Annotated in this window: 52 protein-coding genes and 1 riboswitch (2 of these 53 cut by a window edge); of the genes, 24 read left to right on the top strand and 28 right to left on the bottom strand. The window is 57.6% G+C overall.

Annotated features, from left to right (window positions below; all coding sequences use genetic code 11):
• From COL8621_RS13040 to COL8621_RS13025, 4 genes are all read left to right on the top strand, one after another.
• Positions 1-637, top strand: the 3' portion of a protein-coding gene (locus tag COL8621_RS13040; RefSeq protein ID WP_093967762.1) for a metal ABC transporter ATP-binding protein. Its footprint begins 119 nt before the window's first position; 637 of the gene's 756 nt are visible here — the last part of the coding sequence; its start codon lies off the left edge, out of view; the stop codon is at positions 635-637.
• Positions 627-1,412 (top strand): iron chelate uptake ABC transporter family permease subunit, encoded by a 786-nt coding sequence (locus COL8621_RS13035; RefSeq protein WP_093967761.1) that lies wholly within the window; start codon positions 627-629, stop codon positions 1,410-1,412. The genes COL8621_RS13040 and COL8621_RS13035 overlap by 11 nt, the downstream gene beginning before the upstream one ends.
• A gap of 88 nt (positions 1,413-1,500) precedes the next feature.
• Entirely contained in the window at positions 1,501-1,935 is a 435-nt protein-coding gene (locus COL8621_RS13030; protein ID WP_093967760.1) for an RrF2 family transcriptional regulator, read from the top strand.
• A 59-nt stretch (positions 1,936-1,994) separates the two neighbouring features.
• The gene (locus COL8621_RS13025; protein ID WP_093967759.1) at positions 1,995-3,302 is read left to right on the top strand and encodes a glycerate kinase type-2 family protein; all 1,308 of its coding nucleotides are present in this window, start codon (positions 1,995-1,997) and stop codon (positions 3,300-3,302) included.
• Here the strand turns inward: COL8621_RS13025 and COL8621_RS13020 are convergent.
• The 3 genes from COL8621_RS13020 to xylF form a co-directional block, all read right to left on the bottom strand.
• On the bottom strand, positions 3,299-4,066 hold the full coding sequence (locus COL8621_RS13020; protein ID WP_093967758.1) for an ATP-binding cassette domain-containing protein: 768 nt from the start codon (positions 4,064-4,066) through the stop codon (positions 3,299-3,301). The two genes, COL8621_RS13025 and COL8621_RS13020, sit on opposite strands and share 4 nt — an antisense overlap.
• Before the next feature lie 14 nt (positions 4,067-4,080).
• Positions 4,081-5,340, bottom strand: a complete 1,260-nt coding sequence (locus COL8621_RS13015) for a sugar ABC transporter permease (protein ID WP_093967757.1) — start codon at positions 5,338-5,340, stop codon at positions 4,081-4,083.
• 91 nt (positions 5,341-5,431) lie between these two features.
• A complete protein-coding gene (xylF, locus tag COL8621_RS13010) occupies positions 5,432-6,463 on the bottom strand; it encodes a D-xylose ABC transporter substrate-binding protein (protein WP_093968582.1) in 1,032 nt (343 codons plus the stop codon).
• Between the two features lie 246 nt (positions 6,464-6,709).
• On the opposite strand from xylF, the gene COL8621_RS13005 reads away from it, so the two are divergent.
• Together COL8621_RS13005 and COL8621_RS13000 are read left to right on the top strand one after the other, a co-directional pair.
• Positions 6,710-7,912, top strand: a complete 1,203-nt coding sequence (locus COL8621_RS13005) for an ROK family transcriptional regulator (protein ID WP_093967756.1) — start codon at positions 6,710-6,712, stop codon at positions 7,910-7,912.
• Positions 7,902-9,458: a CRTAC1 family protein gene (locus COL8621_RS13000; protein WP_093967755.1), complete on the top strand. Its 1,557-nt coding sequence runs from the start codon at positions 7,902-7,904 to the stop codon at positions 9,456-9,458. The genes COL8621_RS13005 and COL8621_RS13000 overlap by 11 nt, the downstream gene beginning before the upstream one ends.
• Here the strand turns inward: COL8621_RS13000 and COL8621_RS12995 are convergent.
• Genes COL8621_RS12995 through xylA form a run of 3 tightly spaced genes read right to left on the bottom strand, consistent with a single transcriptional unit; the run spans position 9,455 to position 13,065 of the window.
• Positions 9,455-10,759 carry a cytochrome-c peroxidase gene (locus COL8621_RS12995; RefSeq protein WP_093967754.1) on the bottom strand — a complete coding sequence of 435 codons (1,305 nt, stop codon included), beginning with the start codon at positions 10,757-10,759 and terminating at the stop codon, positions 9,455-9,457. The genes COL8621_RS13000 and COL8621_RS12995 overlap by 4 nt on opposite strands.
• Positions 10,756-11,748: an aldose epimerase family protein gene (locus COL8621_RS12990; protein WP_093967753.1), complete on the bottom strand. Its 993-nt coding sequence runs from the start codon at positions 11,746-11,748 to the stop codon at positions 10,756-10,758. The genes COL8621_RS12995 and COL8621_RS12990 overlap by 4 nt, the downstream gene beginning before the upstream one ends.
• Before the next feature lie 3 nt (positions 11,749-11,751).
• Positions 11,752-13,065 carry a xylose isomerase gene (gene xylA / locus COL8621_RS12985; protein WP_093968581.1) on the bottom strand — a complete coding sequence of 438 codons (1,314 nt, stop codon included), beginning with the start codon at positions 13,063-13,065 and terminating at the stop codon, positions 11,752-11,754.
• A 422-nt stretch (positions 13,066-13,487) separates the two neighbouring features.
• Here xylA and COL8621_RS12980 point away from each other — a divergent pair, with 422 nt between their 5' ends.
• Positions 13,488-15,236 (top strand): sugar phosphorylase, encoded by a 1,749-nt coding sequence (locus COL8621_RS12980; RefSeq protein WP_093967752.1) that lies wholly within the window; start codon positions 13,488-13,490, stop codon positions 15,234-15,236.
• Positions 15,237-15,475: 239 nt separating this feature from the next.
• Complete coding sequence (locus COL8621_RS12975) at positions 15,476-16,900, top strand: hypothetical protein (RefSeq protein ID WP_093967751.1); 1,425 nt, start codon at positions 15,476-15,478, stop codon at positions 16,898-16,900.
• Between the two features lie 98 nt (positions 16,901-16,998).
• Here COL8621_RS12975 and COL8621_RS12970 read toward each other — a convergent pair whose 3' ends face one another.
• From COL8621_RS12970 to COL8621_RS12935, 8 genes are all read right to left on the bottom strand, one after another.
• Positions 16,999-17,487, bottom strand: coding sequence for a cupin domain-containing protein (locus COL8621_RS12970; protein ID WP_093967750.1), 489 nt, complete (start codon positions 17,485-17,487; stop codon positions 16,999-17,001).
• A gap of 21 nt (positions 17,488-17,508) precedes the next feature.
• Positions 17,509-18,729, bottom strand: coding sequence for a glycosyltransferase family protein (locus COL8621_RS12965; RefSeq protein ID WP_093967749.1), 1,221 nt, complete (start codon positions 18,727-18,729; stop codon positions 17,509-17,511).
• 16 nt (positions 18,730-18,745) lie between these two features.
• Entirely contained in the window at positions 18,746-19,528 is a 783-nt protein-coding gene (locus COL8621_RS12960; protein ID WP_093968580.1) for an HAD-IIB family hydrolase, read from the bottom strand.
• A 216-nt stretch (positions 19,529-19,744) separates the two neighbouring features.
• Positions 19,745-20,464, bottom strand: coding sequence for an SDR family NAD(P)-dependent oxidoreductase (locus COL8621_RS12955; RefSeq protein WP_093967748.1), 720 nt, complete (start codon positions 20,462-20,464; stop codon positions 19,745-19,747).
• Positions 20,461-21,009, bottom strand: a complete 549-nt coding sequence (locus COL8621_RS12950; protein ID WP_093967747.1) for a DUF3833 domain-containing protein — start codon at positions 21,007-21,009, stop codon at positions 20,461-20,463. The genes COL8621_RS12955 and COL8621_RS12950 overlap by 4 nt, the downstream gene beginning before the upstream one ends.
• A 57-nt stretch (positions 21,010-21,066) precedes the next feature.
• Positions 21,067-22,224 (bottom strand): SAM-dependent methyltransferase, encoded by a 1,158-nt coding sequence (locus tag COL8621_RS12945; RefSeq protein WP_093967746.1) that lies wholly within the window; start codon positions 22,222-22,224, stop codon positions 21,067-21,069.
• On the bottom strand, positions 22,224-22,976 hold the full coding sequence (locus COL8621_RS12940; protein WP_093967745.1) for a DUF1365 domain-containing protein: 753 nt from the start codon (positions 22,974-22,976) through the stop codon (positions 22,224-22,226). Before COL8621_RS12940 ends, COL8621_RS12945 begins: the two co-directional genes overlap by 1 nt.
• Complete coding sequence (locus COL8621_RS12935) at positions 22,973-24,250, bottom strand: NAD(P)/FAD-dependent oxidoreductase (protein WP_093967744.1); 1,278 nt, start codon at positions 24,248-24,250, stop codon at positions 22,973-22,975. The genes COL8621_RS12940 and COL8621_RS12935 overlap by 4 nt, the downstream gene beginning before the upstream one ends.
• A gap of 93 nt (positions 24,251-24,343) precedes the next feature.
• Here COL8621_RS12935 and COL8621_RS12930 point away from each other — a divergent pair, with 93 nt between their 5' ends.
• Together COL8621_RS12930 and COL8621_RS12925 are read left to right on the top strand one after the other, a co-directional pair.
• Positions 24,344-25,003: a sigma-70 family RNA polymerase sigma factor gene (locus COL8621_RS12930; RefSeq protein WP_370804621.1), complete on the top strand. Its 660-nt coding sequence runs from the start codon at positions 24,344-24,346 to the stop codon at positions 25,001-25,003.
• A gap of 2 nt (positions 25,004-25,005) precedes the next feature.
• On the top strand, positions 25,006-25,641 hold the full coding sequence (locus COL8621_RS12925) for a ChrR family anti-sigma-E factor (RefSeq protein ID WP_093967743.1): 636 nt from the start codon (positions 25,006-25,008) through the stop codon (positions 25,639-25,641).
• Between the two features lie 5 nt (positions 25,642-25,646).
• Here COL8621_RS12925 and COL8621_RS12920 read toward each other — a convergent pair whose 3' ends face one another.
• Complete coding sequence (locus COL8621_RS12920; protein ID WP_235823869.1) at positions 25,647-26,414, bottom strand: metallophosphoesterase; 768 nt, start codon at positions 26,412-26,414, stop codon at positions 25,647-25,649.
• Between the two features lie 185 nt (positions 26,415-26,599).
• Between COL8621_RS12920 and COL8621_RS12915 the strand changes: the two genes are divergently transcribed.
• Positions 26,600-28,747 (top strand): YjbH domain-containing protein, encoded by a 2,148-nt coding sequence (locus COL8621_RS12915; RefSeq protein ID WP_093967742.1) that lies wholly within the window; start codon positions 26,600-26,602, stop codon positions 28,745-28,747.
• Positions 28,744-29,388, top strand: coding sequence for a YjbF family lipoprotein (locus COL8621_RS12910; protein WP_141137889.1), 645 nt, complete (start codon positions 28,744-28,746; stop codon positions 29,386-29,388). Before COL8621_RS12915 ends, COL8621_RS12910 begins: the two co-directional genes overlap by 4 nt.
• Before the next feature lie 7 nt (positions 29,389-29,395).
• On the opposite strand, the gene COL8621_RS12905 is transcribed toward COL8621_RS12910, so the two are convergent.
• Entirely contained in the window at positions 29,396-30,769 is a 1,374-nt protein-coding gene (locus COL8621_RS12905) for a phosphohexomutase domain-containing protein (protein WP_093967740.1), read from the bottom strand.
• A gap of 330 nt (positions 30,770-31,099) precedes the next feature.
• Here COL8621_RS12905 and COL8621_RS19030 point away from each other — a divergent pair, with 330 nt between their 5' ends.
• Entirely contained in the window at positions 31,100-31,333 is a 234-nt protein-coding gene (locus tag COL8621_RS19030; RefSeq protein WP_141137888.1) for a hypothetical protein, read from the top strand.
• 427 nt (positions 31,334-31,760) lie between these two features.
• The gene (locus COL8621_RS12900; protein WP_235823868.1) at positions 31,761-32,441 is read left to right on the top strand and encodes a sugar transferase; all 681 of its coding nucleotides are present in this window, start codon (positions 31,761-31,763) and stop codon (positions 32,439-32,441) included.
• 90 nt (positions 32,442-32,531) lie between these two features.
• On the opposite strand, the gene COL8621_RS12895 is transcribed toward COL8621_RS12900, so the two are convergent.
• Both COL8621_RS12895 and COL8621_RS12890 read right to left on the bottom strand, forming a co-directional pair.
• Entirely contained in the window at positions 32,532-33,452 is a 921-nt protein-coding gene (locus COL8621_RS12895; protein WP_093967739.1) for a glycosyltransferase family 2 protein, read from the bottom strand.
• Between the two features lie 77 nt (positions 33,453-33,529).
• On the bottom strand, positions 33,530-34,963 hold the full coding sequence (locus COL8621_RS12890; RefSeq protein WP_093967738.1) for a mannose-1-phosphate guanylyltransferase/mannose-6-phosphate isomerase: 1,434 nt from the start codon (positions 34,961-34,963) through the stop codon (positions 33,530-33,532).
• Positions 34,964-35,283: 320 nt separating this feature from the next.
• On the opposite strand from COL8621_RS12890, the gene COL8621_RS12885 reads away from it, so the two are divergent.
• Positions 35,284-39,321 carry an ExeM/NucH family extracellular endonuclease gene (locus COL8621_RS12885; RefSeq protein WP_093967737.1) on the top strand — a complete coding sequence of 1,346 codons (4,038 nt, stop codon included), beginning with the start codon at positions 35,284-35,286 and terminating at the stop codon, positions 39,319-39,321.
• 58 nt (positions 39,322-39,379) lie between these two features.
• On the opposite strand, the gene COL8621_RS12880 is transcribed toward COL8621_RS12885, so the two are convergent.
• The 4 genes from COL8621_RS12880 to COL8621_RS12865 all read right to left on the bottom strand — a co-directional run bounded on the left by COL8621_RS12880 (position 39,380) and on the right by COL8621_RS12865 (position 43,078).
• Positions 39,380-40,675: a TRAP transporter large permease gene (locus COL8621_RS12880; protein WP_093967736.1), complete on the bottom strand. Its 1,296-nt coding sequence runs from the start codon at positions 40,673-40,675 to the stop codon at positions 39,380-39,382.
• A complete protein-coding gene (locus tag COL8621_RS12875) occupies positions 40,672-41,175 on the bottom strand; it encodes a TRAP transporter small permease (protein ID WP_093967735.1) in 504 nt (167 codons plus the stop codon). The genes COL8621_RS12880 and COL8621_RS12875 overlap by 4 nt, the downstream gene beginning before the upstream one ends.
• 26 nt (positions 41,176-41,201) lie before the next feature.
• Positions 41,202-42,194, bottom strand: a complete 993-nt coding sequence (dctP, locus tag COL8621_RS12870; RefSeq protein WP_093967734.1) for a TRAP transporter substrate-binding protein DctP — start codon at positions 42,192-42,194, stop codon at positions 41,202-41,204.
• A 221-nt stretch (positions 42,195-42,415) separates the two neighbouring features.
• A complete protein-coding gene (locus COL8621_RS12865) occupies positions 42,416-43,078 on the bottom strand; it encodes a GntR family transcriptional regulator (protein WP_235823867.1) in 663 nt (220 codons plus the stop codon).
• A gap of 163 nt (positions 43,079-43,241) precedes the next feature.
• Between COL8621_RS12865 and COL8621_RS12860 the strand changes: the two genes are divergently transcribed.
• From COL8621_RS12860 to COL8621_RS12835, 6 genes are all read left to right on the top strand, one after another.
• Positions 43,242-43,937: a GntR family transcriptional regulator gene (locus COL8621_RS12860; RefSeq protein ID WP_093968575.1), complete on the top strand. Its 696-nt coding sequence runs from the start codon at positions 43,242-43,244 to the stop codon at positions 43,935-43,937.
• 41 nt (positions 43,938-43,978) lie between these two features.
• The gene (gene aroQ / locus COL8621_RS12855; RefSeq protein ID WP_093967733.1) at positions 43,979-44,416 is read left to right on the top strand and encodes a type II 3-dehydroquinate dehydratase; all 438 of its coding nucleotides are present in this window, start codon (positions 43,979-43,981) and stop codon (positions 44,414-44,416) included.
• The gene (locus COL8621_RS12850; protein ID WP_093967732.1) at positions 44,413-45,450 is read left to right on the top strand and encodes a Gfo/Idh/MocA family protein; all 1,038 of its coding nucleotides are present in this window, start codon (positions 44,413-44,415) and stop codon (positions 45,448-45,450) included. Before aroQ ends, COL8621_RS12850 begins: the two co-directional genes overlap by 4 nt.
• 134 nt (positions 45,451-45,584) lie before the next feature.
• On the top strand, positions 45,585-46,355 hold the full coding sequence (locus COL8621_RS12845; protein WP_093968574.1) for an aldolase/citrate lyase family protein: 771 nt from the start codon (positions 45,585-45,587) through the stop codon (positions 46,353-46,355).
• A 65-nt stretch (positions 46,356-46,420) separates the two neighbouring features.
• Positions 46,421-46,553, top strand: a riboswitch (FMN riboswitch).
• A gap of 78 nt (positions 46,554-46,631) precedes the next feature.
• The gene (locus COL8621_RS12840; RefSeq protein ID WP_093967731.1) at positions 46,632-47,069 is read left to right on the top strand and encodes a 6,7-dimethyl-8-ribityllumazine synthase; all 438 of its coding nucleotides are present in this window, start codon (positions 46,632-46,634) and stop codon (positions 47,067-47,069) included.
• Positions 47,070-47,072: 3 nt separating this feature from the next.
• Entirely contained in the window at positions 47,073-48,218 is a 1,146-nt protein-coding gene (locus tag COL8621_RS12835) for an iron-containing alcohol dehydrogenase (RefSeq protein ID WP_093967730.1), read from the top strand.
• Here COL8621_RS12835 and COL8621_RS12830 read toward each other — a convergent pair.
• From COL8621_RS12830 to COL8621_RS12810, 5 genes are read right to left on the bottom strand one after another with little or no spacing between them, the layout of a single operon-like run.
• The gene (locus COL8621_RS12830; protein WP_093967729.1) at positions 48,215-51,424 is read right to left on the bottom strand and encodes a reductive dehalogenase; all 3,210 of its coding nucleotides are present in this window, start codon (positions 51,422-51,424) and stop codon (positions 48,215-48,217) included. The genes COL8621_RS12835 and COL8621_RS12830 overlap by 4 nt on opposite strands.
• 30 nt (positions 51,425-51,454) lie before the next feature.
• A complete protein-coding gene (locus COL8621_RS12825; RefSeq protein WP_093967728.1) occupies positions 51,455-52,651 on the bottom strand; it encodes an endonuclease/exonuclease/phosphatase family protein in 1,197 nt (398 codons plus the stop codon).
• The gene (locus tag COL8621_RS12820; protein WP_093968573.1) at positions 52,648-53,616 is read right to left on the bottom strand and encodes a threonine ammonia-lyase; all 969 of its coding nucleotides are present in this window, start codon (positions 53,614-53,616) and stop codon (positions 52,648-52,650) included. Before COL8621_RS12820 ends, COL8621_RS12825 begins: the two co-directional genes overlap by 4 nt.
• Before the next feature lie 8 nt (positions 53,617-53,624).
• Complete coding sequence (locus tag COL8621_RS12815; protein WP_093968572.1) at positions 53,625-54,449, bottom strand: alpha/beta fold hydrolase; 825 nt, start codon at positions 54,447-54,449, stop codon at positions 53,625-53,627.
• Entirely contained in the window at positions 54,446-55,132 is a 687-nt protein-coding gene (locus tag COL8621_RS12810) for a haloacid dehalogenase type II (protein ID WP_093968571.1), read from the bottom strand. Before COL8621_RS12810 ends, COL8621_RS12815 begins: the two co-directional genes overlap by 4 nt.
• Positions 55,133-55,235: 103 nt before the next feature.
• On the opposite strand from COL8621_RS12810, the gene COL8621_RS12805 reads away from it, so the two are divergent.
• The 3 genes from COL8621_RS12805 (at position 55,236) to COL8621_RS12795 (ending at position 56,832) form a co-directional block, all read left to right on the top strand.
• Positions 55,236-55,622: a VOC family protein gene (locus tag COL8621_RS12805; RefSeq protein WP_093967727.1), complete on the top strand. Its 387-nt coding sequence runs from the start codon at positions 55,236-55,238 to the stop codon at positions 55,620-55,622.
• A 108-nt stretch (positions 55,623-55,730) separates the two neighbouring features.
• Positions 55,731-56,159: an FKBP-type peptidyl-prolyl cis-trans isomerase gene (locus COL8621_RS12800; protein WP_093967726.1), complete on the top strand. Its 429-nt coding sequence runs from the start codon at positions 55,731-55,733 to the stop codon at positions 56,157-56,159.
• Between the two features lie 70 nt (positions 56,160-56,229).
• Positions 56,230-56,832, top strand: coding sequence for a hypothetical protein (locus tag COL8621_RS12795; RefSeq protein WP_093967725.1), 603 nt, complete (start codon positions 56,230-56,232; stop codon positions 56,830-56,832).
• Here COL8621_RS12795 and COL8621_RS12790 read toward each other — a convergent pair.
• On the bottom strand, positions 56,829-57,233 hold the 3' portion of the coding sequence (locus COL8621_RS12790) for a metalloprotease (RefSeq protein WP_093967724.1). The gene runs 375 nt beyond the window's last position; the window shows 405 of its 780 coding nt (coding positions 376-780); the start codon falls outside the window, past its right edge; it ends in the stop codon at positions 56,829-56,831. The two genes, COL8621_RS12795 and COL8621_RS12790, sit on opposite strands and share 4 nt — an antisense overlap.

The raw sequence follows: 57,233 nt of genomic DNA, 5'->3' as shown, positions 1-57,233 counted from the left end.
GGGCAAATCAACGCTTTTGCGGGCTTTGTTGGGTGTAACCCGGCCCGTGTCTGGCAAGGTGACACAGCAGCCCGGTCTGGTGATCGGCTATATGCCTCAGCGGTTGACATTGGACGGGCGGATGCCGATGACCGTGCGCCGTTTCCTGTCACTTCCCACGCGCCACAGCGACGCTGAAGTGACGAAAATATTGGCCAAGGTTGGCGTTCCGGGGATTGAGCGACAGCAGATGGATACCCTGTCTGGCGGTCAGTTTCAGCGCGTGCTGTTGGCCCGAGCGTTGCTGGTAAAGCCGCAAATCCTGATTATGGATGAGCCGACCCAAGGGTTGGACCAACCCGGAACCGCCGCCTTTTACAAGCTGATCGAAGAAGTGCGCCAAGACACCGGCTGTGCGATCCTTATGGTCTCGCACGATCTTCATGTGGTGATGAGCGCCTCTGACAGGGTCATTTGCCTGAACGGCCACGTCTGTTGTCAGGGAACCCCGACCGTGGTGTCGAATGCGCCGGAATACCGGGCGTTGTTCGGGCACGGAACCGGTGGGGCCTTGGCGCTGTATCAGCACGAACATGACCACGAGCATGACCAGTGCGACCACGATCACGACCATGCGGAGCATGCCCATGCTGGATGATTTCCTTGTACGCGCGGCGCTGGCCGGGCTTGGCGTTGCTGTGGCCGCTGGCCCGCTTGGGTGTTTCGTCGTCTGGCGGCGAATGGCCTATTTCGGCGAGGCAACATCGCACGCCGCGATCCTTGGCGTCGCGCTGGCCCTGGCGTTTTCAACAAGCATCTTTGTCGGGACCTTGGCGGTGGCTTTGGTGATGGCGATGGTTGTAAGTGCGCTGGCGGGGCGGGGCCTTACCATGGACACGGCGCTGGGCGTTCTGGCCCACGCGGCACTGGCCGTCGGGCTTATCGCGGTATCGTTTTTGCAAGGCGTGCGTGTTGATGTGACCGCCTATCTGTTTGGCGACATTCTTGCGGTCAGCAGGGCCGATCTGGGGTTCATTTGGGGCGGCGCAGCGGTGGTTCTGATCTTGTTGGCGTCGCGTTGGTCGGCGCTGTTAACCTCTACGCTCAACGACGAACTTGCCCACGCATCCGGCATTGATACAGGCCGCGAGCGGTTGGTTCTGACGGTGGCGTTGGCGCTGGTTGTGGCGGTGGCGATCAAGGTCGTTGGGGCGTTGTTGATCGTGGCGATGCTTATCATCCCTGCGGCGGCGGCGCGCGGGCAATCACGCACCCCCGAAGGCATGGCGATCTTGGCGGTGATCATTGGCGCGCTGTCCGCGCTGGGTGGGCTTGGCGCCTCGTTACGGTTTGACACGCCTGCCGGGCCAAGCATTGTGGCACTTGCTGCCCTATTTTTCGCGGTAATGTTTGCTTTGCCCAAACGCGCCTAGGCGGCATGATCTCGATCAATTCGCGCGATTTCGATTTCCTATATCCAAGATGAAACATTTTTTCGTTTTGCGATAAAAGGAAACCAATATGCGCCTAACAACCCGCACGAATATTGCGATGCGCGCTCTGATGTATTGTGCAGTGAATACCGGCACGGTGGTCCGCAAGTCTGACATTGCCAGCGCTTGCAATGCTTCGGAAAACCATATGGCGCAGGTTATCAATTCCCTCAGCAGGTTCGGCTTGGTCAAAACCACGCGTGGCCGCAATGGCGGGGTGGAGTTGGAGCGCGCCGCAAGCGACATCTCTGTCGGGACAGTCTTTCGCAAGTTGGAGGCGAACACGCCGTTTGCCGAGTGTTTTTCGCGCGATTCAAATACCTGCCCGTTGGCCAACAGTTGCCGCCTAACCGGCGTGCTTTCCGGTGCCCTAGCTGAATTTTACAAGGCGCTGGATGACGTCAGTATTGCCGATCTGGTTGACGAAAACCGTGAACTTGAAAGCACATTAATGCTGCGCTAGGCGGCTTGCCTCTTTCTGCTGGGCTGTGCACAGTCCGCTCAATAGGGAATGGGGGCCGCATGGGCATCGACAAAAATCACAATATCACGCTGGGAATTGGGGCGGAAAAGCCTGCCGATTTCCTGCGCAATTTGTTTGATCGTGCCGTTGATGCCGCTGACCCGATGCTGTGCGTGCCCGCCGCATTACCCGCACGCCCGGCTGGGCGTGTGGTGGTGATTGGTGCCGGCAAAGCCTCGGCCAGAATGGCAGAGGCGTTGGAAAGCGTTTGGGATAATGTCGAAGGGGTGGTGATTACCCGATACGGCTATGCCCGCCCGACCCGCGACATCGAGATTCTAGAGGCCGCGCACCCCGTGCCCGATCAGGCAGGGCGCGATGCGACCGCGCGCCTGTTGGCGTTGCTGGACAGTCTTGGCCCGGATGATTTCGTTGTGGCGCTGATTTCGGGCGGGGGGTCTGCCCTGTTGATCCAGCCTGCGGGGGACATCACGTTAGAAGAAAAGCAACAGGTGAACGCCGCGCTTTTGGCCTCGGGTGCGCCGATTTCGCAGATGAACACGCTGCGCAAACACCTTAGCCGGGTGAAAGGCGGGCAGTTGGCCGCGGCGGCCTATCCGGCAAAGATGCTGGCGCTGATGATTTCGGATATTCCGGGGGACGATCCGGCGTTCATCGCGTCTGGCCCAACCGTCGGCGATGACACCACGCCAGACGATGCCCGTGCCATTCTGAAACGTTGGAATATCACGCCGCCGCAATCCGTTGTGGATGTCTTGGCGCAGCCCACTGGCGTGCTGCGCCCGGATGCAGAGGCGCTGAGCCGGGTGGAAAACCGCATCGTCGCGGCCCCGGCCCAATCCATCGCGGCCGCGCAGGATATGGCCGAGCAAGCTGGGTGCCACGTTAAAGACCTTGGCGATGCGTTAGAGGGCGAGGCGCGTGATCTGGCCGTTCAACAAGCGGCCCAAGCGGTTGAGATTTCCAAGACGCTGAAACCGGGCGATGCGCCGGTTCTGCTGCTTTCGGGCGGTGAATGCACGGTGACGCGGCGGGGCGATGGAGTGGGCGGGCCGAATGCTGAGTTCTGCCTGTCGCTGGCGGTCGCGCTGAAGGGCGCGCCGGGGATTTACGCGCTGGCCTGTGATACCGATGGGGTTGATGGTGCGGCCGAAGTGGCCGGGGCGATTGTTTCGCCTGATACGCTTGCCCGCGCGGGGCAACTGGGCCTTGATGCGCGGGCAGAGCTGGACCGCAACGATAGTCACGGCTTTTTTGAAAAGCTGGGCGATCAGGTGGTGCCCGGACCGACGCTGACCAACGTCAACGACTTCCGGGCGATCCTGATATTGCCGCCCAGCGATTAACCTTCCATCACCTCGCCGGTGTGGGGGTGTTTGCCAAGGATGATCATCCCCAGCAGGTCATCGTCGGTCACTTCAGAGATTTTCACCACGCCAACCAGTTTACCGTTTTTCATAACGGCGGCACGGTCGCACAGTTCCATCACCTGATGAACGTCGTGGTCGATCAGGAAGATACCCAGACCTTCGGCCTTTAGCTGCTGAATTAGGTCGGCAACCATTTGGGTTTCATGCGGGCCAAGGGCCGCAGTTGGTTCATCCATGATCAGGATTTTGGCGTTGAAATACACCGCCCGCGCAATCGCAACCGACTGACGCTGGCCGCCCGAAAGCGAAGAAACCGGCGACGAGAAGTTTTTGAAGTTCGGGTTCAGACGCGCCATGATCTTGCGCGCCTCGGCCTCCATGGAGTCGTCATCGACGAAACCGGCGGCTGTGGTGAGTTCCCGACCCAAAAACAGGTTCGACGCAGCATCAAGGTTATCTGCCAGCGCAAGCGTCTGATAGATGGTTTCGATGTTGTGGCGGCGCGCATCACGCGGGTTCTGGATGGTGACTTTTTCACCGTTTACCAGAATGTCGCCACTGTCTGGCTGATAGGCACCCGACAGCATCTTGATCAGGGTCGATTTGCCCGCGCCGTTGTGGCCCAAAAGGCCCACAACTTCGCCCGGATACAGATCAACGGTTACGTCGTTTACAGCATGGTTACCGCCAAAGGCGATGTTCATGTTGCGCATTTCCACAAGGGGGGGCTGTGTTGTCATTTTCCTGCTCCTCCTCAGCTGCCGGTCCGGCGGCGATAAACGATGTCGATCCAAACGGCGAAGACAAGTACGACGCCCACGACGATTGATTGCAGCGGCGCATCAACGCCAACCATGGCCATGCCCGACTGTAGCGACTGCATGATAAGCGCACCAAGTACCGCGCCATAGATCGTGCCCACACCACCCGAAAGCGCGGTGCCCCCGATAACGGCAGCGGCGATAACACGAAGTTCGTCCAGTGTACCAAGGTCGTTCGCAGCCGAACCCAGACGGGCCGAGGCGATGACTGCACCGATGGCAACAAGACCACCCATGATGGCAAAGACTTTGACGGTCAGGAACTTTGTGTCGATCCCGGACAGTTCAGCCGCGTCAGGGTTGCCGCCTGTCGCAAAGATATAGCGGCCAAGGCGGGTGCGTTGGGCGACGATGGTCATCACAACCGTAACCGCCAGCAGCACCAGAACCGAAATTGGCAAACCATAACCCATGGTCAGGCCTTCGGGCATCACTTCGCCCTTGGCTTCGAACATGCGCTCAATGCGGCGTGTCGGGACTTCGTAGGCGTTCAGGACCGCAACAAAGCTGCAGATGACGCCAACATAGATACCGGCCAGCGCGAATTCAGCCCACAGCGGTTTAACGTGGAATTCATGTGCAACCTTACGGCGGCGCGATTGGAACACCAGCGCGACGGCGGCAAGGCTTGCCAGAATACCAACGACCCAGCTCCAGAAAATACCAAGTGTACCACCGGCACCGCCCAGAACTTTGAAGGTTTCGTCCAGCGGGGCAACGGTTTGACCTTCTGTCACCCACCACGCCGCGCCGCGCCATGCCAACAGGCCGCCCAGCGTTACGATAAAGGCGGGGATCGTAAGGTAGCCAATCAGCCAGCCCTGAAACGCGCCGAAAACGGCACCCATCAACAGGCCAGCGAAAACAGTGATGACCCAGATCATCGGATGGCCATAGCCCAGAAACTCGGGCAGGATTTTCGCTTGGATCATGCCCATCGTCATACCGATGAAGCCCAACAGCGCACCGACCGACAGGTCGATATGGCGGGTAACAATCACAAAGACCATGCCAGTCGCCATCACAGCAACCGAAGCCGTTTGAACTGACAGGTTAAAAATGTTGCGGGGGGTGACGTACAAACCGCCCGTCACGGCGTGAAATACGCCCCAGATTACTGCTAGCGCGGCAATCATGCCGATCAGCCGCAGGTCGACCTCTAGTGTGGCCAGGATAGATTTCAGCTGACGCATGGAGACGCCTCTTTCTCTTCCGGAATTTTAGGGAATGGGTTTGGGGTGCCGCCGCCCCCTGGCGCATAGCGCGGGGCGGCGGCGGTATTATTTAGTCACAAACAGCTACTGCGCCTGCAGCAACACCCTGACACAGGGCGTCTTTTTCGATCCAGCCTGCGTCAACAACTGCGTTCAGGTTGTCGCGGGTCACAGGAACAGGTGCCAGGAACGTTGCGTTCATGGATGTGCCTGCTGGGCTTGTCCAAGCAACGGTGCCTTCGATGTCACCCAACGCGGTGCCACCAGCCAGTGCAACAGCGATTTCGCCAGCTGCCTTGCCCAGTTCACGTGCGTCTTTCCATACGGAAACAGTCTGCGTGCCGTTCGCAACGCGGTTCAGCGCGGCGTGGTCGCCGTCCTGACCGGAAACTGCGATACCTTCCATGCCCTGCGCGGTCAGCGCAGCAACTGCACCACCTGCGGTGCCGTCGTTGGAAGCAACAACAGCGTCAACTTTGTTGTCGTTGGCTGTCAGGATCTGTTCCATGTTACGCTGTGCGTTCGCTGGAAGCCAGCCGTCGGTGTAAGCTTCGCCAACGATGGTGATGTCACCCGCGTCGATCGCAGCTTGCAGAACTTCCTGCTGGCCGCCACGCAGGAAGTCTGCGTTCGGGTCAGTCGGAGAGCCTTTGATCATGACGTAGTTGCCAGTTGGCTGAGCAGCCAAAACAGCGCGTGCCTGCATGCGGCCAACTTCGACGTTGTCGAAAGTCAGGTAGTATGCGCGGCCATCTTCGATCAGACGGTCATAAGCAACAACTGCAATGCCTTCATCCGAAGCTGCGTCCATTGCGGGGCCAACAGCCGAAGCATCTTGCGCCAGAATGATCAGGGCGTCAGCGCCACGTGCAATCAGGCTTTCAATGTCGGACAGCTGTTTAGCCGAAGAGCTTTGAGCATCAGCCGAGATGTATTCGGCACCAGCAGCTTCCAGAGCTGCTTTGATCGCTGCTTCGTCTGTCTTCCAACGCTCTTCCTGAAAGTTGGACCAGCTTACGCCAACGACCAAATCTTCTGCAAAAGCAGCCGAAGAAATAGTTGCGCCGAGGACTGCCGCAGCAGCGGCGGTGAATTTTTTCATGGTTTCCTCCCGTTTTTTCATCCGACCTCGATAGCCACTGGGCAGATTCGAGGCGAATTACGAAAAATCCTAACACCCAATAATTTGGATGTCCAATTTAATTCAGCGAAAATTTCGAATTCTTGACGTCAAAAATAGAAAATGGCACGCGAATCGTCGTTTTTCTTGCAAGTTTGATTTTGGTCGTAAATTATTGCCCTTGCGTGGTCCTATCTATAGGGTCGCGAAAGGGAGGATGCAGTGCATATGGTGACGGACCAAAGGGACGCCGGTCGAAGACTCGTGTTTTCTACCATACGGAAGGCCGGGCGTATTGCACGAGTCGATTTGGCGCGTGAGACAGGAATCAGTCCTGCGACAGTCACGTCGATCACTGCTGAGCTTATACGCGAAGGTCTGATAGAGGAAACAGGCCCCAGTCAAGACAATGACTTGCGCCGCGGTCGCCCGCGCGTTGACCTAAAGGTACGCGGCGCGGCGCGTATTGTTGCGGGGATGAAGCTTTCGCATCAAACAATCGCGGTCGCCCTTGTCGATTTTGAGGGGACACTGGTCGGAGAGGCCTGTCTGGAGCTTGATCGCGCGCGCTTTAAGGCTGCCGAGCTTTTGCCGCTGTTTCGGCGGGCGCTTGAACATGCGGTGTCTACGGCGGGGATGACGATGGACGCTTTGGCGGGCATTGGTATCGGGATGGCCGGTACGGTCGACGCCGCCCACGGTACTGTTTACTGGTCGCCGGGCCTTTCAGAGCGGAATGTGCCGCTTCGCGAAATGCTTATGGCTGATCTGGACATGCCGGTGTTCATCGACAACGACGCCAACCTTGTCGCAATGGCCGAACAATATTTCGGTCACGGGCGCGGGGTCAGCGATTTCATCGTTCTGACGATTGAAAGCGGCGTGGGGATGGGGATCGTGGTGAATCACGAAATCTATCGCGGCGCGCGCGGCTGCGGCGCCGAGTTCGGGCACACCAAGGTTCAACTGGATGGCGCGCTGTGCCGGTGTGGGCAGCGTGGCTGCCTAGAAGCCTATGTCGCGGATTACGCGTTGCTGCGCGAGGCCGCGACAACGACGGACTTCGCCGACCGCGCCACCACCGCGCAAAAACTGCAATCCTTGGTCGAAGCCGCACAGGCGGGGGATGAAACCGCCAAGTCGATCTTTGATCGCGCCGGTCGGATGTTTGCGATGGGCCTGGCCAATATCGTCAACATTTTTGACCCAGAGCTGATCATCCTGTCGGGTGAGCGGATGCAGTTTGATTATCTTTATGCCGAGGATGTCTTGGATGGCATCCGCAAATCTATCGTGCAGATTGACATGGCGCCGCCCGAAGTTCGCATCCACAAGTGGGGCGATCTGATGTGGGCCAAGGGGGCGGCGGCCTATGCCATCGAAGGCGTGGCCGAGATTGCCCTACAGGATATCGCTGGAAATGCGGCTTAACACTTCGATCATTTTGGCGCTTATGGCCGGGGCTGCGCAAGCAGATCCCGCGTTTGTTGAGCGTGGCGCGCAGCTTGGCATCGATCATCAATATGTGGGCGGGTGGGAACACTTCGTGGGCGGCGGAATTGCCGCTTTTGACTGCGATGGGGATGCCTTGCCGGAACTTTACGCCGCAGGTGGGCAAGCGCCCGCCGCATTGTTGCGCAACAGCTCGCAGCGTGGCGGCACGCTTAGCTTTCAGCAAAACACTCCGGTGTCGCTTGCCCTGACGGGGGTGATCGGGGCCTATCCGTTGGATGTGGATAGCGATGGCTGGCAGGATTTGTTCGTGCTGCGGGTCGGTGAAAATCAGTTGTTGAAGGGCGGCCCCGATTGCAGCTTTGCCCCGTTTCCCAACGCGCTTGGCCTAAGTGGCGGTGATAAGTGGAGCACTGCGTTTTCCGCCGCATGGGAAGACGGCAATGATCTGCCCACGCTTGCCATCGGAAACTATGTTGACCGGCACAACCCCGAAGGGCCGTTTCAAACCTGCGACACCAATGAATTGCTGCGCCCCAAGGGCCGGGGATACGGCGCGCCCGTTGACCTGTCGCCGGGGTATTGCGCGCTTTCGATGTTGTTTTCGGATTGGGGCCGCACAGGGCGCGCTGATCTGAGGGTTAGCAACGATCGACACTATTACGTTAAAGGCGGGCAGGAGCAGATGTGGGCGATGCAGCCCAGCCCGCGTCTTTATGGCGAAGGCGACGGATGGCGGCGATATATGCTGTGGGGCATGGGCATCGCCAGCCGCGACATCAGCGGTGATGGCTTGCCCGAGGTCTATCTAAGCTCCATGGGCGATCAAAAGCTTCAGATGCTGGCCGATGGCGCGACTGGCCCGGATTTCCGGGATGCAACGTTCGAAAAAGGCACCACCGCGCACCGCCCGCATATGGGTGGCGATGGGCGGCCGTCGACCGGATGGCACGTTGCATTCGGCGATGTTCAGAACGATGGGCGCGACGATATTTTCATCGCTAAAGGAAATGTCGAACAGATGCCGGGCAGCGCGATGAAGGACCCCAACAACCTGTTGCTGCAACTGGATGATGGTCGGTTTGCCGAAGGTGGTGGTGATGCTGGTGTCGCCAGTATGGCGCGCAGCCGTGGCGCGGCGTTGGTGGATCTGAACCTTGATGGGCGTTTGGACCTTGCGGTGGTGAACCGCCGCGCCCCGGTAGAGGTTTATGAGAACGTGACCAGCGACGCAGGCCAGTGGCTGTTGCTGTCCTTGCGCCAACCGGCCCCCAACGTTGATGCCATCGGCGCGTGGTTAGAGGTGAAAACCGAAACCGGGGTGCAATCGCGTGAACTGACCGTTGGTGGCGGTCACGCTGGCGGCACGGCTGGGTTTCAGCATTTCGGGCTGGGCGACCAGGCAGAGGCGCAGGTTCGTGTGATTTGGCCGGGCGGTGTGGTCAGCGATTGGGCGACCGTTCAGGCGGGGCAGGTTCTGACGCTTTCGCCTGATGGGGCCAGCCTTTCGGTCACTGCGCGTTAATCCACGGGAAGCCCGCTTGGCACCGCATCTGGAACGCCAAGGCGGCCTGCCGCGCTGGATGGGTCGGTCAGTGCCTCTAGGAACGCCAGCAGGGCAGCGACTTCTGCGTCGCTTAGCTCCATCGGGGCAAGCTCGTTCGCGCGGGCGATTGCGTCCATTTCCGGCGCGTTTGACATGACGGGAAAATCCATCGCATCAGGGATTTCGGGTAAAACCGCCTGCGCAGGATCATAGGCAATTAGCGCTGCAACAGGGTCAAGGTGATGGCGCACGACCCCTTCCAACGTGGCATATGCACCATCGTGGCCGTAAGGTGCGGTTTGGGCGATGTTGCGAAGCGATGGTGTGCGGAACCGATAGGCATCCTCGGGCGCGCCGGTCACGCGCATACGGCCAGTATCGCGCGCGTGGCTTTCAAAACGCGCAGCTTTGCCGGGGCCGATCTGGGGCATGGCGATGGCGTGAAAGCCATGGTCGGTCTGGAATTGCCCAGAATGACAGGTGGCGCATTGCGCCTTGCCATAGAAAAGCTCCATCCCGTCCAGCGCGGCGCCGGTCAGCGTGGCCTCTCCGCGAATGTGTTGGTCAAACGGGCTGTTGTCAGCGCGCCATTCAAAGGCAATGAACGCGGCCATCGCGTTAGAAATGTCGGTGAAACGAATAGGCTGATCCGGCCCGATGACCTCTGCGAAGGCATCGGAGTAGTCAGGGATTGATGCGATACGGGCCGAGATTTTGTCCCACGCGCCGCCGGGTTGCGCCAAAAGCCCCTGTCGCACGGATTTAGAGATCTCGTTTTCCGAATAATGCCCGGCCATTTCATCCGCTGATAAGACAGGGAACATCGCTTGGGCGGACAGGGCGTTGTCAAAGCCGGTGACCATGTCTTCGTCCAGCGGGGTGCGGATGCCCGAGGGGCGGGTTGGGTCATCTTCCAGCCGGCCATCATGGAAGAACCGGGTGAATTCGGTTGCGCCAAGGTTAAACATGGCGGGCGCGTTGCGTGGCACCCGCTGTTCGGGCAGGTTTTCGGCGTCGATCTTACGCGCGGTGCCTAGGCCCATGCCGCCATCGCCCAAGCCCAGCGATAACCCGTCTGACGTGCCAAAGCGCGGATGGTGGCAGGTGGCGCAGCTGACCTGTTTGTTGCCCGATAGGATGGGATCGTAAAACAGCAACTGGCCAAGGCGCACCTCGGCCATGTCTTGTTCAGGAAACACTGCATTGGGCAGCGGAAGGTCGGCCGCCACAGGGCCTGCAAGCAGGGTAAGGATAGCGCCGATTTTCGCAGGCTTGGTCATTCAGGTTTTCCTTGCGCAATCTCTACGCGCAGCGTTTGGCGATAGGGCCGTTCGGGCGAATAGATGATCGGCGGAAAATCCGGGTTGTTCAAGCTGTCTGGAAAGGACTGAGGTTCAAGGCACAGGCCGTGAAAACGATCATAGGTCTGGCCATCGTGCCCGCCCGGCGTTGGGCCGGTATGCATCGCGTCATAAAGCTGAAGGCCGGGTTGATCGGACCACAGGGTAAGTTGCATGCCGTTGGGCGCTTGCACCATCGCGGTGGGTGACTTGCCGTCCAGCACTAGGTTGATGTCATACCCCAACTGTTGCGGATCGGCCTGTTCCAAGCTGCGCGGTTGGTTGAAATCAAACCGGGTCCCCGCGGCGTCTGACACTGCGCCGGTGGGGATGCCGTTGGCGTCCGATGCGGTGAACCCGTTGGCGTGAACCATGACGCGGTGATCTCGCACGGGGCCTCCGCCCGTCAGGTTGTAATAGGAATGCTGCGCCAAGTTGATGGGGGTAGGGCGGTCAGGTGATCCCTCCATCACGTATGTCAGGGTGTTGCCGGCCAGGGTGATGGTGACAGTGAAATCCACGGCGCCAGGATACCCTTCCTCCCCATGGGGGGAGTGATAGGTCAGGCGCACGGATTGCGCTGCGTCTTGATCCAACTGCCAATTCCGCGCGCCAATGCCGCGATGGCCGCCATGCAGGTGGTTGGCCCCTTCGTTCTGGCTTAGCTGAACGGTCTCTCCATCCAGTGAAAAGCGCCCCATCGCCGTGCGGTTTGCCACGCGCCCGGCGATTACGCCGAAGTAATTGGGGTTGGTCAGGTAATCGGCCGGATCAGCATAGCCCAAAACCATAGGCACCCCGCCAACGCGCCAGTCGCGCGTGATGCAGCCAAGCGAAAGGATGGAGATGCGAACATCTCCATCCTCTAACACCGCTTCGCGTACCTCATGGCCGTCGATTTGGCCAAGCTGTGGCAGGGCGCGGATCATCAATCACACAAAGCGATTGACGACGTTTTCAAGGTATTCCTGCTTACCCGAGACAGGCTCTGGGTTCACATTGGCCTTTTCGACGTAAGACACCATGTCTTCCAGCGCATAATCGCCCGCCAGAATTTTCTGGGCTTCTGCGCCGTTCCAACCGGCATAGCGGTCTTCGACGAACTGAGGCAGAGTGCCGTCTTCGATCATCGCGGCGGCGGCTTTCAGGCCGCGTGCACAGATATCCATGCCACCGATGTGGCCCAAAATCAGGTCTTCTGGGTCGATCGATTGACGGCGCAGTTTGGAATCGAAGTTCGTGCCGCCAGAGGTGAACCCGCCACCCTGTAGGATGTGGTAATAGGCAAGTGCGACTTCGGGGGCATTGTTGGGGAACTGATCCGTGTCCCACCCCGATTGATAGTCGTTCCGGTTCATGTCGATCGAACCAAGCACGCCAAGCGCATTGGCCAGCGCAAGTTCATGTTCAAAGCTGTGCCCGGCCAAGATCGCGTGGCCCTGTTCGAGGTTGAGTTTTACCTCGTTCTCCAGCCCGTGACGTTTAAGGAAGCCGTAAACCGTGGCCACGTCATAGTCATACTGGTGCTTGGTTGGTTCTTGCGGCTTTGGTTCGATCAGGATCGCACCTTTGTAGCCAATCTTGTGCTTATACTCGACCACCATGTTCAGGAACCGGCCCAGCTGTGCATCTTCGCGGCCCATGTCGGTGTTCAAAAGGGTTTCATACCCTTCGCGACCGCCCCACAGAACATAGTTTTCGCCGTTCAGGCGGTGCGTGGCATCCATGCAGGTTTTGACCGTTGCCGCGCCAAAGGCGAATACGTCTGGGTCAGGGTTCGTTGCAGCGCCCGCCATATAACGGCGGTGCGAAAACAGGTTCGCGGTGCCCCACAGCAGCTTAACGCCGGTTTCTTCCATCTTGCCGGCGAAATAGTCGGTGATTTCTTCCAGCGCCTTGGTATTTTCGGCAAAGGTTTTGCCTTCGGGGCGGACATCGGCGTCGTGGAAGCAGAAAAAGGGTGCGCCCAGCGTCGTGAACATTTCAAAGGCGACGTCGGCCTTCAGCTTGGCAAGGCCCATCTCGTCGGCGGGAAACCAAGGGCGTTCGAAGGTCTGGCCACCGAAGGGGTCGCCGCCCGGCCATACGAAGTTGTGCCAGTAACAGACGGCAAATCGCAGGTGATCTTCCATGCGTTTGCCCATGACGATTTCGTCAGGGTTATAGTGGCGGAAGGCCAGCGGGTTGCTGCTATTTTCGCCTTCGAACTTAATGGCGGGAATATCTTTGAAAAAGCCGGTGCTCATCGGAGTGCCCTTGTTGTGTTTCATGTCTGGCTGCCTGGGCGGGGATTGAACAAACACATGCAGGTTGCCTAAGGCACCTGCTGTGGCCGTTTCAAAGACTCCTCCCAAGTCTCTGGAGTAGATTTTCACTTTTAAATTTATTTGTCAAAATAAAAACGGCCCATTTTCCGGCTGGTGATCACTTTTTTTGCCAAAACCTATGAATACAGGCCTTATAAATTTATTCTGAGAAATTAATTTTCGCGCAAATGAACAGGTTTCAGCCAAATGCGCCGATCACTGCATCTTATTTATGCGTCAGGTTATTGCGGGGTGCGGATTCGCACCAGCATCGGTCGTGGCACCGGCGAAGATTGGCCGCGATCCCTTGTCAGCGCTTAGGAATTTGGCGACTGTGGCGGAAACCTACGAAGCGAAGTGCCATGACCAATACGCCGCCGACCCTTAGCGTGAAAATGGCCGATCTGATCGGCCGGATTTACCCCGATGTTGATGCGAATATCCTGACTTCGCAAATGATCGAAGCGTTTTGGCCCAACGGCACCAGCCGCCGTAAACGCGCGCGGATGCCGGGTAATCGGCTGTGGTCTTCCAAGGACGCGATGGTCATCACCTACGGAAACTCACTGGTCGATGGGCAGCACAAACCGCTGGACCTGCTGAACGATTTTCTGAACCGATATCTGAAGGGCAGCATCAATTCGGTGCATATTCTGCCGTTCTTCCCGTTCACCTCGGACGATGGGTTCGCGGTTACGGATTACCGCGCAGTGAACAGCCATCTGGGCGATTGGGCGGATATTGAACGGATTTCGGGCGAATTCAAACTGATGTCCGATCTGGTGCTGAATCATGTGTCCAGTCAGGGCACGTGGTTTAACGAATACCTTCAGGGTCACGAACCGTTTGACAAGTTCTTCTTCGAAGCCAGCCCGGCTGATGATCTGACCGATGTTGTGCGCCCGCGCACCAGCCCGTTGTTGCGCGAAGTTGAAACCGCCAACGGAAAGCGCCACGTCTGGTGCACCTTCAGCCACGATCAGGTTGATGTGGATTTCCGCAACCCCGAGGTTCTGCTGGAATTCCTGCGCATCATGCGCCTGCATATCGACCATGGCGTGCGGATCATTCGTTTGGATGCGGTTGCCTTTATCTGGAAAGAGATTGGCACTAACTGCATTCACCTGCCCCAGACCCACGCCATCGTTCAGTTGATGCGCGTGCTGTGCGACTTTGCCGTCGAACCGCTGATCCTTTTGACCGAAACCAACGTTCCCAACGTTGAAAACCTGTCGTACTTCGGCAACCGGAACGAGGCGCACGCGGTCTATAACTTCTCTCTTCCGCCGCTGTTGTTGCACGCCCTGCTAAGTGGGACTGCGGCGCATTTGAAGCGCTGGCAGGTTTCGATGCCGCCTGCGCAGCTTGGATGTGCCTATCTTAACTTCACCGCGTCGCACGATGGGATAGGGATGCGCCCGGCCGAAGGTATTCTGGACGCGGACGAAACCACTAAGGTGATCGATACGGTCAAGAACTTCGGTGGCAAGGTCTCAATGCGCGCGCTGCCCGATGGCGGAGAGGCCCCTTACGAGCTGAACATAACCTTCTTCGATGCCATGAAGGGCACGTTCGAAGGCGAAGATGAATGGCAGGTCGAACGTTTCCTTTGCTGTCAGACCATCGCCATGGCGCTAGAGGGGATACCCGCGTTTTACATCCATTCCTTGCTGGGAACGCCGAATGACCACGAGGGCGTTGAAAAGACTGGCATCAACCGCGCGATCAACCGCCACCGGTGGGATTACCCCAAGCTGCGCGAGCTGCTGTCGGACGAAAACTCGACCCATTCCAAGGTGCTGCGCGGAATGAAAGAGCGGGTCGAAATTCGGTGCCGCCAGAACGCGTTCCACCCGAACGCAACGCAATTCACCTTGCACATGGACGAACGCGTCTTCGGCATCTGGCGGCAAAGCCTAGATCGCGACCAATCGATTTTTGCCCTGCACAACGTCAGCAAAGATCACGTCGCCGTTCCGCCACTGTCGATCAACCTGATCGGCGGAGAAGACTGGGTGGACCTGTTGTCAGGGGAAAAGATTTCAGCGTCTGGCACCGACATCCCTATGGCCCCGTATCAGTGCCGGTGGATTACCAATAGGGCCGGATAGGGCCCCATAACCTTGACCTAATATGTGCTGCGCAGGCATGCCGAGCGACTGATCGCTTGTACGAGGCGTTTCTTTTGCGATGAATTCTACGATTGATTGAAATCAAGGTGCAAGAATCGCCACATGCTAAAACTTTTGATGCGATGCCGAGGCTCAGTGCATCAAGTGACATCCTCACAAGTTGTTCCCGGGCCACTGCCATTTGCTTTGTTCTGGAAGTCAAAAGGAAGGGTGTAGTCATGAAATCTCTAGAAATGACACCAAGGTTTACAAAGGTAATTGCGGTCTGTGGTGCGGCGGCACTGATGCTGAGCGTTGCTCCGATTGGGCCCGACGGATTTCTGATTTCGACCGCTCATGCACAGCAGGGTGGCAACTCGGACAGTGGCAACGCTGGCGGCGGCAACTCTGACAGTGGCGGTTCCGGTGGCGGCGGCTCAGACAGTGGCAACGCTGGAAGCGGTGGTTCAGGTAACAACAACGCAGGTGCCGGAAGCGGAAACGCCGAAGCACCAAAAGAGCCTGCGGGCCAAAGCGGCACTCAGGCACCGAATGAAAACAATGCGGGTTCCGGGTCGGGCAGCGCGAATACAGCCGGTGGTTCTGGGACACAGAGCACCGGAGAGAGCGGCGGTGCCGCACCTGCGGCAGGTGGCCAGCAGGCTGAAAGCGCCGGTGGCGAACCACGCGGTCAAGGTGGGGAAAAAACGCTTTCCGAAGTTTTCCTTAGCCTGACAGGCGAAGATGACGACTCTGACCGGCCAGATTGGGCGGGTGAGCCCGGCGGTAAAGACGGTGCTGGCGGTGGCCAACCTGACGGTTCCGGCACGACAAAAGGCGATCTTTTCGGCGACCTTTGGGTTATCGCCCGTGACGCGGACGGTATTCCAATTCTGACGGACGAAGGTTGGGTGCAGCCACTGGATGCAGATGGCAACTTGATCGCGTTGGATGAAGAAGGTCACCCAATCGACGAGTCGCTGACCATAGAGGTGGAACTTGGCCGCCTGAACGTTGGCCGTGCTCCGGTGCAGGTTCTGGAAAAACGCGCCGACGAAGTGATTGCGTTGATGGAAGCGGCGACAGAAGTAACAACAGACGCTGCTGGCCGGTTGGTTTTCACTGTTGATGGCGTGGAAAGAACCATCGACTCCCCGCTTGAGAACTTGGCGATTTACACATCGCTTGTCACAACGGGCACGATCCCGGGTGTTACCGACCTTCCTGGAACTGAGTTCGACTTCATGGTCGACGGCAAGTTTACGGCCGAAGATCTGGTTGCCTCTGCGTCGTTCCTTGCGGCCGCAACGGACAAGACGGGCGTGTTTAGCGCGGATGAAATCGCCTATATCAACGCGTTCCTTGATGTGAACACCGTGACGGTCGGGTCGGTGACGTATTCCGAAATCGACTATTCCGATTTCACCTACAGCCGCGCGGCGACCTATGACGGTCTTTCGATCGAGGTGTTGGTCGAACAGGAAGACGGGTCTTGGGTTCCAACGGTCATCGACGTGTATGATGTCGTCTTTGGCGGTGAAGCAGCGGATGATGGTGGCTCTCTGGCGGCCTATACGCTTGCTGCTGATGACGCGCGGACCATTGTGAATTTCATGCACGAATATGAAATCCCTGCGAGCGACCTGTCGCAGGTGACACACTAAAAAGTCCAAGGTGGGGCCCAGCGGGCCCTGCCTTTCGTTCTAGTTCAATCTAAACGCCGCTTTCCAAAAGTCTGGAAGGCGGCTGTTCCATTTTAGGACTACTTCGTTTTCGCGCCGGCATTCGGGTTCACAATTGTATCGTGGTCGACCAAGTCCCACGGCAAGCCTGCATTGCGAAAGATGCGTTTTTGCTGGCGGGGGTAATCGCCCACGTCATGCGGCAACCGCTGACCCACCACCAAACAGCGCAGGGTTTCCGTGCCGGTGTTGTGGATCGTGTGCGCCAGACCGCCCTTGCGGTAGCCGATGAAATCCCCGGCCTTCACCGAAAAGCTTTCGTTGCCAATTTCGGCGGTGGCAGTGCCTGACAGGATATAGACGCACTCGTCCTCGTGGTGGTGAACGTGGAATTCGGTGGTTTCGTGCCCCGGCGCGACCTCGATTATATGCACGCCGATGCCAGTCAGCCCGGTCAGGTCGCCCAAAGATTTGTTCACGCGCACCGCGTTGGGATTCAGGAAATGGGTTTTGTTCAGCCCTTCGGCCTGCTCAATCTCTTCGTGGGTCAGAATGTACTTGTCACCCATTTGCTCCTCCGCAGGTTGGGGTTAGGCGTAGTCGTCGTAATCATCGGCGACGGCCTTCAGCATATCATCCATCAGGCTGGGATCAGCGGCGTGAACGCGGTTCCATGTGGGAATGAACGGGCTGTCGGCTGGGTTTTCAAGGAAGATGTGCCCGGCGGTCATTATGTTGGCCGCGAACAGTTCGATCATCTTTTCCTCTTTATGACGGTCGATTTCCAAGCCGTTCATCTTTGCGTCAGAGTTATAGGATTCCAGCAAATCCAGTGCCGTGCGGTAATAGGTGGCTTTCAGGGTCCGAAAAATCTCTTCTGAAAAGACGGTGCCGTCGGCGGCGAGTTTACGGAATAGGGCCTTGGAAATGTCGATCGACATGCGCGACAGGCCGGTTTGGGAATCCTCTTCCGATACGGGCTGGTGCTTGTGGTCATAGTTGTCGGCAATTTCGACCTGACACACAGATTTCGGGGCAAGGTTGCGCCATGCTTCGGACAGTACGCCCACCTCTAGGCCCCAGTCGGACGGGATGCGCAGGTCGGGTACGGTGGCGATACGCAGGGCGAATTCGCCCGACAGCGGATAGCGAAAGCTGCGCAGAAAATCGAGATAGTCGCGGTCCCCGATCACCTTTTTCATAGCGATCAAAAGCGGGCTGACCAGTAACCGGCTGACCCGACCGTTCAACTTGCCGCCACCGACGCGGGGGTAATACCCCTTTGCGATCTGATAGGGGAAATTCGGGTTCGCCAGCGGATAGACCAGACGCGCCAGCATTTCGGCCTTGTAGGTGGTGATGTCACAGTCATGCAGGGCCACAACCGCGCTGTCCTTGCAGGCCAAAGTATAGCCCATGCAGAACCACACATTGCGCCCCTTGCCGGGTTCGCCGGGGTTCAGGCCAAAATCTTCTAGCCGTTGATGGATGGCTTTCATCCGCGGGCTGTCGTTCCAAATGACAACGTGTTCTTGCGGTAGCCGCGAAAAGAACTTCTTGGCGTGGCGGTATTGGTTTTCGTCGGCGCGGTCCAAGCCAATAACGATGCGATGAAGGAACGGGACCGATGAAAGCTCGTTCAAAATGTTGGGCAACGCGTCGCCTTCCAGCTCTGAAAACAGAGAGGGCAGGATCAGGCTGATCTTGCGGCTTTGGGCGAATGTCGAAAGTTCGTGAACCAGGGCCTCGGGCGATCTGGTCCGAAGATTGTGGAGGGTTGCAACGTTTCCGTTCTGATGAAAGTCGGCCAAGCTGTGCTCTCCTGCGTTATTGGAATTCGTGTTCGGCGATTGCGGTAAGGACTGCTGAGTTCCAGCCTGTGGGGCCGGGGGCAGTTGTGCGGCGGATGCGGCCCTGTCCCTCTCCCGTTAACGGGGGAAGCGGCGCGCGGTGCGGGTTTGCAACAACGATGCCCAGATCGGCTGTTTCTAACATTTCGATGTCGTTCGGGGCATCGCCAAGGGCGATTGAGAAAGGCGTGCCAAAGCGGGCCATAACCGCCGCCATCTGCCCGGCTTTGGTTCCGCCAAACGACAGGGTCAGAAACCGGCCACCTTCGCGGGCGTGAATGCCCATCGCCCCCAGCGCGTCGATGAATTCTTGGCGCTGTGCGGGTGGGCCGACCCATAGGCCGGGTTCTGAATATTGGCGCTGGGCAGCTTGTTTGGCTGTGGCGGGGGGCAGGCCGGTTTCGCGGGCGATGCCAGCTGGGCCCCAATCGGCGAACCCTTGAAACCCTTTGCGAAGCGTGGCCGGTAAATCACCAAGCGCGGCGCGCAGGCGGGTGTAATCATCGCTTGCGTCTGATGTGTCTTGCGCAGGCTCAAGCAAACCGGAGCCGTTTTCGACGATTGCCGGAACGTTGGAAAAGCCAAGCTGGGCACGAAGAGGTGCGATCTCTGCTGCGGTTTTGGAACTGGCAAGCACCAGCGGAATGCCCGCTTTGCGCAGGCGATCTAGGGCTTGGAACGCATCAGCGTAGGAGTAGGTGTCATGATCCAGCAACGTGCCGTCGAGATCGGAAAATACGATCAGGTCGGTGCGGGTCATATGCGGCGCTTCTCCCTCTGGTGTGTTGGTAACCTGCCATGAATTGTTCGGTGTTGCACTGGATTGTGCCAAGACCATCAACTGGGGCGCGATCATTTGCTGAACGCCTAAAAAATGACCTTGGTTCCGATAAAATTAGGCAACTGGCGAAAATTGATGCGCTGTTGCGGCATTAATAAGCGGTTTTGGCGGCGCAAGGCGAAGGCAGTGGTCTGCCTAGAACAAGCGATAAAATAGCCATGCGGGCAGAAAGCGGCCCCATGTGAACAGCCATGCAAATGGCCGCGGAAAGGCCGTGTGCAACCGTTTGCTTTTCATCGCGCGCAAGACGTTGGCGGCGGCGCGTTCGGGGCTCATCAATTGCGGCATGGCGAAATCGTTCTTGTCGGTCAGCCTTGTCTTGATAAAGCCGGGGCTGGCGATGGTGATGTTCACGCCCTTTGTGCGCAAGTCGGCATAAAGGTTTTCCCCCAGATGCATCAGCGCGGCTTTTGATGCGGAATAACCTACGGCGTCGGGCAGCCCGCGATACCCCGAAAGCGATCCGATAAGGACGATGTGCCCGGTCCCACGTTTGGCAAATTGCGGTGCGATATGGGCCAACACCCGCGTGGCACCGATGAAATTGGTTTCGCACATCATGGCGGCTTTGTCGGGGTTCCAGTCGGCGGCGTTCATCGGGTCATACGTGCCGGTGCAATAAATCAAACCGTCGCAGTCGGCGGCGTTTGCGGCGGCGTCCACAGAGTGTTGGTCGGTCACATCCATTGGCAAAACCTGCGCACCGCTCAGTTCGTCGGCCAAGGTTTCAAGCCGCTTTTCGGTGCGCGCCGACAGGATCAGCCGCGCGCCTTCTTTGTGCAAGGCAATCGCCAGCGCGCGGCCCAGACCTTCGCTGGCACCGATGATCCAATAGGTTTTCCCGTCGAACGTCATGCGTGGGCGGGGCGCATGGTTGCGATCAGTTCAGCGACCTTTATGCCGAACTTCCGCATTTCGGATTTGTTCATGATGCTGCCGTCTTCCATCAGGTAAAGCCAATCGACGACATTCAAAACATGCCCACCAGCGTCTTGATCCAGCTTCAGCCGATAGGTCATGCGAACTGTCGCGCCCGCGTGCTGTCCATGCGCGATACCGATGACGTCATCCGCCGTGGCGGTAAATGCGCCAGCTTCGCCCATGGTAATGCGCCACTGCCGGTTTTGCTGCCCGCCCGTCGCATATCGAAAGTTTTCGCTAAGCGTGCCTGTATCGCCGTTCCAGTCGCCATTCATGTCTGCAATAAAACGCCCCGCAACACGCCCGGTGGGGCCGAAAATCACGCCTTCGGATTTAAGCGGGCCAGCCAGATGGGTCCGAATGTCAAACCCGGGCGCGGTGCCAGAATAGTCCTGCGGGGTTTGCGCAGAAAAGCTAAGCCATTTCATCTGCGCCAGATAAAGCAGAAGGGCGACGCAGATTGCGATCAGAAGGGTCATGATCGGGTGTCCAAGAAAAGGGTGGCAAAAGCCAGTTGGCGGCGAAGGGCGGGGGCGTTACGCATGGACCAGCTCCACCTGCACAACATCGGTTTGGGCCGTGGCGAAAGAGGCCGCGCAAATACCCAGATAGAAGCGCCAGTTTCGCAAAAAGTTTTCGCCATATCCAAGGCGCTCTATCCTGTGGGCTTCGTGGTTCAGGGCGACTTTCCATTCACGCAACGTGCGGGCGTAATCCTGACCAAAGGCGAAGTTGTCGCGCACGGCCAGCCCCGCCTTTCGGGCCTGTTCGGCAATGACGCTGTCGCTGAGTAGCATGCCGCCGGGGAAGGTATAGTGGCGGATGTAGTCAGAGTTTTCCCTGTAGGTGCTGAAATAGTCGTCGGGAACTGTGATGGCTTGCACCACGGCGCGGCCGCCTTCTGACAGGCGCTGTTTCAGGGTGTGGAAATACGTCGGCCAATAGGGTTCGCCGACGGCCTCGATCATTTCGATCGAGACGATGCTATCAAACGTGCCATCGGCATTACGGTAATCTTGAAGCCGAATATCGGCGCGTCCATCCAGCCTTGCGTCGGCATACCCTTTCTGGCTGGGAGAGATCGTGAGCCCGGTCACATGCTGCCCCCGGTCTGCCGCGCGTTCGGCAAAGCCGCCCCAGCCGCACCCGATTTCCAAGATGCGTTCGCCATCGCCCAGCCGGTTCAGGATGCGGTCGTATTTGCGGGCCTGAGCACGCTCTAGGTCGGAATCATCGGGGGTATAAAGCCCGGAGGAATATGTCATCGAAGGGTCAAGCCACAGCTGATAAAACTCGTTCCCGACGTCGTAATGGGCGCGAATGTTGCGTGCCGCCCCGCGTTTGGAATTTGCGCGGACAAGGCGATCGACGGCGCGAAATTTTAGCGTACTCCAGAAGCCAGCGTAGGCATAGTCGGCGAAGTGGTCGAGGTTCAGCAGGGCAATGGTCGAAAGGGCCTCGACCGACGGGGTGTCCCACAAACCGGCGACGTATGTTTCGCCCAGCCCGATGTCGCCGCGCGCAGCAAGGGCGGTCACCACGGACCAATCGTGAATTTCCATAACCGCCTCAGGCGCACCTTGCCCAAAGTCGTGAATCTCACCTTCGGGGGTATGCAGCCTTAGGCTGCCTTTGCGGATACCCTGACAGGTTTCAAGGAAATCGGATTTCACGCGGTTGGTAATGAATTGCATCAGGAAACCTCCTTTTGGGGCGGCGTTGGGCGCGTTCTGTACTGCGCGCCTTTAAATTTAAGCTTCATCGCCTGCCAATAGATCAGCGCGATTGTTCGCAACGCGCCGCAGGGCCGCCGCACCGCCGCCGATAAGATAGAGCGGTTCGTTAGCGGCATACGCGCACCAGCCAACGTAGCGGTCAGCCCGTCGGGCCCGTTGCGGTGTATGATGCGTATTGTAAGGCGTTCAGGCGAAATGGCGAAATTGAAACTGTAGTCGCCCTCGACCTGTTGGTAGGGCGACACGTGCATCACCTTTTGGGATATCAGCTGATCGGACGGGGCTATGGGGGCAAAGCCGGGCAGGTGGCATAGATAGCTGTGCCTGTCGCCAAAGGTATTGTTCACCTCGGCAATTACAGCGCAAAGATCGGCGCCATCCATCGCCAACCAAAAGCTGACGGGATTAAAGACATAGCCCAGAAACCGCGGCTGGGTCAGCAGCAGCAGTTTGACGCGCGACACATCCATACCATGGGCGGAAAGAACCTCGTTTGCCCAAACCGCCCCACGGCCCTGTTTCGGCAGGCCGCCATGGTTGAGGTCATGGACAGAGGCAAGATTGAACCCATTGCGCGAAAACAATGCAGGCCTGGCGCGGTCATCGGGATCGATCAGCACATAATCGACGTTATAGCGAAACGCGTTTTGGATTTCGCCGTGCCGCGAATGGAGCGTGTATCCGGCGATATGTTCGGCAGGATGGGTCATGCGAATTGTTGATCCATCTGCCGGGCGATCCGAACGGCGCTGGCGAAACCATCTTCGTGGAAACCATGGCGGGTATAGGCCCCGGCGAACCAAGTGTTGTTTTGACCCTGCAGGTCTTTCAAAACGGTTTGCGCCTTAAGGGCGGCAATATCGAACACCGGATGGCGGAACGTTTTTTGATCATAGATCAGCGTGTCGGGGATCGGCTGCGATGGGTTCAAGGTCACGAAAAGCGGGTCGTCCTGCGGGATGTTTTGCAGTTTGTTCATCCAATAGGTAACGCCAACGCCGGAATTGGGGCGGTCATGTTCGGCCTTGTAAACCCAGCTTGACCAACAGGCCTTGCGGCGGGGCATTTGCGCAGCATCGCGATGAAGGAACATCGCGTTGTCCTGATACCGAATTGCAGAAAGCGCGGCTGTTTCGTCTTTCGTGGGTTGGGCCAAGAGGCGTAGCGCATCATCGGAATGGCATGCAAATACGACCTGATCAAAGGTTTCGCTGCGCCCGTCGCAATGCACGTTGTTTTCGACGCCGTTACGGGTAACCGACGCAACGCTTGCGCCTTTGAAAATACGAACGCCCCGCGTGATCAGATGCGCCTGCAACCGCTTTACATATTCAACACTGCCGCCCGATACGGTCCACCACTGGTGCTGTCCTGTATGGCTAAGCAGGGCGTGGTTTCTGAAAAACTGAATAAGGGATCGCGCGGGGAACGATGAAACCTCTTGCGTTGGGGTAGACCAGATCGCGCCACAGATCGGCATCAGATAATATCGCTGAAACCAGCTTCCCAGTTGCAGGCTTTCAACCAACTCACCAATTGTCAGGTCGTCATTCTTTGCCGCCGCCTCAGCTTGCGAGTTAAAGCGAAGGATGTCGCGCACCATCCGTAAGAACGAGGGGCGCGCCAGATTGCTTTTCTGTCCGATCAGCGCGCGAAAGTCTTTGAGGCCGTATTCAACCGCGCCATTGTCGATCGTGGCGCCGAAGCTCATGTCGCTTTTTTCCACCGGCACGTCCAAGTCACTGAACATCCGGGTTAGGTGCGGATAATTGGCATAGTTAAAGACGATGAACCCGGTATCGACCGGTTGATCGCCATTACGCCCAGCGACCACAGTGCGGGCGTGCCCACCAAGCTGTTTCGCGGATTCATAAAGGGTAACTGTGTGCTGTGGGGCCAGAAGATAGGCTGCCGCCATACCTGAAATGCCGCCGCCGATGATTGCAATGCGTTGCGGGCGGGCCGGGATGGCGTCGAATGACATGATCTCTCCTTTTGGGCTTCACATGTAATACGGGCAAATTTGGAATTCGGATCAAAAAATGATCCAACCCTCGCGCTGCTGCGTAACTTAGATATGCTGGAGCTGAGTGATGATCTTAAACTGGACGATCCAACGCCGCCGTACCGACAGGGCGCGGCGCGGTCCGGTGATGCAGGGGGACCCGCCAGAACCGTGGCTGACCGGGCAAGAACAAGCTATTCCGAGCAAACGCTGTGGATGATCGCGGTGCGCGACCAGCGTGACAAAACCGCCTTTGCGCAACTGTTCGATTTTTATGCCCCGCGCCTTAAAGCAATGGCGGTGCGCACAGGCATGCGGTCGGATGAGGCCGAAGATATTGTCCAAGAGGTTCTGCTGACCGCGTGGCGCAAGGCCGCGCAGTTTGATCCAGAACGGGCACAGGTTTCATCGTGGATCTATCAAATTGCGCGAAATCGTCAGGTTGATCTGGTCCGCAAAGAACGCCGCCCCGTGCCTGAAGAGTTGAAGCTGCCAGACGCCGATGACGAAGATGCAAATCAGGTGCTGGGGCTGGAACAAGAAACAAGTCAGTTGAAGGCCGCGCTTAGCACCTTGTCGGAAGATCAACGGATTGTCGTGGAAAAGGCCTATCTAGGCGAGCTGTCGCATTCTGAAATCCGCGATGTGACAGGATTGCCCCTGGGCACCATCAAATCACGTATTCGCCTTGGCCTAGAGCGTTTGCGCCACGAATTGAAAGAGTTGCGTTAGGAATGTCGGACATCAAACATCATATCCCTGAGAATCTGATCGCGGCCTATGCGTCGGGCGCGCTGGGCCATCATTTCGCATTGGTGGTGGCGACACATGTTTCGATGTGTACGCAATGCCGCGCCGCGCTTGCCGCGCATGAAACGATCGGCGGGCTTGTACTGGAAGATCTTGACGCGCAGCCGGTTTCGATGGGCGTTAAGTCCAATCTGATGGCGCAGTTGGATGCTCCTATAGAAGTTGAGCCTGCGCCCAAACGGATGGGTGCGTATCCGGGGCCGGTTATGGGCGCGCTTGGTGGCGACGTCCCGAAATGGCGGTCACTGGGGTTTGGTAGCAAACAGTCGATCTTGCACAACGACGCGACAGGCAGCGTGCGCCTGCTGTTCATTCCACCGGGGCAGGCGATGCCGGACCACGGCCATAATGGGCTTGAACTGACGTTGGTGTTGCAGGGTAGCTTTCATGACGAAGACGGCGCATTTGGTGTCGGCGACGTCGAAGTCGCGGACGAAGATGTGGAGCACACGCCGATTGCGGGTAATGGCCCGCCGTGCATTTGCCTTGCAGCAACCGACGCGCCACTGCGGTTCAGCGGTCTGGTGCCGCGCATCTTGCAGCCGCTGTTTCGGATTTAGCCCGCTTAGGCGGTCAAAAACTGAAATCCACCCTCGGATGAGACATGCACAGCCGTTAGCCGCCCAGTGGCATAGGCACCCGTGTCGATTGCCACATGGCCGCGATGTATCTGCGGCTCGGGTGTGATGGTGTGTCCGTGAATGACCCAGATATTATCGAACCGCGGCTTGTGGCCAAAATCGGGGTGGCCCCAGATCAGGGTTTCGTCTGATTGCAAAGAGATCGGAAGCGACGGGTCAGCGCCTGCGTGAACGACGCCCACATTCCCGCTGATCCACCTTGAGGGCAGGTGGCGAAGCCATTCCTCCATCGCAACGCCAAGCGCGGCGCGCAGTTGGTCGCGCGCTTCTATCATCTCTTTTGGGCCGCTGTTTTCAAAGACATCGCCGACGCCAAAGCTGGCCAGCGTTTGCAGGCCGCCAAACCGCAACCACCGCGCGCCGTGGGTTTCGGGGTAATCCAAAAACCGCAGCATCATGTCTTCGTGGTTACCGACAAGGGATGTCAGCCGGCTGTTTTCGTCTTTGGACATTTCGAACAACCGATCCAGCACATACGCGCTTTCTTCGCCCCGGTCGATGGCGTCACCAACGGTGATAATTGCAATGTCTTGGCCAAACTCTAGGTTGATTTTTTCCATCAGACGCTCAAGAAGGTCGTCACGACCGTGAATATCCCCAATGGCAACAAATGGTTGATCGGGATTGGCGGGGGGGATCTGCGCGCGTGACGCGCGATGTTTGGAGCCAAAAAGACGTTGCAAAACTTTCATGCGCTGAACTTAGTTAATCGCGTAATGCGAGGCCACAGGAATTACCCTCTTTCGTGCGCGAAACGGAAACAGAATTGCCACACGCGGCAGATCTTTGCCGTTTTGGCAAATTTCCGATTGGTGTATAGGCAGGTTAAAAATATAACACAGTGGGGATTGGTTTTTGGCAGTTACGAGAGTCTAGTATGAAAAAAACCACTCTTAACCTATGTGCGCCACTTGCTGGTGCCCTTGTTGCGCTAAGCCCTGCAGGGGCTTTGGCCGACAACGCGGGAAAACCAAAGCTATCGTTTTACGGTGCGCCGGGGCTGGTCGAAATGCCAACGGCAGAATCGATGCCCGATGGCCAGTTGGCTGTTACGCTTACCCATTTCGGGGGAACGACGCGCAACACGCTTTCGTTTCAGATCACTGATCGTCTTTCCGGCAGCTTCCGTTATGCGCATCTGGATGGCTTCCGAAGCTTTAATGAAACAGAGCTTTACGACCGCAGCTTTGACATTGCGTACCGCCTTGTCGACGAAGGGCGCATTCGCCCGTCCATCGCGGTGGGCTTGCGCGACTTTGCCGGGACCGGCGTGTATGGCTCGGAATATGTGGTTGCGACGAAATCCGTACATCCCCGGTTGAAGGTTACCGGCGGGATCGGTTGGGGGCGTCTGGGTTCGTATAACGGGTTCACAAACCCGCTGGGCGCCATTGCGGAAACCTTGGAAACCCGCCCCGGAAATCGCGGGATCGAGGATACCGGCCAGGTTTCGTTCGAACAATATTTCCGCGGTGACGCGGCATTCTTTGGCGGGGTCGAATGGCAATATTCGGACCGCCTGTCGCTTTTCGTAGAATATTCGTCAGATGACTATGTTCGCGAGACACAGGTCAACAGCATGTTCGTCAAGAGCTCGCCGTTGAACTTTGGTCTGAAGTACAGCTTTAAGAACGGCTTGGATCTGGGCGGGTATTATCTTTACGGCGAAGAAATTGGCGCCGTCATCAGCTATAGCCTGAACCCGAAACAGCCTCCTATGCCGGGTGGGCGCGAAAGTGCCCCGCCTGTGATCTATCCGCGCAACGGCTCTGTCGCGGCGGCAAGTTGGTCACAAGAATGGGTGACGCAGCCTGATCAGGTCGCGCAGACGCGGAAAAATGTTGCAGCGGGTCTAGACCAGCAGGGTGTGGAGCTTGAAGCATTGGTGCTGACCGGCGACAGCGCTACTCTTCGCATCCGAAATCAAACATATGACGCAGCACCGCAGGCCATTGGCCGTACCGCGCGTTCGCTGACGCAAACACTACCCGCGTCGGTGGAAACGATCACGATCATTCCGGTTGTCGAAGGAATGCGGATTTCGGCCGTGACCTTGAAGCGGTCTGATCTGGAAGAGTTGGAAACGCAAGTCGATGGATCGTGGCAATCTTACATCCGCGCCGACATCGCCGATGCGTCTGCTTTCAAATTCAAACGCTCGGATTTGGCCGCAGGTGCATATCCAGACTTTAGCTATAAATTTGGCGCTTACCTGTCCCCGTCGTTTTTCGATCCTGACCAACCCATCCGTGCTGACGTCGGTGCAGAGCTGAACTTGTCATACACTCCGGCACCGGGATTGGTCTTTTCCACGAAGCTTCGTCAGAAGCTGGCCGGGAATTTGGGTGACTCAGCGCGCGTTTCAGATTCCGTGCTGCCGCATGTGCGGTCCGACGCGGCGTTGTACGAACAAGATTCTGACTTTGAGATCAGTAATCTGACGGCTGAATACTTCTTCCGCCCGACCAAAGATGTCTTTGGGCGCGTGACGGTTGGTTATCTTGAACGGATGTTCGGCGGCGTTTCGGGCGAGTTGTTGTGGAAACCCGTTTCCAGCCGTTTGGCCCTTGGGGCAGAGCTGAACTATGCCCGCCAGCGTGATTTCGACATTGGCTTTGGCTTTCAGGATTACGACGTCGTAACGGGCCATGCCTCTGCCTATTACAACTTCGGAAACGGTTTCCTTGGGCAGGTGGATGCCGGGCGCTATTTGGCGGGCGACTATGGCGCGACCTTCACGCTTGATCGCGAGTTTGCAAATGGTTGGCGCATCGGCGCGTTCTTCACATTGACCGACGTTTCGTTCGAAGAATTCGGCGAAGGGTCGTTCGACAAGGGTATCCGGCTTTACGCCCCCGTGTCTTGGGTGACAGGGGAGCCTTCGCAGAAAGGGTTCGGCACGACGATCCGCCCGCTTACACGTGACGGCGGCGCGCGGCTTGATGTTCGTAACCGGCTTTATGAAGTCACGCGTGGTTTCCAAGACCCGATCCTGAGTGACCGTTGGGGGAAATTCTGGCGATGAAACATTTACTTTCCGCTGCTCTTCTTGGGGTCATGGCTCTGGCTGGCTGCGACTCTGATGGGTCTCAGCGTGAGATGTTCGAAAGCATCTTTAAGCGCGACGAGGCAAAGGTTGATCCGGCCCTAACGGCAAAGGTTCAGCGGTTGGGGTTGGCCGGTCAGCCCATCATTGTTGCCTCTATCGAAGCTGAAAACCGGGCGGGGCTTTTGGTGCGCGAAGTACAGCGTGGCCGCGAAAGCACCTATATCAGCGAAGGCGGCGTATCGATTAGCTTTCGCAGCGGTGTTCTTGTCGCGACGCGTGGCATGGGCGGCGATCTGATGGGGGCCGATGTGGCCACGTTGGAGCGTTACCTGCGCACAGGCGGCGCGGGCGCAGCGTCGCGTTCGCATGCCTATCTGGATGGCGACGAACAGATTCAGAAACACCAGTTTTCCTGTCAGGTCGCAAGTCGCGGCAGTCGGCAAATTGCGATCGACGAAAAAAGCTATGCGACCAAGCTGATCGAAGAAAAATGCAGCGGGTCCGGCTTTGCGTTCGAAAACCTGTATTGGCTGGATCGCAGGGGTGAAATCCTTCAATCCCGCCAATGGATGGGGCCAGCTTTGGGATCGCTCGCGTTTCGTAAAGTGCTTCGTTAGGCGGCGGTCACCCGGCGCGGTCTATGATCGCGCTGAGTTCGCCGACCTTTTCCTTCAGAAGCGCAGTGTCCCCGGCGGTTTCAACATTCAGCCTCAAAAGCGCTTCGGTGTTTGATTTTCGCAGGTTCAGCCGCCAGCCGTCAAACTCCATGCTTAGACCATCAAGGTGATCAACGGTCTTCGCCTTGGCGGCAAAGCATGTTTCGACGGCACCGATTGCGGCCGCAGGATCATCAACGCGAAAGTTTATTTCTCCTGACGACGGAAAGTCATCGCGCATTTGCGCGATCAGCGCGGAAAGCGGTTGGCCGGTTGTCGACATATGCTCGGCCACCAACAACCATGGGATCATCCCACTGTCGCAATACATGAAGTTGCGGAAATAGTGGTGCGCCGACATCTCTCCGCCATAGACGGCATCAACGGTGCGCATCGTCTGTTTCATGAATGCGTGCCCGGTCTTAGACGCGACGGCCTGCCCACCACCCGCCGACACAACGCTGCGCGTGTTCCACAGCACCCGCGGATCATGTACGATCTTGGCGCCGGGTTCTTTGCGCAAAAAGGCAGCCGCCAATAGCCCCACTATATATTCCCCGTCTACGAAAGCGCCCTTTTCGTCGAACAAGAAGCAACGATCAAAATCTCCGTCCCAGGCGACACCCAAGTCTGCTTTGTGCTCCAGCACGGCGGTGCTGGTGACGGGTTGGTTTTCAAGAAGCAGCGGATTGGGGATCCCGTTTGGGAAACTGCCATCAGGTGTGTGGTGCATCCTGATGAATTCAAGCGGGGCTTTGGTCTTTTCAAGCTGTTTCGCAATGGCGTCAAACGTCGGCCCCGCCGCGCCGTTGCCTGCGTTCACCAGAATTCTGAGCGGCCTTAACGACTGACCATCAGCAAATGACAAAACCCGCGCCGCGTAAGCCTCGCGCGGGTTTTCGGTGCGGTGCTTGCCGCGCTGCGACTTTGCCGGGCCGAATGAATCTGCTGCGGCAAGATCATGTATCGCCCTAAGCCCGTCTTCTTGCGAAATCGGGCGCGAACCTTCTTGCACCATCTTGATCCCGTTAAAGTTGATTGGGTTATGCGACGCGGTCACTGTCAACCCCCCGCCGGTCGCGAAATGTGTCGTGGCAAAATACACTTCTTCGGTCCCGCACAGGCCCAAGTCGATCACATCCACGCCTTCGTCACGCAACCCATCGATGAGCGCCGCCATCAAGGTTTCGCTACTGGCGCGGCTGTCGCGCCCCACGACGACAGTTCCCGGTTCCATCGCCCGCGCAAAGCCTCGGCCAATCCGATAGGCGATCGGCTCATCAAAGTTGATGCCCAGTTGGCCGCGCACGTCGTAACTCTTGAAACAGCTTAGTTTGTTCACTTGTAAACTCTTATTTGGGGCGTTGGCGCCAAAGGCATAACGTGCGGCCGCTGCGCCGCCAATCCCTGAGAGAATCAGAAAACCTACGTCGGAAGGGCAGAGCCGAACCGTTGAATGCTCAGCATCGCGGCATCCCGGGGGCATTGGCGGTTTGGGGGCACGATGTAGCAATGCCCCTTAAGTACTAGCAAGTTTTGAAGGAATTTTCGAAAATATTGACCGAATTTTGTGCGGAATATTGCACGGGGAAAAATGTTTCAATCTTAGCCTGTATTTTCATCGCGATTTGGTGCTATAGAATCAGCAAGAGTAGTTCTTAGGAGTAAAAACATGAAATTGCGTACACTTGCCCTTGCGGCAGCTCTAGCCGGTTCCGTAGCCCCAGCATTCGCTGATACAGCTGCTACTGGCGAAACACTGGTTATCCCATCTACACAGTCTCTTCCAGCGTTCGCGCTGTCCGCGCTGCCAGTAGCAGCCGGCGCTCTGCTGGTTGTTGTTGCTGCGACGACTGGCGGCTCTTCGACTGGTTCGACGACTGCGACTCTAGACGTTAGCTTCTAAGATAAGCTGATTTCTGATCGAAACCGAGCGACCTTGCTCGCTCGGTTTCCAATTCACATCCAATAGACGTGGTAATGCCGGGGGTAGGGAATACCTGCCTTGTGTGATGAAAGTGTCTGTGAAAAAGGGTTTCCTTTGAGCGGGCAGGGTTTCTCACAGTGGTAACCATTGCTCTGAAATCGTGTGAATTATGAATTGCGTTCAGATCATAAAGTGGCAGGACGATGTTTCTAAGTATCCTTAAGAGAGCGTCATAAAACTTTTGGTCATGAGCGAATATACGCATGTTTTGAGAAGAGAGAGTTTATCACTCTCGACTCGCGCAGATAATCAACGTATCTCGAAGTAATCGAGTGTCGAAGTATTCGCGCATTTAGGTAGTGAGAGCGTCAGGTGCAACTTTGACGTGTAGTGTTTGAGGGACGTTGTGAAAGATACTGTGTTTACATTCGACGCTTCCAGTCTCGATGCAGCGGTTACCTCTCCGGCTCAAGACAACCTTTATGTTCGCGTTGGAAAGCGTGTGTTTGACGTTTCCTTGGCGCTGATGCTGCTCCCGCTTCTTCTTCCAATTATCGCGACACTCTGGATCATCACGAAGCGTGACGGCGGGCCTGGCTTCTTTGGCCACAAACGGATCGGCCAATCTGGACGAGAGTTTAAGTGCTGGAAGGTCCGGACGATGGCAGTGGACGCAGAAGAGCGTCTGAGTGCACATCTTGCCGCTAATCCAGAGGCCGCAAAAGAATGGGTCCAGGACTATAAGCTAACGGATGATCCGCGCATTATGCCGATGGGCAATTTCTTGCGTGAAACCGGTCTGGATGAACTTCCACAGATTTGGAACGTATTGCGCGGCGAAATGAGCCTTGTTGGACCACGCCCCGTCGTCAAGGACGAGCTTGCGCGGTACGAAGGGTTCCAGTGGGCCTATTTCGCGACCAAACCCGGCGTTACCGGCCTATGGCAGGTGTCTGGCCGCAACGAGGTAAGCTATGCCAAGCGCGTGCGTATGGATGCGGACTATATCCGCCAGCGTTCCTTGGGTTACGACCTGATGGTGATTGGCAAGACTGCCAAGACCGTGCTTCTTCGTACGGGTAAGTGACGCCGCCCCTTGGCGATTTCCGCCCCAAGCTTACGAACCCAGCCTTCTCTATGACTGGTTAATCCAAGCCTAACAGCATTGGCTTGGGCGCTAAGAACCCCGAAAATACTCTTTCTGCATCGCCAACCGGCGCGACAGCCGCGCACCCAACTGATCGTGCTTACGGCCAAGTTTGTATCCGATCAATTTGGACGCAGAGGCCGCGATAGATTTAGGGATCAGGAACGGCGTGCCGTTGGCCCATAGATACCTAATCTGCGCCATCGCGAATTTCCGGCCTTCGCCATGCACTGTGCCAAAGTCATCCAGCATCCAGTGTTGCGAGGTGTGGAAGACACCTATGTCAAAATACCGCTGGAATTCTTCAGCAATCGAATAGTTGTGTGAATGGCGCACTGTCGCCTCTGCAACATAGGCCACCTTCATTCCGCGATTCAGGAAGCAAGCGGCCGCATAGCTGTCTTCGCCCATGATCAGCCGTTCTGGGAAACCGCCAATTTCTTGGAGAGCCGGGACGCGATAGGCCGCAAAGGAGTTCGACAAAAAACACTTTCTGAAGCCTGCCGGGTGACTGTCATCCTTTGCGGTAACATAGCTGGCCGGGGGATAGTTTTGAGAGCGGGTGAACTGCGCAAGCGGATCAGCATCATTATGCGGAAGCTGCCGACCAAACGCCGCCACGACGCCTTCTTGCATCAGGGCGGACGTCAACTGAGCGACAGAGTCGGCCCGGTCCAAGATCGCATCTTGGGTCATCATCACAACGATATCCGCGTCGACCGATTTTAGGGCCGTGTTACGCGCGCCGCCGTGGTCGAACGTGGATTTAGGGATTGTGATTACGTCAAATCCGTTCGCACGCGCCACGTCGCCGGAACCATCTGTGGAAGAGGAATCAATGACGATTTTCTGCGTGAAATCAAAGGTCTGCGCATTGATCGCCTTGACGCATTCTTTGAAAACGTCGCCACCATTATAAACCGGAATGATCAGTGCGATGGAGGGTGCCATGGAATGCGGCCTCAGAGAGGGGTTTCCCTATCGTATCGTCATTCGTGCTGTGTGCGCAAACTCTTGGCGGCAGCCGTTCAAATGCGTGCATAGGCGTCTTCGTGGCGCACGATATCGTCGTCCCCAAAATAGGCACCGGTTTGAACCTCGATCAAAATAATGGGTACCTTGCCCGGGTTCTCCATCCGATGCTTAGCGCCAAGCGGGATGTAGATGGATTGGTTTTCCGCGACGAGTTTGACGTTGCCGTCCACGGTGACCCGCGCTGTGCCTTGGACAACCACCCAATGCTCGGCGCGATGAAAATGGCTTTGCAGGCTAAGGGAGGCACCGGGATGCACGACGATACGTTTGACGTGAAAGCGGTCGCCCAGCACAAGGCTTTCAAACCACCCCCAAGGGCGGTGATCACGTGGGAAATGCTGCGCTTGGGCCGCGCCTTTTGCCTTCAGTGCCGCGACCGCCATTTTCACGTCTTGGGCGCGCGACATGTCCGCCACCAAAACCGCGTCTGGCATCGCGACGGCCATGATATTTTCTAACCCGATTCCAACGATTTGCTGGCTGTCCGTTTCCGAACGTAACAGCGTATCTTTGCAGTGGATCGCCGTCGCCTCGCCTGCGGTTGCGACGCCATCAATGTCTGGCCCCATCTCGCGCCAGACCGCGTCCCAGCCGCCCAGATCAGACCACGCGCCGGTAAATGGCACGACGGACAGGTTTCGCGCCTTTTCCATGACGGCGTAGTCGACGGAGTCATCCTCGATCACCTCCCAAGGGGCGGGGGCTAAGCGCAAGAAGCCAAGGTCGGGGGTGGCTTCGTCCAGTGCGGCCTTTACTGGTGCGATCATGTCGGGCGCGTGGGTTTCGAAGGCCGCGATGATATCTTTTGCGGCGAAAAGGAATATGCCTGCGTTCCAAAGAAACCGCCCTGCCGACAGCATGGCAACGGCGTCTGCGGCGGCTGGTTTTTCTACAAAGCGGTTTAGTTTTATGGGCTTGCCAGAGCCGTCGGGCTTTGCCACCAGATCAAGATAGCCGTATCCCGTTTCGGGCCGATCCGGCGTAATACCGAACGTGACCAGTTGCCCGGCTTCAACAGCCTCGAGGCCCGATTTTATTGCCGCGTGGAAGGTCTCTTTATCAGGGACAACATGGTCGGACGGCGCGACAAGCATGATTGCATCTTCGTCCTGTGCCACAAGGTGAAACGCTGCGGCCAAAACCGCCGGGGCGGTGTTGCGCGCAAGGGGTTCGATTAAGATCGCGCCGGGGTCTATGCCGATTTCAGACAGTTGTTCGGTGACGATAAACCGAAAGTCTGAATTGGTTAGAACCGTGGGGGCGGCAAAGCTAAGGTCATTGACCGTGCTGGTAAGCCGACGAGCCGCTGCTTGAAACAACGTTTCGTCGCCCAACAGGCGCGAAAACTGTTTGGGATAGCTTTTGCGAGAAAGCGGCCAAAGCCGCGTTCCAGATCCGCCGCACAACAACACGGGTGAAATGCGCAAGGCGAAACGCTCCTTAAATAGCCAGCTGATAATGGCGTTGCGGGGTGCCGGTTCCCATCACGCAATGTGTTGGAGACAATTCACCTAAAAACGTTCTCGTTAAAATTCAGTTAATCAATTGAGATGCCTAGGGCGAAACGACCGACATGTTCGAAAACCTTCTTTCGCGAGCAAGATGCTTCTCATTTGACCAAACAGTCCAAATTGCCGCAAGGTAATGGGATATTTCTTTTGGCTGTCGCAATCTTCTTACAAAGAATTGCGACATCATCCGGGATCGCTTGGGCGAAACGGATTTCATTGATTCAGGGGGCTGTACAATGTCAATTATCTTCCGCGAGGATTTCGAAACAGACGGCAACGGGACGCGATATGTAACGTCAGTGCCAGAATTTACCGATGGTAGCGGTGATTTTTTCACCCGCACAGATGGTACCAACATCGGCAGCTTTTACAGCGTGACGGGCCAATCCGGCGCATCCTATTTCGCGGTGATGGATACAGACGGCGAACCACCTTTTGCCACCACGGTTACCGTTTCGATCAATGACATCGATATTTCAGGTTACACCGATATTCAGATTTCGGGCCTGTTTGCCGAAGACGATGACGGCACCAATCAGGATTGGGACGCAGACTCGCTTGTCTATATCGAAGCCCAGATCGACGGTGGCGGATACTTTAAGGTTCTGCAATTCGCGTCTGGCGGCATTACGAACTCTGAACCTGGGTTGGATACAGATTTCGACGGAATCGCCGATGGCCCTATGCTGACCGACAGCTTCAGCCAGTTCATCGCTGACATCGCGGCCACCGGGGCGACGCTTGACCTGCGGATCACCGTCGAAAACCTGACTGCCGGCGACGAAGATATCGCGTTCGACGATATCACGGTGACGGGCACCGCCGCGCCAGTGGCCGTGACCGTGCTGGACGAAACATTTGACGATGCGGCGGGTTTCACAACCAGCGCGGGGTTCTTTTCGGACGGTGGGTTTGATTACTTCGGCATCACCGATGGTGCAGGGGGCGGTGACTTTGGCGGGGATGCTGCGCCCAGCGGTTTGCAGCCCTATGTGGGCACCACAGGTTCTTACCTTGCAGGCATGGACCTTGACGGCGAAGGCGCCAGTGTGCCGATCACCGTGACGTGGGAAGATCTTGATATTTCTGGCCTGACGGACCTTGCCTTCACCGGTGATTTTGCAGAGTTCTTCGACTCTCCCGGTGATATCGACGAAGGCGACTTTATCCTGCTGGAAGCCAGCATCGACGGCGGCCCAACGCAGACGGTTCTGTCGTTTGTCGGCGCTGATTTTTCGTCCACCAGTGGCCCGTTCAACGGCGTGTTCCGCGAAGATACGAACGGTGACGGCATCGGCGATGGCGCAACTCTGACTGACGCGATGGCCAACTTTGCGGCTGAAATCGAAGGGACGGGCAGCACGCTTGACCTGACGCTGACAGTTTCCGTGGACTCGGGCGATGAAGATTTCGCCGTGGATAACTTCAAAATCGTCGGCACTTCGGGCGGCACAGTTCAGCCAGCGGTGATTGCCCGCACCGATGACGGCCTGAACGTGAACGAAGAAGGTGAAACCACCGACACGTTCACACTGGAACTAAACACCGCGCCGACCGCGCCAGTGACGATTACAGTCGCTGCGCCTGACGGCCAAACACTGCTCAGCGCCGATGGCGTGCGTTTCGCCGCCACGGCAGAGGTTGTCATCACGGACACAACGCCCGTCACGCTGACCGTGAAGGCCGTTGACGATGCGGTGGACGAAGCATCGCCGCATTTCGGTGACCTGACCTTTACCGTAACCAGCGCCGATGCCGATTATGACGGTATCGCGGTTGGTGACCTGAACGTCGCAGTGGAAGACAACGACTTTTCGATCACATTGATTTCCGAAATTCAGGGGTCGGGCGATGCGTCGGCGATGGACGGCCAAGAAGTGACCATTGAAGGCGTCGTCGTGGGAACGATCGTGGGGTCCAGTGGCATTTCGGGGTACTTCATTCAGGAAGAAGACGCCGACGCTGATGGCGATGCGGCCACATCCGAAGGCATCTTTGTCTATGCGCCCGGCGCGACGGTTGCGGTTGGCGATCAGGTGCGCGTCACCGGCGAGGTTGACGAATACCAAGACCTAACTGAAATCACCAACGTGTCGGCCACTCAGGTGCTGGCGACGGGCGTCACCCTTCCAACGGCGACGGTCATCAACATCGGGATGAGCGCGGATTTCGAAGCCTATGAAGGGATGCGGGTTGAACTGGTGTCCGCCTCTGAAGATCCGCTGACTGTCGTGACGAACTTCAACCTTGATCGCTTCGGCCAGGTTAACGTCGCCGAAGGCAACCTGACCCAGCCAACACAGATCTATGACCCCAACACGCAGCAGGCCGAAATCGCCGAGCTGATCGAGGCGAACGCCGCCGCGCAGTTGATCATTGATGATGGCAACACCACGCAGAACCCCGATATTTATACCCTGATCGACTCGGGCGATGGCACCCCGCTAGAGGTGGGCGACCCAATCACCGAAGACGGGCCAACGCTGCGCCTTGGGGCCGAGGTGACCTCTATCACCGGGGTGATGGACGAACGGTTCGGCGATTACCGCGTTCAGGTGGCCAGCCCGCTGGAAACTGTCGAAGGCACCAACGAAGGCGCGCGCCCAGATACGGCGCCCGATGTGGGTGGAGAGTTGAAAGTGGCCAGCTTCAATGTGCTGAACTATTTCACCACCTTGGATGATGGCAGCCTGACAGGCCCCAACGGTGACCTTGACCCACGCGGGGCATCCACCATCGAAGATTTCGAACGCCAAGAAGCCAAGATCGTCGCCGCATTGGTCGAATTAGACGCTGATATCATCGGCCTGCAAGAACTTGAAAACAATGGCTTCGGCCCAGACAGCGCCATCGCAACACTTGTCGATGCTCTGAACGAAGAACTCGGCGCCGAGGTTTACGCCTTTGTCGATCCGGGTGTCGATTATGTTGGGACTGATGCGATCACGACCGGGATCATTTACAAGGTAGATGCAGTATCGGTTGTCGGGTCCGACATTCTGGTCTTCGAAGAAGAATCCGCCGCCGAAACTTATGCGCTGGTCGAAGAGATCCAGGCGCTGACGGGCACGTCTCCGGTTGGTGACTTTGATCGCAACCGCCCAACGGTCGCCGCAACCTTTGTGGATGCGGACGGCAGCGAGGTGACCATCGCCGTCAACCACTTCAAATCGAAGGGCGACAGCGGTTTGGAAGACCTGCTGGAAGATGCGGTTGCCGCTGGCATCGATCAAGCGCTGATCGATGCGTTGGCTAGCGATCCGAACTATGACAGCGGTGATGGGCAAGGCTTCTGGAACGGCGTCCGTGACGATGCCGCATCCGAGTTGACGGCGTGGTTGGACAGCAACCCAACTGGTGCCTCTGATCCGTCCAGCATTGTTATCCTTGGCGATCTGAACGCTTACGCCAAAGAAGACCCGGTACAGACCATCGTTGGCGAAGGCTACACCGATCTTGCGGCCGAATATCTGGGCGAAGGCGCGTATAGCTTTGTGTTCGACGGTCAGCGCGGGACGTTGGATTACGGGCTTGCCAGTGGCGATCTGTCCGACAACATCACCGGAGTTGCTGAATGGCACATCAACGCGGACGAGCCTGATTTGCTGAACTACAACTCTTCATTCTCGGATCCGTCGTTCTATAACGATGACTTCTACGCAGCATCTGACCATGACCCGATGGTGATTGGCCTAACGCTGGATGATCCAACCACGACGGTTCGTTTGGATTTCAACCTCGATTACGAGTTTGCGCATGCCGAACTGATCTACACCGTGGATGGGGTAGAGACCGCCACGCTGGGCGTTCGCAACTATAGCAAAGAGCATGACTTCACCGAATCCGGCATCTTCATCACGGCGGATGACGGTCTGGCGAAGCCAAAAGAGTTCTTGAACCTATGGCGCGATGGTCTGGGTGTGACATCCTTCCCAGGCGACAGTCCCCGTGTGGATGGAGAGGCGTATCTTCTGGATGAAGAAGAAACCATCACCTTCAAGCTGGACGATGCAGGCGGCCTTGGCGATGCGTTGGAGGTTGAGTTTGAATTCAACACCGTTCGCGGCGAAGGCGACATCACGCTGGAATTCTATTCCGACGGTGTGATGGTCGAAGAAGCCGTTCTGGAAATCGTCGATAACGCCGTCTCACACGACCTTGCCGGTAACACATCTTTTGACGAGGTGAAGATCGGCGTGACCGGCACCTTGGACATCGACATCGGCGCGATTGAACTGGAACGTCTGGACAGCGACGAATTCCTGTTGGTCTAAGCGAAACGAAAACGGGCCCCGCGAAAGCAGGGCCCGTTTTCTGTTCATATGAAGTGTTTTACCCCGGATATCCCAGCAGTCGAGGTAACCACAGAACGATGTCGGGCACCAAGATCATCAACAAAAGCGCGCCGATAAGCACCAGTAGGAATGCCCAAATCTCCGAGATGATCTCACTCAGCGAGATGTCGGTGACGGCGTTGATGACAAACAACAAGATCCCATAGGGTGGCGTGATTAGCCCGATCATGCAGTTCACAACGGCCACTACGCCAAAGTGGACAAGGTCAATGCCCAAGTCACGGCAGGTTGGCAGGAACAGTGGAATGATAACCAAGATGATGGTCGTCGCATCCAAAACGCAGCCCAGCAGCAGGATCAACACGTTCACGGAAAGCAGAAACACCAGCGGATGCACGTCTAGCCCGGTAAGAGAACTGGCCAGCATGTTCGGGATGTTCTCGGACGCAACGATATAGTTCAGGATCAGCGCGCCGCCGATGACAAGCCCGACAGCCGCAGACGACCGCGCGCTTTCGGCAAGTATTTCGTACAGCCCCCGAAAGCTGAGTGCGCGATAGAACACGGCCGCCAAGATCAGCGCATATGCGGCGGCAACAGCGGCGGCCTCTGTCGGTGTCGTGACGCCGCCATAGATGCCGTAAAGCAGGATCGCGGGCATCAGCAGGGCAGGGAAGGCGTTGGCGGTGTGACGCGGCAGTTCACGCAGCGGCACGGGCTCTTCCAGCGCATAGCCACGCTTGGAGGCCAGATAAAAGTTCATCGCCATCAGAACGATGCCCAGAACCAAACCGGGAAGGATGCCGCCAAGGAACAAGTAGCCAATCGAACTGTTGGATACCAAGGCATAAAGTACCATCGGAATAGAAGGCGGAATGATGGGCCCAATCGTGGCAGATGCAGCGGTGATCGCGGCGGCATATCCCGGGGGATAGCGGCCCTCTTTCGTCATCATTTCAATGATGATTTTGCCGATCCCAGCAGCGTCTGCCACGGCCGAGCCGGACATCCCTGAAAAGATAAGAGATGCCACAACGTTCACATGGCCCAGCCCGCCCCGGAACCGGCCCACCGCCGCGGTACAGAAGTTCAACAACCGTTCGGAAATCGTTCCGGCGTTCATGATATTGGCGGCCACGATGAACAGCGGCACGGCCAACAGGATAAAGCTTTCGTAAAGCCCTTGCATGATCTGTTCGCCCGCCAGCGCGATGTCTTGGCCAGCGGTGGCCAGATACACGATCGCGGCAAGGATGATCGAAAAAGCAATGGGCGTGCCTATCCCTGCTAGGAAAAACAGCGTGATTAGGCAAAGCGAGAGTTCAAGGCTCATTCGTCCGTGATCTCCAGATGATGATGAGTGTCTTCGGCCCCGTTGCGCAGAACATTCACGAACATCCACGCATAGCGGATAACCACCGCAATGATGAAGATTGCGTAGATGCTGAAGATCGTGCGCATTGGGATTTTAAGCGTGGCGCTTTTCTTGATTTTCAAGAAATCGATGTAATCCCAAGTGGGAAGCAACGACACGCCCAGCCCGATGGCAATTGCCCCGGCTGAGATCAGTGCGAAAATGCGGCGTATGCCAGGGCGCACGGATAGATACAGGATGTCGAAAGTCACGTGATCCTTGTGGCGCACGACAAAGGCGTTGCCCCAGAAGACGATCCAGATCCACAGCGTCAGGCAAAGCTCTAGCGTCCAGCCAAGTGGGGCGGACATCACATAACGGGAAAATATTTGCAGAATGAAGGTAAGGAACATGGCGGCAAGCATTGCCGCCGCCACATTCTCTGCCCTTGCATTTAGCCAACGAAGCATCGGCTGCATGTTAGGCCTCTCGGCTTGTGATCAGACTAAAGTGCGTTGATCTTTTCCAGAAGACCCTCGGGCCAGTCTTTCGCAAAGTCGGATTCAAGGTACATGCCCTGAACGCGGGCGCGGAATGCGTCCAGATCAGGTTCGTACACTTTCAGACCTTGTTCTTGCAGGAACGACACAAGGTCCTGTTCCTTTTGCAGCTGGTTCTGGCGACCGAATTCGGCTGCTTCGTCAGCCGCAGCCTGTACAGCCGCTTGTTGTTCGGGGGTCATGTCGTCCCAAACAGCTTTGGACAGCGCGATATAGTTAAGGTCAACCAAGTGCGACGTCAGGATGATTTGCTTGGTAACTTCGTAGAACTTGGCATCAACCACTGTTGGTAATGGGTTGTCTTGCCCGTCAACCGAACCGGTCTGCAACGCGGTATAGACTTCGGTGAAGGCCATTGGCGTTGGGTTCGCACCCAGTGCTTTGCCAAGGAACTGCCAAGCGTCTGTGCCGGGCATACGCAGGTTCACACCAGCCAGATCTTCGGGGGTTTTCACCTCTTGGTCGGTACGTAGGTTCACCTGACGGCGGCCCAGATACATGATCGAAAGAAGCTTTACGCCCAACTCATCCTCGACCTTTTTCTTGAACGGATCCATCAACGGATCGTTGAAAACGGCAACCTGATGTGCGGCATCGCGGTGTACGTAGCCAGCTGTGAAGATCGAAAACTCTGGGAAGAACACCGCCAATTCCTGAGCGGAGGTGATCGACATATCCAGGTTACCGCGCGCAATCGCCTCTAGCTCGGTGCCTTGTTTGAACAAGGTGCCGTTCCAGTGCGGTTCGAACTCTGCGAATTCGGAAACGGCGGGGCCGAATTTTTCGATCAGTGCGACAGCGCGCTGATCCGTATCGGAACTAACGCTGGAAAGGCGCAGCTTGATTTTGTCGGCAGCGAATGACGCGGTGCCGAATGACATTGCGACAGCAGCGGCGGCAGTCGCAAGAAGCGTGCGGCGGGCAAGTTTAATAGACATGGTTTCCTCCCTTGAATCCTGTCGGATGTGCGTAACTCACAAACGCATCCTGCTATTTTCTGGCATAGATCAAAATTTCGATCAATGGATGAAGCCTAAAGTGTGGGGGAAATTTTATTATGCCTGACAAAGTGATATATAATCGATTATTTAGCGCAGGGCCAAATTGGCCTTACGGTTTCTTCTGAAAGAAGCCGTGTCAGTGTGGGTTGTCCGTGGGTTTAGGGCGCGTTCCGAAGGCTGTGTTCGATGCCACCTTCGATATGCGCGGCCAAAAGCGCCTGCGCCTTATCAATGTCCCGCGCCAAGGCGGCATCCAGTAACGCGCCGTGTTCCTGCGAGGCCATTTCGCCGCGATAGGTCAGGTTGCGCATTTGATAGCGCAGGTATTTGTCAAACACCGTCCCGTGCGACTTAAGAAGCGCTTGGGATCCACAGGCCAGAATAAGGGCCTGGTGAAATTCCCAATCGTAACGCTTCCACGTTTCGCGCACCGTAAAGTCGCCCGCGGCCATCCGTGTTTCCATGCGGCTTAGTTTGTGGTGCGCAGCAACCACGCGGCCTTCCCATTCGGTATCGCCTGCCTCGAACGACAGCTTCATCGCATGGCTTTCCAACAGCACGCGCAGATCAGAGATTTCGCGCAAATCCTGCTCTGACATTGGGCTGACGAAAAAGCCGCGCTGCCCTTCGGCGACAATGAAACCCTCGCTGGTGAGCCGACTTAGGGCTTCGCGCAACGTCGACACAGAGGTGCCATAGCGCGCCTTTAACGCGTCCAGCTTCAGTTTCGCGCCCGCGTCCAGACGCCCGAAGATGATGTCACTTCGAATGTTGTTAAAAGCGTTGTCACCAATCGAGTTTGAGGCGGCGGCGTCATTCATTGGCTTTTGTCGTCCTGTCATAGGCATCAACTAATGCATAAGGGATTTGCCGTATGCCCGAAAGTCTTTGGCTGATGGCGCTTTGATAAGATTGTGGGACTATCTTGCAAATAATCGATTTTGGACGCAAGACTTGGCGCAGACGCGAAGAAAGATCGGTGATATGGGCGACCAAGGCCAGAAAAACCCGACGGGCCGCAAGGCGACGATCGCCAGCAGGGTGTCCGAGGACCTGCGCGAGGCGATCTTGGGCGGCAAGCTGAAACCCGGAAGTAAGCTAAACCTTGATCAGCTTCGCAAACAGTATCAGGTCTCTCTTTCCCCAATGCGCGAAGCGGTTTCCCGGTTGGTGGCCGATGGGTTGGTCGAATTCGAAGACCAGTGCGGCTATCGCATCATTCCCGTTTCGATGACACGCCTGCAAGAGATCACAAAGCTGAGGTCAGAGATGGAGCCGCTGGCGCTGAGCCTTTCAATCGCGAATTCCGATCTGGATTGGGAAAGCGATGTTCTGGCCGCGTTGCACCGCGTGAACAAAGCAATAGCCGAAGGTGACCCACCCCACGGCGGGGCTGAATGGGCCGCTGCGCATTCCCACTTTCATGCTCAGTTGGTAAAAGGCTGTGATATGCCTTTGTTGATCAATTTCTGCTCTGTCCTGCACCGGTTGAACGACCGCTATTTGCGTATGTTCAGCGCGGGGGACTCTGACAACCGAAACATCGCCGACGAACACAGCGCCATCGCCCACGCCGCCGTGGCGGGCGAAACGAAGGCGGCTTGCGACCTGATGCGAATTCATATCGAAAGAACCGGAACCCACCTTGCCACGCGCCTTGCGGCAGCGTTGCACGAATAGCGGCACCCAAAGTGCCCCCGCCAAGTCAAAGGACCCGAAGCATGAGCAAAACTGTCTATATCCTAAACGGCCCGAACCTGAACCTGCTGGGCAAGCGCCAGCCTGAAATCTATGGCCATGACACGTTGGAAGACGTAGAGGCAAATTGCCGGAAGGTTGCGGGCGAATTCGGGCTGGATTGCGTGCTGATGCAATCCAACCACGAGGGCCAGATTATCGATTGGGTCCACGAAGCGCGGGAAAAAGCTGCGGGGATCATCATCAATCCGGCGGCTTTTACCCATACGTCGGTCGCCATTCTGGATGCCCTAAACGCATTCGAGGGGGCCGTGATTGAGGTGCATATTTCGAACGTGCACAAGCGGGAAAGCTTCCGCCACCATTCCTATGTCAGCTTGCGCGCGGATGGCGTGATCGCGGGCTTGGGCGTCGAAGGTTATGCGCTGGCAATGCGCCGCATGGGCAGCCTGTTAGCATGACGTCCCCGATCCGGATTGCGGTCGCCGGTGCCGGGCTGATCGGAAAACGCCACATCGAAGCGATTGATGCGGTGTCCGAGGCCACGTTGGCCTGTATTGTCGACCCTTCGGATGCTGGGCGCGCGGTGGCATCGGCACGCGGTACCGCGTGGTTTGCCAGCTTGTCAGAAATGCTTGATGCGAAAGTTGCAGATGGCGTCGTGCTGGCCACGCCAAATCAGGTGCATGTCGACAACGGCCTTGAATGCGTGGCGGCCGGCATTCCGGCCCTTGTCGAAAAGCCGTTGGCCACCGATGTCGCCCAGGCTGAACGGTTGGTTGATGCGGCCAAAGCTGCCGGAGTGCCGTTGTTGGTTGGCCATCATCGCCGCCACAACCCGCTTATTCAAACCGCACGCGCCGCGATCGATGAAGGCAAGCTTGGCACAATCACTGCGGTGCATGGGCAGTGCTGGTTCTTTAAGCCGGATGACTATTTCAACGTCGACTGGCGGCGGGCAAAGGGCGCGGGTCCGGTGTTTTTGAATATGATCCACGACCTTGATCTGCTGCGCTATCTCTGTGGTGAAGTCACAAGTGTGCAGGCGCTTGAAAGCAACGCCATACGCGGAAACGAGGTGGAAGAAACCGCCGCGGTTCTGTTGAAGTTCGCGAATGGCGCATTGGGAACCATGACCGTGTCCGACACCATCGTTGCCCCATGGAGCTGGGAGCTGACGGCGCGTGAAAACCCTGCTTACCCGGCACATAACGAAAGCTGTTACATGATCGGGGGCACACGAGGTTCCATTTCGTTGCCTAACTTGACGATCTGGCAGAACCAAGGAAGCCGTGGCTGGCACGAACCGCTGAGCGCAACCAAAACCCCGTTCGGGTTTGAAGATCCCCTGATCCGTCAGATCCGCCAGTTTGCGGCGGTCATTCGCGGCGAAGAAGAACCGTTGGTATCGGGCGAAGAGGGGCTGAAAACCCTGCGCTTGATCGAAGCGGTCAAACAATCCGCAGCGACGGAACAGACGGTCATGCTAGATTAAATCCTAATTGCTCGGCCCACCGTCTTATTCAGGGTGGCGCTTTTGCAAAAGCTGGCGATAGTCTCGTTCAGATATTTTAGCATATGAGTCGCCTGCGAATGGTCTTTTCGCTGCGAATTCAAAAAGGACATCCGATGAAAAACCTCGAAAACCGTTTCAAAACCCGACTGAAAGCAGGCGAGCAGCAGATTGGGATTTGGAATTCGCTGCAGGGCAACGCGACGGCCGAAGTGTTGGCAACTTGTGGTTTTGATTGGATGCTGATCGACACGGAACATTCCGCGATGGACGTGATCGACGTTCTGCCCGCGCTTCAATCGGCGGCGGCCTATCCAGACTGTGCTGCTGTTGTGCGACCGGCATCGAATGATCCTGTTCTGATCAAGCGCCTGTTGGACCTTGGGGCGCAAACTTTGCTTATCCCTTATGTTCAATCGGTGGCCGAAGCGGAGGCCGCCGTTAGCGCAATGTCGTATCCACCCAAAGGTATTCGGGGTGTTGCTGGGCTGACCCGTGCCAGCCGCTTTGGTACAATCGACAACTATGCGACCGAAGCGGAAAAAGAGCTGTGTCTTTTGGTTCAAGTAGAAACCCGCGCGTCGTTGGATGCGTTGGAACACATCGCGTCGGTTGACGGTGTGGATGGCGTGTTCATCGGCCCCGCCGATCTGGCAGCCAGCCTTGGCCATCCCGGCAACCCAAACCACCCCGAAGTGGTCGCCGCGATCGAAGGTGCCTTTGCACGGCTTAAGAAAATTGGCGTGCCTGCGGGCATTCTGACCCTGAACCGCGATTTTGCCCGCCGTTGCATCGAAATTGGCACCACTTTCACCGCTGTGGGCGTTGATCTGGGCCTGTTGATCGACGCGGCGAACGATCTGTCCAAAGAGTTCGCACAGAACTGACTTAGCGTTTTTTGCGCATGCCTCTTTTGGCCTATTGCCAAGGGGGGCGAACTGCTTTTAGGTCAAGCCGTTCTCGGGGCGGGGTGAAATTCCCCACCGGCGGTTATAGTCCGCGAGCGCCCTTGCCGATGTAAGGGGTCAGCAGAGCCGGTGAAATTCCGGGACCGACGGTTAAAGTCCGGATGGAAGAGGATGGTCAAAGCGGTTTGCGTCAGCGGACCGTGTATGGCCGTTTGACGCTCTGGGACCTTGTCGCTGCTTAAAGGGAAGGTTCCTATGACTGACACATTGAAGATCGCCTTTGTTAAGGCGCGTTGGCATTCCGACATCGTTGATCAGGCCCTTGTGGGTTTTGAGGCGGATATGAAATCCGCAGGGCGTGCCGTTGAAATCACCGCCTATGATGTGCCGGGCGCGTTTGAAATGCCGCTGCTGGCGAAAAAGCTGGGCGAAAGTGGAAAGTTCGACGCAATCGTCGCCGCCGCGCTGGTGGTTGATGGCGGCATCTATCGCCATGATTTCGTGGCGCAGGCTGTCGTGACGGGCCTGATGGATGCGCAGATGGCGACGGGGGTTCCGACATTCTCGGTCTCTCTGACGCCGCACCATTTCCAACCAAGTGAAGAGCATACAAGCTTTTACCACGCGCATTTCGTAAAGAAGGGCGCAGAGGCCGCGCATGCCGTGCGGTTGGTTGCTGATCTGGACGTCTAAAAAATGACCCACCCCGCCTTTTCGTTTCTGACCGCTCAGGAAATTCGCTTTGGCCGTGGAACGGCGGGCGAGGCTGCCAAGCGGTTGGCCGGAATGGCGGGGCGGGTTTTGTTGGTACATGGCGCATCGGGCGCGCGGGCCGCATGGCTGCGCGACGCGTTGGTCGCCGAAGGCGTTTCTGTCACCAGCTTTGCCTGTGCCAGCGAACCAGACATGGCCCTGATCGAAGCGGGCGTTTCGGCGGCGAAAGAGGCCGCTGTCGGCGCGGTTGTCTCTCTTGGTGGTGGCGCGGTGATTGACGCGGGTAAGGCGATTGCCGCCCTTGCACCTGCCACACGCCCCATGCTGGACCATCTGGAGGTGGTCGGCAAAGGGATGCCCCTTGAAGCCGCGCCATTGCCGTTCGTCGCGATGCCAACAACATCCGGCACCGGGGCCGAGGTGACAAAGAACGCTGTGATTGGCGTGCCAGAAGTCCGGCGCAAGGTTTCCCTTCGTGACAACCGGATGCTGCCCGATCTGGCGATCGTCGATCCGGCGCTGACGGATGGATGCCCCCGTGCAATCACACTGGCCAGTGGGCTGGATGCGGTAACGCAGGTGATTGAACCTTATGTCTCGACCAAGGCGAACCGGCTGACGGACGCGCTGTGCCGGGATGCCATTCCCCAAGGGCTGCGTGCTTTGCGCAAGTTGATGGAAGCCGAAGACCCCACCGCCCGCGATGACCTGTCTTGGGTCAGCTTATGTGGGGGTCTGGCGTTGGCGAATTCCGGGCTTGGTGCGGTGCATGGTTTGGCAGGCGTGATCGGCGGGATGGCCCCTGCGGCGCATGGCGCGGTTTGCGGCGTGTTGTTGCCCCATGTCCTGTCGGCAAACACCGCCCGCGCGCATGGTCAAAGCGCCGAACGTTTGGCCGAAGTCACCGCGTGGATTGGCGCGGCGTTTGATGCGGATATGGCAGATGCGGTTGCCGTGTTGGCCGACTGGTCAGCGCAGGCGGGTTTGCCCTCGCTGGGGCAAATGGGCGTTCAGCGCGCAGATTTACGCGCCATAGCCGAAGCATCAGGCGCGTCGTCGTCCATGAAGGGCAACCCGGTTGCATTGTCGGCGGAGGAACTGACCGTGATCCTGCAGGCCGCGTTCTAAAGATCGACCTCGACCACGCCGCCCTCCTGCGCGGCGCGGGATTGGCACAGGATGATTTCGTGTTCGCGCTGCGGTTTGGACAGAACAAAATCGCGGTGTTCGACCTTGCCAGAAACAAGCCCGCATTTGCACACCCCACAAATGCCATCGCTGCATTTCACATCCACATGCACCCCGTTTTCGGCCAACACGTCGGTTGCTGACTTATCCGCGGGCACGTGGAATTCGTGCCCCGACCGTTTAAGGCGCAGGGTGAAAGGGTGGTTTTCGTATTCGGGCTGTTCGGGGACGTTGAAATATTCAAGGTGCTGCGCATCCTCGGGGAAACCTTGGCGGGTCGCGGCCTCTGTGACACCCTTCATGTAACGATCTGGCCCACAGGTATAAACGTGCCAGCCGGGTTGATACGCGGCCAACACCGCATCCAGATCTGCGCGGGAGTTTTGATCGGAAAAGTGCAGGCTAACCCGATCCGACCATGGCGCATTCGCCAGTTCATCCAGATATCCAGCGGCGGCTTTGTGGCTGGCGGAATAGTGCAGCTCAAAATCCTGACCCAAGGCGTGCAGGCGATGGGCAAAGGCGATCATCGGCGTGATCCCGATGCCACCGCCCATCAGGAAGGTCTTGGTCGCGGCCTCGTTCAATTCGAAATGGTTGATAGGCTTGGATATGAAAACCTTACGCCCTTCGGCGAAGATGCGATGCATAAGGGCTGATCCGCCGCGCCCCGCATCCTCGCGCAAGACGCCGATCTGGTATTTGGAGCGATCCGCTGGATCACCCGACATCGAATATTGGCGCAGGTATTCCGGCGCGACGACGATGTCCAAATGCGCCCCAGCGGTCCATTCAGGCAAGGGCGCGCCATCCAAGGCGGTGAATTCGTATTTGGTAACATCCGGCGTCATTGGCTGAACCTTTGACACCTGAACGCGAATGACGGGTGCGTCGCCCGGCACGCGGTATTCGTGAATGTGCCCGATTTCACCGCGCTCTAGCCGCAGCTTGTATTCCTTGGCCGTTATCATTGCCTGATAGGCTTCGATCCCGGCCTCGCGATCCATCGGGAACGGATAGGGCCGCGGATGCGGGGCCAATGGCGCGGGATAAACCGCAAGGGTTTGATCCTGATACTTCAGGTCCAGATCGCGTTGCAGCCCGCGCCGGTTCACGGGCTTTTCGGTCGGGCGGTACGCGCCGTCGTCGTGCAATTCCAGATCCCACCACCATTTCTTGGTGTCGTTTAGCCCGCCGTTGCCCACCGCATCGTCCAACTTTGCCAGAACCGGCGCGGCGGCGGGGATGTTCATCGCCGCCCAACGGAACGGAGCCTCGGCGAACAGTCCTTCCAAATTCCAAGGGCAGGTTTTCATGCACCGCCCGCACATCGCCCCGCCTTCGGTGGTGATGCGATAGGTGGCGCATTTCTGACTGTCGGATTTCCAGATTTCATAGCCGTTGAACATCAGCTTCGGCCCGGCGGTGATCGCCCCCGATGGGCATTCCCGTGCGCATTTGTTGCAGCTTTCGCAAAACCGTTGCAGGCCGAAATCGATGGGTTTGTCGTGGGCCATCGGCATGTCGGTTGTCACCACGCCGGATTTCAGGCGCGGACCAAGGTAGGGGTTTAGGATTACCTCTCCGATGCGGCTGACCTCTCCGAGTCCACTTAGCAGCAGAAGGGGCGGTTGCAGCACCTCTCCGTCCATCACCGAATGGGCCTTGGCGGAATAGCCAAGGTTGCGGATTTGTTTGGCGATCACGCCGCCCAGCAGGGAAAACCGCAGATAGGCGCGCATCGATTGGGCGACGCTGATCCAGTCGTCCCCGCTTGCGCCCTCCATCGTTTCATAGCCTTGGTCGATGATCATGCTGATGGCCTGATCATGGGGTGGGTCGATGGGGTCCCCCGCCGCATCGTGCGAATACCACGCCCATTCGGGACAGCGGGAAATGCCGACCGCATCAACGCCAAGGAAATAACTGGCCGCTTTGACATTGTCGGCATTGCGCTGTGCATCCGTGGGGCGGGGGCCGTCGGCGGGCGGGCCGTCCTGCAACAGCACAAACGCGCCAAGCGCGCGGCGCTGCGCCATCGACGGGGCGGCCTTGCGGGCGTAATGGCCCCCCTTGGCACCATCCTGAAGCGGTTTGCCCATGTCACCGAATTGCGCCCGCGCGAACATATCGGCCCGCTTTGGCACGCGGGCCACGCGGGGCTCGTCGATGAAGGTTGTTGGGGTTTCGACACGCTTCAAACGCTCAAACGGGTGGGCGCCGTCAACGTATCGGCGTTTGGCATACGGGTCGCGGTTCAGGGCATTCTTGGCAAAGCCCGCGCCCAGCCACCAAGCGGGGCCTTTCGTCTTGAACCATGGCTGATCGCCCATGGGGGCCAGCGGCGCATCAACGCCAAGGGGCAGGGTGGTCGTGACTACGGCAACGCCGAACCCGGTGCCGATATAGGGGGCGACCAGTTCCCCGTTTTCAACCGTCGCCAGCCCGGCCGCGACGGTTAGACGGTTCAGGTCAACATCCGCCGTCGTGGCTGTGTGCGCGCGCGCCAGATAGCCCAGCAGACGAAGGTAGTTCGCAACCACCGTTGCCGTTTCCGTGGCCCGCAAACAGGCGCGATGGTCTTGCGCATCTGTCAGCCAGTCAGCGCCGGGTTCGTCAGCGTCTGGCGGGCGGTGGTGTTCATAAAGAAAGACAATCGCGAAGGTGTGGCCATTCAAGGAAGTCGGCGGCGCCTCCATCGACTCTTTCAAATCGGCCATGATCATGTCGATACCCGATGCCAGCGTTTTGGTCTGGCGGGTGCGCAAATCATGGGCCAGTGCGTCAATTCCCGGGTTGCGATAGGGGGTATCAAGAAACGCTTCGCCCGGAATGGCGCAACAGCCCACCATCGACGCATCGGAAAAGTACCCAAACGCCTTAAGGTGATCGGCGCGGGCCTTTGGGTCGTCGGGGATCGCTGCCTTGGATTTGTTCACCAACCCATCGCGGATCGCATCCATCATCGCCTGATAGTCGCCCATCGCGTTGACCAGCGAATGAGGCGTGTTCAGCCGATGAAAATCAAGCCGCGCAGTCGCCGGTACTTTCCCCAGATCAGGCATTCGCACGCGCGACAAACGCTCAAGCGGATAGGGGCCCAAGTGAACCGGGCGATCCTTGTCCGAAAAAAAGCGAATGCCCACAGCCTCTCCCTTTCGTACCCCAAAGGGGGCTTAGTCTGGATCGTTCATCCGGAAATGGGCCATGATCTGCCCGTGATCCGATGCCAGCTTGTTATAGGGTGCTTCGGGGTGTGACCCATCGGTCAGGTGATCGTTGAAGACCGAAAAATACTCCATCTCGCCGATCCGCTTTTCATAATCGGGGTGGAAGTGGCGCGACATCATGATCTGGTCGATGCTTTCGAACACCCCCCCAAAGGCCGAGGTATAGACCATATCGCGCAGGGACTTGCGCACGAACAGCCGTTCGGCCGAATGCAGACGGACGCGCTCAACGCTTTCCTTGATCTGTTTGGCTTCTTCTTTGGAGTAACGGTCATTGGCGGCTTCGGCGTTGTGACGGCGCATCCAGGCATAGTTGCGGAATGGGGCCTCTCCGGTGATGATCTCGGTCGATACGGCGTTTTCGCTGTCGTTGAAATCGCCCAGCACCATGACCGGGTGCCCGTGGTTCAGTTCTTCGACGATCAGCTTGCGCAGAACCCATGCTTCGGCCATGCGGCGCAAACCGGCGCGTAACGACCCCATGGCACGCCCTTCGGGGTCATAGTGCAGCAGGTCAACCTCGGGCGAATAGCGTTCGCCGTGGGGGCGGATGAATTCGCCCAGCTTTGATTTCAGGTGGCAGTTGAACACGGTAATCACGCGCCCACCCACCGGGATACGCACTTTCAACAGCGGGCGCGACAGGCGTTTGACGGTGTAATTGCCCGCGCCGCCGCCGCCCAGATGGTGGAACGGGATCTGCAACGGTGGATCAAGCTGTTGGATCACCTCTGGCTCTGACGAAAACCCGAACCGCGACAGGATCGCCAGACCCGGGCGGCGTTCGCCGGGGCCGCTGTCTGACAGGTTCGGTGCAAAGGCAAGCGCGGCGTCGCTGTAGGGGGCATAGGCCAGCTTGCGAAAGATCGCCTTGCGGGCATAGCGTTTGGAACGGTCCGGCACGCTTGCCTCGTTCGAGGCAATCCCGCGTACGTCAGCTTCGGCGATGACTTCGCGCAGGGCCTCTTCTTCGAAGATTTCCTGAAACCCGACGATATCGGCGTCCATCGTCATGACCTGATCGGCCAGCCAATCCTGTTTCCATGCGAATTCTTCGGGGGTGTATTCTTCGAACCGGTAATATTCCTTTTCGGCCCCAATCAGGTTTTTGACATTAAAACTGGAAATCGTGAATTCGGTCATGCGCCGTCTCCGTATTCCGCCAAGGCGGTTCTGAACATTTCTGCATCTACATTGCCGCCCGAGGCGACGGCGATCACTGTGTCGCCTTCGATTTTATCACCATGGTACAAAGCAGCCGCCAAAGCGACCGCGCCGCCGGGTTCCAGCACCAGTTTCAGCCGGGAAAAGGCGGCAGCCATGGCGCGTTTGGCGTCTTCTTCCGTCACCAATAGGCCCGGCCCGCAAAGGCGGTACATGATCGGAAAGGTAATCTTGCCCGGTTGGGGAGAGATCACCGCATCGCAGATATTACCCGTCAGTTGCGTGTTGTGTTCGATCTGCCCGGATTTGAGGGATCGTGCGACATCGTCGAACCCCACAGGCTCAACAGGGCGGGGGCGCAGGGTGGGGGCCTTCGCCTCTAAGGCCAGTGCGATGCCTGACGTCAGACCGCCGCCACCGCAACAGATCAGCACATCGGTGTTTTCGACGCCAAGGGCGGCGGCGTCTTCGGCAATCTCTAACCCTGTGGTGCCTTGACCGGCGATCACCTGCGGTTCGTCGAAAGGTTTGATCAGCGTCAGGCCGCGTTCGGCGGCAAGTTTTGCCCCGATGGCATCGCGGTCTTCATGGGCCCGATCATAAAGCACGACCTCGGCCCCTAGGGCGCGGGTGTTGTTGATTTTCAGTTTTGGCGCGTCCGATGGCATGATGATCACCGACGGAACGCCATGTTCGCGCGCCGCGTAGGCAACGCCTTGGGCGTGGTTGCCCGATGAAAACGCGATTACACCTTTGGCGCGTACATCTTCGGGCAGGGCCGACACCGCCGACCATGCGCCGCGAAATTTGAATGACCCGGTGTGTTGCAGGCATTCGGGTTTCACAAACACCCGCCGCCCTGCGACTTCATCCAAGAACGGCGAAGACAGCAACGGCGTGCGCCGCGCCTTGCCGCGCAGCCGTTTGGCTGCGGCTTGGATCATGTCGATGTTCACGCGAACTGCTTTATGAAGGCGCGGATGGCCTCGATCGCTTCGGGTTCATCCAAGAACGGAATGTGGGCGCGGTCGGGTACTTCGGCGTGGATCATCCCGGGGTGGCGTTTGGCCATATCGGCGGCAACCTCGGCAGATAACAAATCAGAATTCGCGCCACGGATAAGCGCCACAGGTTTATCGGCAAGCGCCGCGAACAGCGGCCAAAGGTCGGGCTGTTCGCCGTTGAACGCCTCTAAGAACGCGTCCCGCAGGGCTGGGTCATAATTGATCTTCATGCCCTCTGGCGTTTCGACGTAGTGCTTTCGCGCCTCCTCCAGCCAGCGGCCTTCGGGAAGGTTGGCGAACCCGTCCATCATCCGTTCCATCGAGGCCGCGACGCTTTCATAGCTGCCAGAGGAAGGGTTGCGACCGACGTAGTCGAATATCCGTTCCAGCCCGCCACGTTCGATCACTGGGCCGATGTCGTTCAGGCATAGGCCCGCCACGCGATCCGGCGTGCCAACGGCAAGGCCCATCCCCACAAGCCCCCCGCGCGAGGTGCCAAGGATGGGCACCGCGCCAAGGCCCAGATGATCCAACAGCTGGATGGCATCCTGCGCCTCGCGCGGGACGTTATAGGTTTCTGCCCCGGTCCAGTCTGACGCGCCGCGCCCGCGATAATCCATGCAGATCATGCGCACGCCATCCAGATGCGGGGCCAGATAATCAAAATCCGTCGCGTTGCGGGTAAGCCCGGCAAGGCACAGCAACGGCTGCCCGTTTCCGGTATCGCGAAAGGCGATCTTTGCGCCATCGTCAGCGGTGAAGAATTCCATCAGACCCTCGATGCTAGTTCTGGGATTGTGGTTAGGTCGCTTAGTATGTGCGCGGGCACCCATGGCAGGCGATCCACCGGTTCGCCTGCGCGGTTAACCCATGCGGTGATAAAGCCGTATCCAGTCGCCGCGCCCGCGTCCCACCCATTGGACGACACGAACAACACCTGATCCTTGGCGCAACCAAACCGCTTGCCGACAAGGTCATAGACCGACGCGTGGGGCTTAAAGACACCGACGCTTTCCACCGATAAAACATCGTCCAGCACGTCGCCCACGCCTGCGGATTGCACCGCGCCGTCCAGCATGTCGGGGGAACCGTTGGACAGGATCGCCGTGTTCATCCCGGCGGCCTTTAGGCGGGCCAGCATTTCTGGCACCTCGGGGTAGGCGGACAGTTCCCAATAAAGCGCCAGCAGGCGTTCGCGCAGGGCGGCATCGGACAGGCCCGCTGCCTCCATCGCCCAATCAAGGCCGTTTTGGGTGACCTCCCAGAAATCGGTGTGATCGCCTGTCACCGCCCGCAGCCATGTGTATTGCAACTGTTTCAACCGCCAGTCGTTCGCCAGCTTGGGCCAGATGCCTTTCAATGCCTCGTTTCCGGGTTCGGCGGCGGCCTCGCGTGCGGCGGCGGTGACATCGAACAGGGTTCCGTAGGCATCGAATACACAGGTGGTGATGGTCATTGTGGCCTCCCTTTGTGCGGAGCTTTGCACAGGTGGGGCGAAACAGAAAACCCGCAATTCGTAGAATCGTGTATGCTTGGCCCTGTATTTTGAGGAGAGAATTATGTCTGACAATCACGGCAAGGTCTGGTGGACCGAATTGATGACCCGCGATGTGCCCGCCGCGCTTGAATATTACAAAACCACATGCGGCTGGACGATCAGCGAACAGCCAATGGGTAAGATGACCTATTACATCGCGATGCAGGACGGAAAGCCGACCGCAGGCCTTATGGATATCGGCGCGACGGATATGCCACCTGAAACGCAATCCTATTGGCTTAGCTATTTTGCCGTGGATGACGTGGACGCGGCGGTTGCCCAAACTGAAAAGATCGGCGGGCGGGTCCATCAGGCCCCGTTTGACATTCCGGGCACCGGGCGGATCGCCATCGTATATGACCCTGCCGGGGCGATGGTTGGCCTGATGACGCCAGAGCCAATGGACTAACGGCTTTACACCAGCCTCAGGTCTTTTAGGTTTGCACAACGCTCAGAGCACCTGCGCAAGCATCGCGCGGCCTCTGCAAATTCATTCATCACACCAAAGAGAGACGCGATGACCCAGGTAAAATCGGGCGACACAGTTCGCATTCATTACACCGGCACCTTGGCCGATGGCACAACCTTTGACAGCTCTGCCGGGCGCGACCCGCTGGAATTCACTGTTGGTTCCGGCCAGATCATTCCGGGCCTTGATAAAGCCATCCCCGGCATGACCGCTGGTGAAAAGAAGACTGTCGAAATCCCATGTGGCGAAGCTTATGGCGACCACAACCCAGACGCCAAACAGGCGATCCCACGCGCACAGGTTCCTGCAGACCTGCCGTTGGACATCGGTACCCAGCTTCAGATGCAATCCCCTGATGGGCAGGTAATGCCGGTGACTGTTGCCGAAGTGACGGAAGAACATGTCGTGCTGGACGCCAACCACCCGCTGGCTGGCAAAGACCTGACCTTCGCGTTCGAACTGGTCGAAATCGTCTGACCCAAATCATTTTCCCGGCCTTGGCGATGTGCTTTCCTTTTGGGATCACATGCGCAGAAAGGCCGGGATTATGGAAACGCAGCGCCAGAAGATTATTCAGCGCATTCACGAACTTCAGGACGCCCTGAAAGACGAGATAGAAGAGCGCCGGGCAGAGTTTCGGTATCGCGTCGAACAGCGCCGCGTCGTGTTCGAAGAGGACATGCGCCGTTCCCATCGCGAAGCGCGCGAAAGCCTGCGCAGTTTTCTAAGCCGCGCCCGGCCGATGGTTATACTGACCGCGCCGGTGATCTATTCCCTGATTATTCCGTTTGCCTTGCTGGATCTGTTTGTCAGCATCTATCAGGCGATCTGTTTTCCGGTCTACGGCATCGCGAAGGTGCGGCGGGGCGATTACATCGCCATTGACCGACAACACCTTGCCTATCTGAACGGCTTACAAAAACTGAACTGCACCTACTGCGGCTATTGCAACGGCTTGGTCGAATATGTGCGCGAGGTTGCCAGCCGTACAGAGCAATACTGGTGCCCCATCAAACATTCACGCCGGTTGGCCGACACGCACGCGCGGTATGATCGGTTCACGGATTTTGGTGATGCCGAAGGGTATCGCTCTACTTGGATGAAGCTGCGCGATGAAATGGCAAATGATCAGCCCCCTAAGCAGGGTTAAAGAAACCACAGGATCAGCCACAGCCCGCCCACGAAATGCGCCGCAGCGGTAAAGAAATACGCCAATGCCGCCAGAAACGCGTGCATCCGTTTCATTGGGCGTTGAACCGCGTCCAGATGAGTCATGGAATAGATGCTTTGCGCGCCGAACACCGCGAAGATCAACAGCGGCGTTGATTGCATCGCGACGGCAGCGGCGGCAAGGGCCGCGCTCATCAAGACGGTTAGGGCACGGGCGCCGCTGGGCCAGAATGCATAGGTCATGTTGCGCGTCATGCGCCCGCCATCCAGCGGCCAGAAGGGCAAAAGGTTGAAGAAGTTCAACGCAGCCGTGACAGACCCGAAGGTATAGAAAAAGTCCGCCACGGTGTAGGAATACGGCTCTGCCACCTCGGCCAGAAC

The sequence above is a fragment of the Actibacterium lipolyticum genome, from assembly GCF_900184935.1.
GTDB classification, from domain to species: Bacteria; Pseudomonadota; Alphaproteobacteria; order Rhodobacterales; family Rhodobacteraceae; genus Actibacterium_A; species Actibacterium_A lipolyticum.
Note: the sequence above shows the minus strand (reverse complement) of the source record. Positions and strands in the feature narration are given on the sequence as shown.

Coding starts and splice junctions, on each gene's coding strand:
- COL8621_RS12915 (WP_093967742.1), top strand. CDS start 26,600: ATGAAAAAAACCACTCTTAACCTATGTGCGCCACTTGCTGGTGCCCTT.
- aroQ (WP_093967733.1), top strand. CDS start 43,979: ATGAGCAAAACTGTCTATATCCTAAACGGCCCGAACCTGAACCTGCTG.
- COL8621_RS12795 (WP_093967725.1), top strand. CDS start 56,230: ATGGAAACGCAGCGCCAGAAGATTATTCAGCGCATTCACGAACTTCAG.
- COL8621_RS13015 (WP_093967757.1), bottom strand. CDS start 5,340: ATGCGTCAGCTGAAATCTATCCTGGCCACACTAGAGGTCGACCTGCGG.
- COL8621_RS12845 (WP_093968574.1), top strand. CDS start 45,585: ATGAAAAACCTCGAAAACCGTTTCAAAACCCGACTGAAAGCAGGCGAG.
- COL8621_RS12875 (WP_093967735.1), bottom strand. CDS start 41,175: ATGCAGCCGATGCTTCGTTGGCTAAATGCAAGGGCAGAGAATGTGGCG.
- COL8621_RS12970 (WP_093967750.1), bottom strand. CDS start 17,487: ATGGGTGACAAGTACATTCTGACCCACGAAGAGATTGAGCAGGCCGAA.
- COL8621_RS13030 (WP_093967760.1), top strand. CDS start 1,501: ATGCGCCTAACAACCCGCACGAATATTGCGATGCGCGCTCTGATGTAT.
- COL8621_RS12940 (WP_093967745.1), bottom strand. CDS start 22,976: ATGACCCATCCTGCCGAACATATCGCCGGATACACGCTCCATTCGCGG.
- COL8621_RS12825 (WP_093967728.1), bottom strand. CDS start 52,651: ATGACCGAATTCACGATTTCCAGTTTTAATGTCAAAAACCTGATTGGG.
- xylF (WP_093968582.1), bottom strand. CDS start 6,463: ATGAAAAAATTCACCGCCGCTGCTGCGGCAGTCCTCGGCGCAACTATT.
- xylA (WP_093968581.1), bottom strand. CDS start 13,065: ATGAGCACCGGCTTTTTCAAAGATATTCCCGCCATTAAGTTCGAAGGC.
- COL8621_RS12990 (WP_093967753.1), bottom strand. CDS start 11,748: ATGATCCGCGCCCTGCCACAGCTTGGCCAAATCGACGGCCATGAGGTA.
- COL8621_RS12950 (WP_093967747.1), bottom strand. CDS start 21,009: ATGACCCTTCTGATCGCAATCTGCGTCGCCCTTCTGCTTTATCTGGCG.
- COL8621_RS12910 (WP_141137889.1), top strand. CDS start 28,744: ATGAAACATTTACTTTCCGCTGCTCTTCTTGGGGTCATGGCTCTGGCT.
- COL8621_RS12840 (WP_093967731.1), top strand. CDS start 46,632: ATGACTGACACATTGAAGATCGCCTTTGTTAAGGCGCGTTGGCATTCC.
- COL8621_RS12865 (WP_235823867.1), bottom strand. CDS start 43,078: ATGAATGACGCCGCCGCCTCAAACTCGATTGGTGACAACGCTTTTAAC.
- COL8621_RS12880 (WP_093967736.1), bottom strand. CDS start 40,675: ATGAGCCTTGAACTCTCGCTTTGCCTAATCACGCTGTTTTTCCTAGCA.
- COL8621_RS12945 (WP_093967746.1), bottom strand. CDS start 22,224: ATGCAATTCATTACCAACCGCGTGAAATCCGATTTCCTTGAAACCTGT.
- COL8621_RS12800 (WP_093967726.1), top strand. CDS start 55,731: ATGACCCAGGTAAAATCGGGCGACACAGTTCGCATTCATTACACCGGC.
- COL8621_RS12810 (WP_093968571.1), bottom strand. CDS start 55,132: ATGACCATCACCACCTGTGTATTCGATGCCTACGGAACCCTGTTCGAT.
- COL8621_RS12820 (WP_093968573.1), bottom strand. CDS start 53,616: ATGATCCAAGCCGCAGCCAAACGGCTGCGCGGCAAGGCGCGGCGCACG.
- COL8621_RS13020 (WP_093967758.1), bottom strand. CDS start 4,066: ATGACAACACAGCCCCCCCTTGTGGAAATGCGCAACATGAACATCGCC.
- COL8621_RS12960 (WP_093968580.1), bottom strand. CDS start 19,528: ATGACCCGCACCGACCTGATCGTATTTTCCGATCTCGACGGCACGTTG.
- COL8621_RS12925 (WP_093967743.1), top strand. CDS start 25,006: ATGTCGGACATCAAACATCATATCCCTGAGAATCTGATCGCGGCCTAT.
- COL8621_RS13000 (WP_093967755.1), top strand. CDS start 7,902: ATGCGGCTTAACACTTCGATCATTTTGGCGCTTATGGCCGGGGCTGCG.
- COL8621_RS12885 (WP_093967737.1), top strand. CDS start 35,284: ATGTCAATTATCTTCCGCGAGGATTTCGAAACAGACGGCAACGGGACG.
- COL8621_RS12920 (WP_235823869.1), bottom strand. CDS start 26,414: ATGAAAGTTTTGCAACGTCTTTTTGGCTCCAAACATCGCGCGTCACGC.
- COL8621_RS12955 (WP_093967748.1), bottom strand. CDS start 20,464: ATGACGTTCGACGGGAAAACCTATTGGATCATCGGTGCCAGCGAAGGT.
- COL8621_RS12935 (WP_093967744.1), bottom strand. CDS start 24,250: ATGTCATTCGACGCCATCCCGGCCCGCCCGCAACGCATTGCAATCATC.
- COL8621_RS19030 (WP_141137888.1), top strand. CDS start 31,100: ATGAAATTGCGTACACTTGCCCTTGCGGCAGCTCTAGCCGGTTCCGTA.
- COL8621_RS12995 (WP_093967754.1), bottom strand. CDS start 10,759: ATGACCAAGCCTGCGAAAATCGGCGCTATCCTTACCCTGCTTGCAGGC.
- COL8621_RS12835 (WP_093967730.1), top strand. CDS start 47,073: ATGACCCACCCCGCCTTTTCGTTTCTGACCGCTCAGGAAATTCGCTTT.
- dctP (WP_093967734.1), bottom strand. CDS start 42,194: ATGTCTATTAAACTTGCCCGCCGCACGCTTCTTGCGACTGCCGCCGCT.
- COL8621_RS12980 (WP_093967752.1), top strand. CDS start 13,488: ATGACCAATACGCCGCCGACCCTTAGCGTGAAAATGGCCGATCTGATC.
- COL8621_RS12930 (WP_370804621.1), top strand. CDS start 24,344: ATGCTGGAGCTGAGTGATGATCTTAAACTGGACGATCCAACGCCGCCG.
- COL8621_RS12805 (WP_093967727.1), top strand. CDS start 55,236: ATGTCTGACAATCACGGCAAGGTCTGGTGGACCGAATTGATGACCCGC.
- COL8621_RS13035 (WP_093967761.1), top strand. CDS start 627: ATGCTGGATGATTTCCTTGTACGCGCGGCGCTGGCCGGGCTTGGCGTT.
- COL8621_RS13005 (WP_093967756.1), top strand. CDS start 6,710: ATGGTGACGGACCAAAGGGACGCCGGTCGAAGACTCGTGTTTTCTACC.
- COL8621_RS12975 (WP_093967751.1), top strand. CDS start 15,476: ATGAAATCTCTAGAAATGACACCAAGGTTTACAAAGGTAATTGCGGTC.
- COL8621_RS12860 (WP_093968575.1), top strand. CDS start 43,242: ATGGGCGACCAAGGCCAGAAAAACCCGACGGGCCGCAAGGCGACGATC.
- COL8621_RS13025 (WP_093967759.1), top strand. CDS start 1,995: ATGGGCATCGACAAAAATCACAATATCACGCTGGGAATTGGGGCGGAA.
- COL8621_RS12895 (WP_093967739.1), bottom strand. CDS start 33,452: ATGGCACCCTCCATCGCACTGATCATTCCGGTTTATAATGGTGGCGAC.
- COL8621_RS12850 (WP_093967732.1), top strand. CDS start 44,413: ATGACGTCCCCGATCCGGATTGCGGTCGCCGGTGCCGGGCTGATCGGA.